Origin of the sequence: Aureimonas ureilytica, assembly GCF_001475935.1 — a bacterium.
In the GTDB taxonomy this organism is placed as follows: Bacteria; Pseudomonadota; Alphaproteobacteria; order Rhizobiales; family Rhizobiaceae; genus Aureimonas; species Aureimonas ureilytica_A.
In genome coordinates this window covers 1-54,996 of record NZ_LDQA01000047.1, presented here as the reverse complement: position 1 = coordinate 54,996, position 54,996 = coordinate 1, and the positions used below count along the sequence as shown (strand labels likewise).

General features: G+C 65.0%; 53 protein-coding genes, 3 tRNA genes and 1 pseudogene (1 of these 57 only partly in view). 33 read left to right on the top strand and 24 right to left on the bottom strand.

Features of this window, described 5'->3' with window-relative positions; genetic code table 11:
• Both NS365_RS17750 and NS365_RS17745 read left to right on the top strand, forming a co-directional pair.
• A protein-coding gene (locus NS365_RS17750; RefSeq protein ID WP_058601651.1) for a DUF4011 domain-containing protein crosses the window boundary here: on the top strand, positions 1-2,712 show its 3' portion. Its footprint begins 2,538 nt before the window's first position; the window shows 2,712 of its 5,250 coding nt (coding positions 2,539-5,250); its start codon lies off the left edge, out of view; the stop codon is at positions 2,710-2,712.
• Between the two features lie 274 nt (positions 2,713-2,986).
• On the top strand, positions 2,987-3,484 hold the full coding sequence (locus NS365_RS17745; protein ID WP_058601632.1) for a DUF3617 domain-containing protein: 498 nt from the start codon (positions 2,987-2,989) through the stop codon (positions 3,482-3,484).
• An 85-nt stretch (positions 3,485-3,569) separates the two neighbouring features.
• Here the strand turns inward: NS365_RS17745 and NS365_RS17740 are convergent, their stop codons facing one another.
• Positions 3,570-4,472: a LysR family transcriptional regulator gene (locus NS365_RS17740; RefSeq protein WP_058601631.1), complete on the bottom strand. Its 903-nt coding sequence runs from the start codon at positions 4,470-4,472 to the stop codon at positions 3,570-3,572.
• A 100-nt stretch (positions 4,473-4,572) separates the two neighbouring features.
• Between NS365_RS17740 and NS365_RS17735 the strand changes: the two genes are divergently transcribed.
• The 3 genes from NS365_RS17735 (at position 4,573) to NS365_RS17725 (ending at position 6,204) form a co-directional block, all read left to right on the top strand.
• Positions 4,573-5,808: an MFS transporter gene (locus NS365_RS17735; protein ID WP_058601630.1), complete on the top strand. Its 1,236-nt coding sequence runs from the start codon at positions 4,573-4,575 to the stop codon at positions 5,806-5,808.
• A gap of 199 nt (positions 5,809-6,007) precedes the next feature.
• Positions 6,008-6,084 (top strand) — tRNA-Met (locus NS365_RS17730).
• Positions 6,085-6,127: 43 nt separating this feature from the next.
• A tRNA-Met gene (locus NS365_RS17725) sits at positions 6,128-6,204 on the top strand.
• Positions 6,205-6,260: 56 nt separating this feature from the next.
• Here the strand turns inward: NS365_RS17725 and NS365_RS17720 are convergent.
• Complete coding sequence (locus NS365_RS17720; RefSeq protein ID WP_058601629.1) at positions 6,261-6,650, bottom strand: hypothetical protein; 390 nt, start codon at positions 6,648-6,650, stop codon at positions 6,261-6,263.
• Between the two features lie 837 nt (positions 6,651-7,487).
• Positions 7,488-7,715: a hypothetical protein gene (locus tag NS365_RS17715; protein ID WP_153003836.1), complete on the bottom strand. Its 228-nt coding sequence runs from the start codon at positions 7,713-7,715 to the stop codon at positions 7,488-7,490.
• Positions 7,716-7,852: 137 nt separating this feature from the next.
• On the opposite strand from NS365_RS17715, the gene NS365_RS17710 reads away from it, so the two are divergent.
• The 8 genes from NS365_RS17710 to NS365_RS17675 all read left to right on the top strand — a co-directional run bounded on the left by NS365_RS17710 (position 7,853) and on the right by NS365_RS17675 (position 16,793).
• Positions 7,853-8,224: a hypothetical protein gene (locus tag NS365_RS17710; RefSeq protein WP_058601627.1), complete on the top strand. Its 372-nt coding sequence runs from the start codon at positions 7,853-7,855 to the stop codon at positions 8,222-8,224.
• Positions 8,221-9,108 carry an NAD(P)-dependent oxidoreductase gene (locus tag NS365_RS17705; protein WP_058601626.1) on the top strand — a complete coding sequence of 296 codons (888 nt, stop codon included), beginning with the start codon at positions 8,221-8,223 and terminating at the stop codon, positions 9,106-9,108. Before NS365_RS17710 ends, NS365_RS17705 begins: the two co-directional genes overlap by 4 nt.
• 113 nt (positions 9,109-9,221) lie before the next feature.
• The gene (locus tag NS365_RS17700; RefSeq protein WP_058601650.1) at positions 9,222-10,181 is read left to right on the top strand and encodes a TRAP transporter substrate-binding protein; all 960 of its coding nucleotides are present in this window, start codon (positions 9,222-9,224) and stop codon (positions 10,179-10,181) included.
• Positions 10,181-12,034: a TRAP transporter large permease subunit gene (locus NS365_RS17695; RefSeq protein ID WP_058601625.1), complete on the top strand. Its 1,854-nt coding sequence runs from the start codon at positions 10,181-10,183 to the stop codon at positions 12,032-12,034. Before NS365_RS17700 ends, NS365_RS17695 begins: the two co-directional genes overlap by 1 nt.
• 815 nt (positions 12,035-12,849) lie before the next feature.
• The gene (locus tag NS365_RS17690; protein ID WP_193753470.1) at positions 12,850-13,776 is read left to right on the top strand and encodes a sensor domain-containing diguanylate cyclase; all 927 of its coding nucleotides are present in this window, start codon (positions 12,850-12,852) and stop codon (positions 13,774-13,776) included.
• Positions 13,777-14,192: 416 nt separating this feature from the next.
• Positions 14,193-14,735: a TadE/TadG family type IV pilus assembly protein gene (locus NS365_RS17685; RefSeq protein ID WP_058601623.1), complete on the top strand. Its 543-nt coding sequence runs from the start codon at positions 14,193-14,195 to the stop codon at positions 14,733-14,735.
• Positions 14,732-15,307, top strand: a complete 576-nt coding sequence (locus tag NS365_RS17680; protein WP_058601622.1) for a TadE/TadG family type IV pilus assembly protein — start codon at positions 14,732-14,734, stop codon at positions 15,305-15,307. Before NS365_RS17685 ends, NS365_RS17680 begins: the two co-directional genes overlap by 4 nt.
• 22 nt (positions 15,308-15,329) lie before the next feature.
• A complete protein-coding gene (locus tag NS365_RS17675; RefSeq protein ID WP_058601621.1) occupies positions 15,330-16,793 on the top strand; it encodes a pilus assembly protein TadG-related protein in 1,464 nt (487 codons plus the stop codon).
• Positions 16,794-17,141: 348 nt separating this feature from the next.
• Here the strand turns inward: NS365_RS17675 and NS365_RS17670 are convergent, their stop codons facing one another.
• The 4 genes from NS365_RS17670 to NS365_RS17655 form a co-directional block, all read right to left on the bottom strand.
• The gene (locus NS365_RS17670; RefSeq protein ID WP_206612147.1) at positions 17,142-18,164 is read right to left on the bottom strand and encodes a transketolase family protein; all 1,023 of its coding nucleotides are present in this window, start codon (positions 18,162-18,164) and stop codon (positions 17,142-17,144) included.
• Positions 18,165-18,175: 11 nt separating this feature from the next.
• Positions 18,176-19,033, bottom strand: a complete 858-nt coding sequence (locus NS365_RS17665) for a transketolase (RefSeq protein WP_058601619.1) — start codon at positions 19,031-19,033, stop codon at positions 18,176-18,178.
• Positions 19,034-19,130: 97 nt separating this feature from the next.
• Positions 19,131-20,006 carry a sugar phosphate isomerase/epimerase family protein gene (locus tag NS365_RS17660; protein WP_058601618.1) on the bottom strand — a complete coding sequence of 292 codons (876 nt, stop codon included), beginning with the start codon at positions 20,004-20,006 and terminating at the stop codon, positions 19,131-19,133.
• A gap of 127 nt (positions 20,007-20,133) precedes the next feature.
• Positions 20,134-21,057 carry a LysR substrate-binding domain-containing protein gene (locus NS365_RS17655; protein WP_058601617.1) on the bottom strand — a complete coding sequence of 308 codons (924 nt, stop codon included), beginning with the start codon at positions 21,055-21,057 and terminating at the stop codon, positions 20,134-20,136.
• A gap of 192 nt (positions 21,058-21,249) precedes the next feature.
• Between NS365_RS17655 and NS365_RS17650 the strand changes: the two genes are divergently transcribed.
• The 6 genes from NS365_RS17650 (at position 21,250) to dhaL (ending at position 26,686) form a co-directional block, all read left to right on the top strand.
• Complete coding sequence (locus NS365_RS17650) at positions 21,250-22,002, top strand: SDR family NAD(P)-dependent oxidoreductase (RefSeq protein WP_058601616.1); 753 nt, start codon at positions 21,250-21,252, stop codon at positions 22,000-22,002.
• Positions 22,003-22,106: 104 nt separating this feature from the next.
• Positions 22,107-23,111, top strand: a complete 1,005-nt coding sequence (locus tag NS365_RS17645) for a TRAP transporter substrate-binding protein (RefSeq protein ID WP_058601615.1) — start codon at positions 22,107-22,109, stop codon at positions 23,109-23,111.
• Positions 23,108-23,689, top strand: a complete 582-nt coding sequence (locus tag NS365_RS17640; RefSeq protein ID WP_082684686.1) for a TRAP transporter small permease — start codon at positions 23,108-23,110, stop codon at positions 23,687-23,689. Before NS365_RS17645 ends, NS365_RS17640 begins: the two co-directional genes overlap by 4 nt.
• Positions 23,686-24,945: a TRAP transporter large permease subunit gene (locus NS365_RS17635; RefSeq protein ID WP_058601614.1), complete on the top strand. Its 1,260-nt coding sequence runs from the start codon at positions 23,686-23,688 to the stop codon at positions 24,943-24,945. The genes NS365_RS17640 and NS365_RS17635 overlap by 4 nt, the downstream gene beginning before the upstream one ends.
• An 86-nt stretch (positions 24,946-25,031) precedes the next feature.
• Complete coding sequence (locus tag NS365_RS17630; protein WP_058601613.1) at positions 25,032-26,030, top strand: dihydroxyacetone kinase subunit DhaK; 999 nt, start codon at positions 25,032-25,034, stop codon at positions 26,028-26,030.
• A 14-nt stretch (positions 26,031-26,044) separates the two neighbouring features.
• The gene (gene dhaL / locus NS365_RS17625; RefSeq protein WP_058601648.1) at positions 26,045-26,686 is read left to right on the top strand and encodes a dihydroxyacetone kinase subunit DhaL; all 642 of its coding nucleotides are present in this window, start codon (positions 26,045-26,047) and stop codon (positions 26,684-26,686) included.
• A gap of 166 nt (positions 26,687-26,852) precedes the next feature.
• Here dhaL and NS365_RS25030 read toward each other — a convergent pair.
• Positions 26,853-27,017, bottom strand: a pseudogene (locus NS365_RS25030) (IS481 family transposase); the annotation flags it as partial.
• Positions 27,018-27,084: 67 nt separating this feature from the next.
• Positions 27,085-28,098 (bottom strand): zinc-dependent alcohol dehydrogenase family protein, encoded by a 1,014-nt coding sequence (locus NS365_RS17620; RefSeq protein WP_082684690.1) that lies wholly within the window; start codon positions 28,096-28,098, stop codon positions 27,085-27,087.
• A gap of 106 nt (positions 28,099-28,204) precedes the next feature.
• Between NS365_RS17620 and NS365_RS17615 the strand changes: the two genes are divergently transcribed.
• Positions 28,205-29,191, top strand: coding sequence for a LysR family transcriptional regulator (locus tag NS365_RS17615; protein ID WP_082684685.1), 987 nt, complete (start codon positions 28,205-28,207; stop codon positions 29,189-29,191).
• Positions 29,192-29,195: 4 nt separating this feature from the next.
• Here NS365_RS17615 and NS365_RS17610 read toward each other — a convergent pair whose 3' ends face one another.
• Both NS365_RS17610 and NS365_RS17605 read right to left on the bottom strand, forming a co-directional pair.
• A complete protein-coding gene (locus tag NS365_RS17610; RefSeq protein ID WP_058601611.1) occupies positions 29,196-30,182 on the bottom strand; it encodes a phosphoribosylaminoimidazolesuccinocarboxamide synthase in 987 nt (328 codons plus the stop codon).
• Positions 30,183-30,562: 380 nt separating this feature from the next.
• Positions 30,563-30,637, bottom strand: a tRNA-Gly gene (locus NS365_RS17605).
• Between the two features lie 313 nt (positions 30,638-30,950).
• On the opposite strand from NS365_RS17605, the gene NS365_RS17600 reads away from it, so the two are divergent.
• The 5 genes from NS365_RS17600 (at position 30,951) to NS365_RS17580 (ending at position 34,239) form a co-directional block, all read left to right on the top strand.
• On the top strand, positions 30,951-31,547 hold the full coding sequence (locus NS365_RS17600) for a prolyl-tRNA synthetase associated domain-containing protein (RefSeq protein WP_082684684.1): 597 nt from the start codon (positions 30,951-30,953) through the stop codon (positions 31,545-31,547).
• Positions 31,544-32,533 carry a thioredoxin gene (gene trxA, locus NS365_RS17595; RefSeq protein WP_058601610.1) on the top strand — a complete coding sequence of 330 codons (990 nt, stop codon included), beginning with the start codon at positions 31,544-31,546 and terminating at the stop codon, positions 32,531-32,533. Before NS365_RS17600 ends, trxA begins: the two co-directional genes overlap by 4 nt.
• Before the next feature lie 103 nt (positions 32,534-32,636).
• Complete coding sequence (locus NS365_RS17590) at positions 32,637-33,317, top strand: LON peptidase substrate-binding domain-containing protein (protein WP_058601646.1); 681 nt, start codon at positions 32,637-32,639, stop codon at positions 33,315-33,317.
• A 135-nt stretch (positions 33,318-33,452) separates the two neighbouring features.
• Entirely contained in the window at positions 33,453-33,647 is a 195-nt protein-coding gene (locus NS365_RS17585) for a Trm112 family protein (RefSeq protein WP_058601609.1), read from the top strand.
• A 127-nt stretch (positions 33,648-33,774) separates the two neighbouring features.
• Entirely contained in the window at positions 33,775-34,239 is a 465-nt protein-coding gene (locus tag NS365_RS17580; protein WP_058601608.1) for a DUF1348 family protein, read from the top strand.
• Positions 34,240-34,324: 85 nt separating this feature from the next.
• Here NS365_RS17580 and NS365_RS24575 read toward each other — a convergent pair whose 3' ends face one another.
• The 8 genes from NS365_RS24575 to NS365_RS17545 form a co-directional block, all read right to left on the bottom strand.
• Positions 34,325-34,495 (bottom strand): hypothetical protein, encoded by a 171-nt coding sequence (locus tag NS365_RS24575; protein ID WP_156418508.1) that lies wholly within the window; start codon positions 34,493-34,495, stop codon positions 34,325-34,327.
• Positions 34,495-36,285 carry a sulfate adenylyltransferase subunit CysN gene (gene cysN, locus NS365_RS17575; protein WP_058601607.1) on the bottom strand — a complete coding sequence of 597 codons (1,791 nt, stop codon included), beginning with the start codon at positions 36,283-36,285 and terminating at the stop codon, positions 34,495-34,497. Before cysN ends, NS365_RS24575 begins: the two co-directional genes overlap by 1 nt.
• Positions 36,285-37,256, bottom strand: coding sequence for a sulfate adenylyltransferase subunit CysD (gene cysD, locus NS365_RS17570; RefSeq protein WP_202814775.1), 972 nt, complete (start codon positions 37,254-37,256; stop codon positions 36,285-36,287). Before cysD ends, cysN begins: the two co-directional genes overlap by 1 nt.
• Before the next feature lie 42 nt (positions 37,257-37,298).
• The gene (locus NS365_RS17565; RefSeq protein WP_058601605.1) at positions 37,299-38,078 is read right to left on the bottom strand and encodes a phosphoadenylyl-sulfate reductase; all 780 of its coding nucleotides are present in this window, start codon (positions 38,076-38,078) and stop codon (positions 37,299-37,301) included.
• The gene (locus tag NS365_RS17560; RefSeq protein ID WP_058601604.1) at positions 38,075-38,593 is read right to left on the bottom strand and encodes a DUF934 domain-containing protein; all 519 of its coding nucleotides are present in this window, start codon (positions 38,591-38,593) and stop codon (positions 38,075-38,077) included. Before NS365_RS17560 ends, NS365_RS17565 begins: the two co-directional genes overlap by 4 nt.
• On the bottom strand, positions 38,590-40,293 hold the full coding sequence (locus tag NS365_RS17555) for a nitrite/sulfite reductase (protein ID WP_058601603.1): 1,704 nt from the start codon (positions 40,291-40,293) through the stop codon (positions 38,590-38,592). The genes NS365_RS17560 and NS365_RS17555 overlap by 4 nt, the downstream gene beginning before the upstream one ends.
• Before the next feature lie 85 nt (positions 40,294-40,378).
• Complete coding sequence (locus NS365_RS17550) at positions 40,379-40,717, bottom strand: DUF2849 domain-containing protein (protein ID WP_058601602.1); 339 nt, start codon at positions 40,715-40,717, stop codon at positions 40,379-40,381.
• A 230-nt stretch (positions 40,718-40,947) separates the two neighbouring features.
• Entirely contained in the window at positions 40,948-42,189 is a 1,242-nt protein-coding gene (locus tag NS365_RS17545; protein ID WP_058601601.1) for a ubiquinone biosynthesis hydroxylase, read from the bottom strand.
• Positions 42,190-42,804: 615 nt separating this feature from the next.
• Here NS365_RS17545 and NS365_RS17540 point away from each other — a divergent pair.
• The 4 genes from NS365_RS17540 (at position 42,805) to NS365_RS17525 (ending at position 46,885) form a co-directional block, all read left to right on the top strand.
• Positions 42,805-43,929 (top strand): GGDEF domain-containing protein, encoded by a 1,125-nt coding sequence (locus NS365_RS17540; RefSeq protein ID WP_058601600.1) that lies wholly within the window; start codon positions 42,805-42,807, stop codon positions 43,927-43,929.
• A gap of 102 nt (positions 43,930-44,031) precedes the next feature.
• Positions 44,032-44,898, top strand: coding sequence for an acyl-CoA thioesterase II (gene tesB, locus NS365_RS17535; protein WP_058601599.1), 867 nt, complete (start codon positions 44,032-44,034; stop codon positions 44,896-44,898).
• Positions 44,899-45,140: 242 nt separating this feature from the next.
• Positions 45,141-45,479: a P-II family nitrogen regulator gene (locus NS365_RS17530; protein WP_058601645.1), complete on the top strand. Its 339-nt coding sequence runs from the start codon at positions 45,141-45,143 to the stop codon at positions 45,477-45,479.
• A 17-nt stretch (positions 45,480-45,496) separates the two neighbouring features.
• On the top strand, positions 45,497-46,885 hold the full coding sequence (locus NS365_RS17525; protein WP_058601598.1) for an ammonium transporter: 1,389 nt from the start codon (positions 45,497-45,499) through the stop codon (positions 46,883-46,885).
• A gap of 78 nt (positions 46,886-46,963) precedes the next feature.
• On the opposite strand, the gene NS365_RS17520 is transcribed toward NS365_RS17525, so the two are convergent.
• Positions 46,964-47,275: a GNAT family N-acetyltransferase gene (locus NS365_RS17520; protein ID WP_058601597.1), complete on the bottom strand. Its 312-nt coding sequence runs from the start codon at positions 47,273-47,275 to the stop codon at positions 46,964-46,966.
• 313 nt (positions 47,276-47,588) lie between these two features.
• Between NS365_RS17520 and NS365_RS17515 the strand changes: the two genes are divergently transcribed.
• The 4 genes from NS365_RS17515 to NS365_RS17500 all read left to right on the top strand — a co-directional run bounded on the left by NS365_RS17515 (position 47,589) and on the right by NS365_RS17500 (position 53,273).
• Complete coding sequence (locus NS365_RS17515) at positions 47,589-50,852, top strand: DNA translocase FtsK (protein WP_058601596.1); 3,264 nt, start codon at positions 47,589-47,591, stop codon at positions 50,850-50,852.
• 909 nt (positions 50,853-51,761) lie between these two features.
• Entirely contained in the window at positions 51,762-51,962 is a 201-nt protein-coding gene (locus NS365_RS17510) for a hypothetical protein (RefSeq protein WP_058601595.1), read from the top strand.
• Between the two features lie 334 nt (positions 51,963-52,296).
• On the top strand, positions 52,297-52,953 hold the full coding sequence (locus NS365_RS17505) for an outer-membrane lipoprotein carrier protein LolA (RefSeq protein WP_058601594.1): 657 nt from the start codon (positions 52,297-52,299) through the stop codon (positions 52,951-52,953).
• A 62-nt stretch (positions 52,954-53,015) separates the two neighbouring features.
• Positions 53,016-53,273 carry a hypothetical protein gene (locus tag NS365_RS17500; protein ID WP_058601593.1) on the top strand — a complete coding sequence of 86 codons (258 nt, stop codon included), beginning with the start codon at positions 53,016-53,018 and terminating at the stop codon, positions 53,271-53,273.
• Positions 53,274-53,280: 7 nt separating this feature from the next.
• Here the strand turns inward: NS365_RS17500 and NS365_RS17495 are convergent, their stop codons facing one another.
• From NS365_RS17495 to NS365_RS17480, 4 genes are all read right to left on the bottom strand, one after another.
• Complete coding sequence (locus NS365_RS17495) at positions 53,281-53,901, bottom strand: ATP-dependent Clp protease proteolytic subunit (protein WP_058601592.1); 621 nt, start codon at positions 53,899-53,901, stop codon at positions 53,281-53,283.
• A 149-nt stretch (positions 53,902-54,050) separates the two neighbouring features.
• The gene (locus NS365_RS17490) at positions 54,051-54,392 is read right to left on the bottom strand and encodes an SRPBCC family protein (protein WP_058601591.1); all 342 of its coding nucleotides are present in this window, start codon (positions 54,390-54,392) and stop codon (positions 54,051-54,053) included.
• The gene (locus NS365_RS17485; protein ID WP_058601590.1) at positions 54,389-54,703 is read right to left on the bottom strand and encodes an ArsR/SmtB family transcription factor; all 315 of its coding nucleotides are present in this window, start codon (positions 54,701-54,703) and stop codon (positions 54,389-54,391) included. Before NS365_RS17485 ends, NS365_RS17490 begins: the two co-directional genes overlap by 4 nt.
• Positions 54,704-54,767: 64 nt before the next feature.
• Positions 54,768-54,996: alpha/beta fold hydrolase (locus tag NS365_RS17480; protein ID WP_193753469.1), on the bottom strand; the 229-nt coding region annotated here is incomplete at its 5' end.

Genomic DNA, 54,996 nt, shown 5'->3' with positions numbered 1-54,996 from the left:
GACCTCGCCGAGGGGCTGGGCCGCACCATCGCCGCCGTCGAAGCGCGCCCGAGCCTCGCGCTGGTGGATGTGGACGAATGGACCTCCGCCTGGGCCGAGCGCCTCCTGGCGCAGGCGCGCGCCGCACGCGAGGCGGCCGAGGCGCTGGCGCAGGCCGCCACGGCGCTTCGCGCCCGCATCGGCATGGCCCCGGCCGGATCCTTCAGCGTTCCCGACGCACGCCGCCTCGCCGCGCTGGCGGCCGCTCTGAAGCCGGGCGAGGGCGCGCTCGCCTTCGACCCCGGCTTTGCGGAGCTGCGCGAGAACTTCGGCGCGCTGGAAGCCGCCGTCTCGGCCTTCCGCACGGAAGAATCGCGCCTCTCGGCCACCTATGAGCGCGAGGAGATGGCGCGCATTCCGGTGGAGGATCTCGACCGCCGTCTGCGCGAGGCCGGGGCCAGCTTCTGGCCCTTCTCCTGGTTCAAGCGGCGCGGCGTCGCCAAGCTGCTCCAGACCTATGCCCGCTCGGGCACGGCCGTTCCGGCGAGTGACCTGCCGATCCTGCGCCGGATGCAGGCCGTCGCGGCCCAAGTGCGGGCGAGCCCGCTCGCCGGGCGGCTCAAGGGCTTTGCCGGGATCGACAGCGACCTTCCGCGCCTGTCCGCCAGCCTCGTCTCGGCCGAGCAACTGCGCGCCGCCGTGATGCGTCTGGGCGAGCCGACGGGGGAAACGGGTGCCATCGTCGCCGCTCTCCTGCGCGCGCTGCCGGAGCTGACCGAGACGAGCCCGCTCAGCGAGGCCGCCCGCGCCTTTGAAGAGGCCGAGGCGGGCTGGCTGGAGGCCGAGCGCCAATGGCGCGAGGTCAGCGGCGGCGTGCCGCTCGGCGCGGCGCAAGGCGAAACGCTGGACAGCGTGTCCGCCGCGCTCGCCGATCTGGGTGCCAGCGCGGGCCTCCTGCGCGACTGGACGTCCTGGTGCGCCATTCGCCGCCGCGCGCTGGCCGAGGGGTTGGCTCCACTCGTGGCCGATCTGGAAAGCGGCGCGGTGCGGCCGGGCGAAGCGCGCGCCGCCTTCGCGCTCGCCTATGCCCGCTGGTGGCTGCCGCTCGCCATCGACGCTGACCCGCGCCTTCGCGATTTCCGCCGCTTCAGCCATGAGCACGCGATCGACGATTTCCGCAAGCTGGACGATCTCGTGCGCAAGGCGGCCTCGCAGCGCATCCGCGAGGCGCTGGCCCACGGCCTGCCCGATCCGCAATCGGTGCCGCGCAAGTCCGAACTCGGCCTCCTGCGCCATCAGATGGAGCTGAAGCGCCCCAGCCGCTCGATCCGCGAGATGATCGGCGCCATGCCCGAAAGCTTCGCGCGTCTTGCGCCTTGCGTTCTCATGTCGCCGCTCTCGATCGCGCAATATCTCCCGCCCGATCAAGCCTTGTTCGATGTCGTGATCTTCGACGAGGCCTCGCAGATCACGACATGGGATGCGGTCGGCGCGGTGGCGCGCGGCCGGCAGACCATCATCGTGGGCGATCCCAAGCAGCTGCCGCCGACCAATTTCTTCGGCCGCACCGAGACGGAGGACGAAGCGCCCGAGTTCGAGCGCGATCTGGAAAGCATTCTGGACGAGGCCAAGGCCTCCGGCCTGCCGGTGCACGATCTGCGCTGGCACTATCGCTCGCGCCATGAATCGCTGATCGCCTTCTCCAACCATCATTATTACGACAACCGGCTGATCACCTTCCCCTCGCCGGTGACGCAGGACCGCGCCGTATCGCTGCGTCATCTGCCCGATGCCGTCTACGACCGGGGCAAGAGCCGCACCAATCCGGCCGAGGCGCGCGCCATCGCGAAGGATGTGGCGAACCGTCTGCGCGCCGCGCTGGGCCTGCCGGAGGCCCAGCGGCCGACGCTCGGAATCATCACCTTCAACAGCCAGCAGCAGGGCCTGATTCAGGATCTCCTCGATCAGGAGCGGCGCGACGATCCCGTGCTCGAATGGTTCTTCGAGGATGAGCGGCTGGAGCCGGTCTTCGTCAAGAATCTGGAAAACGTGCAGGGCGACGAGCGCGACGTGATCCTCTTCTCCATGACCTTCGGCAAGGACGCGGCCGGCAAGCTCGCGATGGATTTCGGCGCGCTGAACCGGGAGGGCGGCGAGCGGCGCTTGAACGTGGCGGTGACGCGCGCCCGGCAGGAATTGCAGATCGTCTCCTCGATCAAGGCCGAATCGATCGACCTGTCGCGCTCCAAGGCGGCGGGCGTGCGCCATCTCAAGACCTTCCTCGACTATGCCGACCGGGGCGCGGTGGCGCTGCCCGCCACGGATCAGGGCTCGCTCGGCGGCGTCGAATCGCCCTTCGAGGCGGCGGTGGCCGAGGCGCTCTCGCGGCGCGGCTGGCAGATGGTGACGCAGGTCGGCGTGTCCGGCTTCCGCGTCGATCTCGCCATCCGTCATCCTGACCATGCCGGCGCGTTTCTGGCGGGCGTCGAGTGCGACGGGGCGACCTATCACCGCTCGGCCACGGCCCGCGACCGCGACAAGGTGCGCGAGCAGGTGCTGCGGGGCCTGGGCTGGAATATCCTGCGCGTCTGGTCCACCGACTGGTGGTTCGACCCGATGGGCGCGACCGTGCGGCTCGATCAAGCGCTGAAGGGGCTGGTGGCCGAAAGCCGCGCGCGGGACACGGCGGAGCGGGAGGCGAGCAAGGGGGAGGCGGCCGGCGCGCCCGCCTGAGCGGGGCCTCTCGCAGGAGCCGCCTGCGGAGGGCAACGGCTTATCTCGCTCGCCGCACTCCGATCGAGCAGGGCGTTGCCGCCCTTCTCGCGCCTGTTCTCGCCGCTCGAAGAGAGTCACGTCGCTGGCTGCGAAGCCTCCCGTCTGAAGGGCAGCGGCCGGTGGCTTCGTAAGGCCAACCTGCATTTTGCCGACGAAATCGGTTGCCGGCTCCGGGCTGTCGCCTAGCTCTGTGTTTCCCCGTGGCTGCGGCCACGCTTTTCAGGGAGTCGTCATGCGAGTTCGCGTCCTTACCGTCTGCCTTGCCGCCACAATCGGAACCATGGGCACGGCTTTTGCCGCCGAAACGCTGCCCATGCGCAAGGCCGGCCTGTGGGAAACCAAGACCCAGTCGCCGGATGGCAACGTCACCGTTCGCCAGTGCATTGACGAGAAGACCGACCAATTGGCGCAGGGCGCGTTCGGCGCGTCGCAGAACTGCTCCAAGCGCTCGCTGGTGAAGACGGATACGGGCTACGAGTCCGAGAGCGAGTGCAAGATCGGCACGATCTCGGCCACGGGCAAAGCCCTCATCTCCGGCGATTTCGACAGCAAGATTCACATGAAGGTGGATACGACGCTGACCGGCGTGCCCGACATGAAGGAGCCGGTTCGGCGCCAGATGGAGATCGACGCCACCTATGTCGGCCCCTGCATCGCCGGCCAGAGCCCGGGCGACATCATCATGCCCGACGGCAAGATCGTGAAAATGCCGACCGCGCCCAAGCCATAAAAGGCGCGCGCTCCGGCCCACCTCATCAAACGCGTGGGTCAATGCCCGGCCGTGGCGTGTGCCACGTCGCCGGGCGTTCGTTGTCTCAGGCCTCGAACTCGTGCGCGGCCGCGCGAGCCATCTCCGCGAAGTTCATGGCAAGGCGCGAGGGGCGTTGCCGGGGATAGGCGACGGCGAGTTCCACGTGCGGCACGGGGGCTTTCAAGTCGCGATAGGCGACGCCCGCGATGCTGAGCTGGCGCAGCGCATCCGGCACCAGCGAGAAGCCGAGTTCGGCCGAGACCAGCGACAGGACGGAGGCGATCTGCGGCGCGGACTGGCCGATACCAGGCTCGAAGCCCGCCGCGCGGCAGGCCTCGATCGCCGCATCGTGCAGGCTGGTGCCGACGCGGCGCGGGGTGAGGAGAAGCGGCTCCTCGCGCAGGAGGCGCAAATCCAGCGGCGCGCTGCCGCTCGCGGCCGGATGGCCCGCCGGCACGGCCGCCACCAAATGCTCGCGCACCAGAGCGAAGGCCTGGATGGTGCTCGCCTCCGACAGGGAGGGCCGCAGGATCGCGGCATCCAATCGGTCCTCCTCCAGCCCACCCAAAAGCACGGCAGAATTGGCCTCCTCCAAGGTCAGTTCGACATCGGGAAAGCGCCGGCGAAAGGCGCGGATGCTGGCGCCGAGCACGGGATGAAGAACCGAGGTGCCGGTGAAGCCGAGCCGCAAGACGCCGGTTTCACCCCGCTCGGCCCTTCGCGCGGCCTCCGCCGCTTCCAGCGCGCGCTGAGGGATCGGGCGCACCCGCTCAAGGAAGGCTCGGCCCGCCTCTGTCAACTCGGCTCCATGCGGCACCCGGTGAAACAGGCGCGTGCCGATCTCCGTCTCCAGGTCCCGGATCTGAAGGCTGAGCGGCGGCTGGCCGATGCCGAGCCGCGCGGCGGCGCGGGTGAAGTTCCCTTCTTCGGCGACGGCCAGGAAATATCGGATGTGGCGAAGCTCCATGCCATTTGCATAAGCTATCGCATTTGCCATTTCCATATATTGGACCGATGGGGAGGGGGAACCGTATATGCCGGGCACTCCCAGACGAGGTTCGCCCATCATGGCTTCATTACTCGCCGCCTCAGGCTTTGCCGACCTGTCCGCGCCCTCTGGTTTCGTCAGCCATGGCACGCCGGAATATCGAAAGGCGGGCGCGGCGCTCTTTCTTTTGGGGTTCGCCAGCTTCTCGCTGATCTATTGCGTCCAGCCGCTGCTACCGGCCTTCGCCGAGAGCTTCGGCCTGACACCGGCCGAGAGCGCGCTCGCCCTGTCGCTGACGACGGGCTTTCTCGCGATCTCGATTCTTCTGGCGGGAGCCTTCTCGCAGGCGCTCGGCCGGCGCGGGCTCATGTTCGTGTCCATGGCCTTGGCTGCCGTCCTGAACCTTGCCGCTGCGCTCAGTCCCAACTGGCACGGGCTGCTGCTGGCCCGCGCGGCGGAAGGCTTCGTGCTCGGCGGCGTTCCGGCCGTCGCCATGGCCTGGCTCGCGGAAGAGATCGACCCGCGCCATCTCGGCCGCACCATGGGCCTCTATGTCGCCGGCACGGCCTTCGGCGCGATGATCGGCCGGGTGGGGCTGGGCGTCGCGACCGAATTCGTGTCCTGGCGCCTCGCCATGGGCGTTCTCGGCGCGCTGTGTCTTATGGCGGCACTCGGCTTTCTGGCGCTTCTACCGCCCTCGCGCCATTTCGAAGCCCGGCGCGGCGTCAATGCGCGCTTTCATCTGGCGGCCTGGGGCCGGCATCTCGCCAATCCCGGCTTGCTGCGCATCTATGCGATCGGTTTTCTCCTTACGAGCATCTTCGTCACGCTCTTCAACTACTCGACCTTCCGCCTGATGGGCGCGCCCTATGGGCTGGGGCAGACAGAGGTCAGCCTGATCTTTTTGGCCTACGGGTTCGGCATCGTCTCGTCCTCGCTGGCGGGCCGGCTGTCGGATCGCTTCGGGCGCGGGCCGCTGCTTCTCGCGGGTTTCCTCCTGATGCTGGCCGGCGTCGCGCTGACACTGCTCGCCTCACTCGTCGCGATCGGGCTCGGTATCGCGCTGGTCACGACCGGCTTCTTCATCGGCCATTCCGTCGCCAGCGGATCGGTCGGCGCGCTGGCGCGGGGCGACAAGGGCCATGCGACCTCGCTCTATCTCCTCATCTATTATCTGGGTGCCAGCGTCACCGGCTGGGCCGGCGGCTGGGTCTGGCAGCATGGCGGCTGGCCCGCCATCGGCGCGATGACGGCGGGTTTCGCCCTGGCCGGCGCACTCCTGGCTGCGACCTTTCTCCGGCAGCGGAGCGCCTAACGGCTTGGGATCGCAAGGGGACTCGCCTTTTGCTCGGTCTGCGATATGATTTTGACCGTCAGGACATGCCCAGCTCGCAAAACACCTGTTTGGCGAGGCGTCTTCGATTTTTTCATAAAAGCGACATGAGCCTCTTTGCAAAGCCGAAAAGGGCGTCTATATCACCACTCACCGACGGCGAGACGCCGACGGGACATGGCGCGGGGTGGAGCAGCCCGGTAGCTCGTCAGGCTCATAACCTGAAGGTCGCAAGTTCAAATCTTGCCCCCGCAACCATTGTATAGAACGGATAGCCGGAGGCTTTGGCCGAAGGTCTTGGCGCGGGGTGGAGCAGCCCGGTAGCTCGTCAGGCTCATAACCTGAAGGTCGCAAGTTCAAATCTTGCCCCCGCAACCAATCCGAACATACGAGACCAGATCACGAGCGTCACCCGCCCAGACCAGGCGGCTTTCTTATGTTCGCAAGTCTTGGTCAATGCGTCCCCGCAACCATTTCGACTTGCGATCGCCCCGCCCCTCCTCTGGCAGGCCTTTTGCTTTAGGATGATCTCGCGCGCCAGCGAACGTAGCACCATCGGCTCCCACCATCCGCTTGGCCTCCAAATCCTTCTGAATCGCCGCGTAGAGTTCGTCGATCTGGATGTGGTGGCGGGGCGTGTTCGGGTGCAGGAGGGAAGGCGACTCCTCGGCCTCTTGCAGGATTGCCTTCAGGTTCTTCTGACGCCGTTCCAGCCCAACCATCGTCTCATGGAGACGTTCGGCAGCACCACTTCCCAGAACGAGATTGAGCAGCGTGTCCCGCTCTCGGTCGATCTTCTTGATCTCCGCCTCGGCCGCATCCATCGACCCTCCATGAGCAGCCGGTTCATCTCGTGCGTGAACTCGTCGCAAAACTCCTTGCACAGCGCAGGGTCCATCAGCTGATGGCGCAGCGCGTTCAGCACCCGTGCTTCGAGTTGGTCGCGGCGGATCTTCTTTCAGTTGTCTCTGATGCCGTTGTTGCGTGCCATCGAGCAGCGACCAGATAGACCGAGATCATCGAATAACCGCCACCGCAGCACCCGAATCTGGTCAGGCCCGAGAAGAGGTATTGGGGATGCCGGCGTTCCCTGACATGGTTCGTGGTGTCGCCGTCCTCGCCGCGATTCCGTTTGGCCGCGCGCTGGCGTTCCTGCGCCATGGCCAGAGGGCGCCATTGAGGATGCGCAGTTCGGGAACGTCCTGCGTGATCCATTCCGGTTCCGGATTCATCCGCCCCTGGCGCTTGCCGGTGTCCCGCTTCGGATTGCCGTTGAAGGTGCTGGAGCCCCAGTCACCGCGGCCCGGTGTGAGGGTGCCGTCCTTGTTCAGCTCAAAGCGGCTTGCCGGGTTGGTTCTTTGGACGGTGCGGCTCCAACACCGCCCATGCCTCGTCCGATAGCCAAACCAAATCAGGCATGATCGCCTCCTATCCGGAAACTCAATTCCGGACGGGATCAATCGATCTTGGCAATATTTTGGATGCGTCTCGTACCTGTGTCGCCGACCCCACTCGGTCGATCCGTTCACCGCGTGAGATGCCGGCTTCCATTGAAGGAGATCGGACGCGCCGAGCCTTGAGCCACGCGTCCCGATGCGAAGACCGAATAAGGCAGGAGGTCTCTTTCGAGACCATCACCCCCCGATCATGGCCTTAGCCCGTCAGCGGCGCGCTGGTCCGTCGCCGTCGAGCGAATGCATACCGTCCGCAAATCGCGCGGCGAGCACGCCGAAGCGGCGCGCCAGAACGCCGGCCAAACGCCCCATATGCTGAGCCTGCATGCCACGCGCCTCGGCCATGATGTCGGCCTCCCGGCGAAAACTCGACGCTTCAAAGCTCTCACGCATCTCGGTCTCTTCGTACATTCTATTTCTGCTGCGATGCAGCATAGACCTCTCGCCTCCGGGCATCGAGAGGCGAGGCCGCTGTATTTTTACATAGCTGTCATTCGCGCAGCGCCAGCTTGGTTTGGCCATCCCATGAGACCCGTCCGTAACTTGTGGGAACGAATGAATCAAATGCATCGATGGTCGAAAAAATCGCGTTTGTCAGATGCATCGGCTCATTGGAGACTGACCGCACATCACGGAGGATTGATGTGTCTTTTCCGCGCCAGATTGCCCTCGTGGCGGGCGTTGCAAGCCTGCCAAACGCTGGTTTTCGCGTAGTCCCTCAGCTCGCCGACCAAGCCGCGCGCGCCGGGGTCGCCGACCTCGACGCCCAAAAAACCGGCGAGTCTCCTGCAGGACACAAGGGCGACGCCGATATCCGGCTCGTCATCGACGGCTGCTGCCAAGAGATGGGCGATGCCTTTCCGGGTCCAGACGGGGGCGCGCCGGTGCCGGGGCGTCTGGCGCCTTCCAACGCGGCCTCGCTCACGCGATGGGTCGCAGCATGAGCCCGGCCGAGACGACGATCGGCTTCGTCGGATTGGGCGCCATGGGGCGTCCGATGGCGGCTCATCTTATCGAAAATGGCTTCGTGGTGCAGGGCTTCGACATAAGCCAGGCGGCGCGCGACGCGCTCGAAACGGCAGGTGGCAAGCCCGTCTCTTCGGCCGCCGAGGCCGCGACAGGTGCCGACGCGCTCGTCCTGATGGTGGTCAACGCGGATCAGGCCCGCGCTATCTTGTTCGAGGCGGGCGCGCTGGATGCGTTGCGACCGGGCGGCACCGTGGTTCTGATGGCGACGTGCCCGCCCGGTGCCGTCGAATCCATGGCGGAGCGCGTCGTGGCGACAGGCCGCGGTTTCATCGATGCGCCCGTGTCCGGCGGCGTCGCAGGCGCGATGGCGGCAACGCTCACCATCATGGCGGCGGCACCCGCCGACACGCTCGCCGCGCTCCGACCCATGTTCGATGCGCTTGGTGGCAAGGTCGTGCATGTAGGAACCCGGCCAGGCCAAGGCGCGCTTGTCAAAGCCGTGAATCAGCTCTTGTGCGGGGTCCATATCGCGGCCGCTGCCGAGGCCTTGGCGCTGGCCGGCAAGGTCGGCGTCGATAGGGCCGTGATGCTCGACATCGTGTGTGGCTCGGCCGCGTCAAGCTGGATGCTGAAGGATCGCGGCCCGCGGATGCTGGAAGCGCAGCCTGTTACGACCAGCGCGGTCGATATCTTCGTCAAGGATCTGGGCATCGTGATCGAGGCCGGGCGGGACGCCAAGGCGGCCGTGCCGCTGGCCGCACTCGCCCATCAGCTATTCCTGGCGACCTCCGGTCAAGGGCATGGGAAGGCCGACGATAGCCAGATCATCAGAACCTATGACGGCTTGAACGGCACCTGAGAGCGCCACGGCCGGCTCTAATCGACAACGGGAGGAATGATACATTGACGACGAAAACACCGAAGGCGGGGCTGAACCGCCGCGCGTTTCTGGCAGGCGCGGCCGCCTTGCCCATGATCACGGTGATCACGAGCCGGAGCTTTGCGGCGGAATTCAGCTACAAGTTCGCGACCGGCCAGGACCCGAGCCATCCCGTCAATGTCAGAGCCGGCGAAGCCTTGAATCGCATTCGGGAAGCCTCGGGTGGGCGACTCGATATCAAGATGTTCCCTGCCAACCAACTGGGCTCCGACACAGACCTTCTGAGCCAGGTGCGTTCGGGCGGCGTCGAATTCTTCAATCTCGCGACCTCCATCCTCAATACGCTGGTGCCGGCAGCTGGCCTCGTCAACATCGGCTTTGCCTTCAAGGACTATGCCGATGTCTGGAAAGCGGTGGATGGTCCGCTTGGCCAGTACATAGCCGCGCAGATTGCAAAGGTCGGCCTCGTTTCGGTCGTACCGCTCTGGAATAACGGCTTCCGCCAGATCACCTCGTCGACGCGGGATATCATTGCGCCCGCCGACCTTGCGGGGTTCAAAATCCGCGTACCGCCGGCGCCCATTTTGACCTCGCTGTTTCAGGCGCTCGGCGCGTCGCCGACGCCGATCAACTTCAACGAGCTTTATTCCTCCCTGCAGACCAAGATCGTCGAGGGGCAGGAAAATCCCCTGGCCATCATTGCCACGACCAAGCTCTACGAGGTCCAGAAATCCATCAGCATGACGAGCCATGTCTGGGACGGCTACCAGATTCTTGGCAACCGCCGCGCTTGGGAAAGGCTGCCGGCTGATCTCAAAGAGATCGTGCAGCGCGAGCTCGCTCAATCGGGGCAGCAGGAACGCCAGGACATCGTCAAGCTCAGCGAGACGCTGCGCCAAGACCTGACTTCCAAAGGTATGGTATTCCACGACGTCGATCGCGCCAAGTTCCAGGATATGCTCAAGACCACGAGCTATTACAAGGACTGGAAGGCCAAGTTCGGCGATGAGGCCTGGAAGGTGCTGGAGAGCACGGCGGGGAGCCTCACCTGATGGCGGGGATACCCGTCGCGGCAGCGCCCCTTGAGGGGCGCTCGTTCGCATCGGAAGCCGAACGCCTGCTCTTGCGTGCGATGGAGGCACTGGCGGCGATTCTGGTGGTGGCCGAGACGATCATCCTTCTGATGGGCGTCGTGTCGCGATTCGTCTTCGACAATCCCTTGATCTGGAGCGACGAACTTGCGTCGCTCCTGTTCCTGTGGCTCGCCATGGTGGGTTCCGCGATCGCTCTCGCGCGCCGTGCCCATATGCGCCTTTCAACCGTGACCGCCATCATGTCGCCGGTCTGGCAGAGGCGACTGGAGGCTCTTGCGACCATCGTGCCGCTGATTGTCCTGATATTCCTGTTCCAGCCGGCGCAAGACTATGTCGAGGACCAGAGCTTCATCGAGACGCCGGCCCTCGGTTGGCCGGGTTCGGTGCGCGCCTATGCCATGCTGGTCGGTATCGGGTTGATGTTGGCGGTTGCGGCGCTGCGGCTCCTCAAACTGGGGTGGCGCGATGTGGCCCTGTCGGTTCTGGCACTCGGCGTTCTGGCCGCCGGGCTCTATGCTGCGGCGCCAGTCCTGACGGCGATCGGCAACTGGAACCTCCTTTTTTTCTTCGTCCTGCTTGTGGGCGGCGCGGTTCTTCTCGGGGTTCCGATCGCCTTCGCCTTCGGCCTTGCCACCATAGCCTACCTGTTGACCACCTCCTCGACGCCTCTCTCCGTCGTAGTGGGGCGGCTCGACGAGGGGATGAGCTCGCTGATCCTGCTCGCGGTCCCGCTCTTCGTTCTGCTCGGGCAACTCGTGGAGGCGACCGGCATGGCTCGCGCCATGGTGGCCTTTCTGGCCGCTTTGATCGGTCACGTGCGGGGCGGGCTGTCCTATGTGTTGCTTGGCGGTATGCTGCTTGTCTCCGGCATTTCGGGTTCGAAGGCGGCGGATATGGCTGCCGTCGCTCCCGTGCTCTTCCCGGAGATGAAGCGCCGCGGCCTCGACGAGGGCGAGATGGTGTCGCTTCTGGCAAGCTCGGGCGCCATGGCGGAAACGATCCCACCCTCCCTGGTGCTGATCGCCATCGCCTCGGTGACAGGAGTCTCGATCTCAGCGCTCTTCATCGGCGGCCTCCTGCCGGGCGTGGTGCTCGCGGTTGCTCTTGCGATCCTGGCCCGTCATCGCACCATAGAGGCACCCACCGCGCGGGCGCCGCTGGCGGTCGTCGGCAAGACCTTCCTGATCGGCCTGCCGGCGCTGATCCTGCCGGTGCTCGTCCGCACCGCCGTGGTCGAAGGCGTCGCCACCGCCACCGAAGTCTCGACCATCGGCATCGCCTACTGCCTTATCGTGGGCGTTCTCGTCTATCGGCAGTTCGATTGGCGGCGCGCCTATCCCATGCTGATCGACACCGCGACGCTGTCCGGCGCCATTCTGTTCATCATCGGAGCGGCGACGGGTATGGCTTGGGCGCTGACGCAGTCAGGCTTCTCGCACGCTCTAGCGCAGGTCATGGCCAGCGTACCCGGCGGGCAATGGGGCTTCCTCGCGGTGTCCATCCTGGCTTTCATCATGCTGGGGAGCGTGCTCGAAGGCATCCCGGCCATGGTGTTGTTCGGCCCCCTCCTGTTCCCGATCGCGCGAGAGATGGGTGTCAACGAGGTGCATTATGCTGTGGTGATCATCCTCGCCATGGGCATCGGTCTCTTCGCGCCGCCCTTCGGTCTCGGCTACTACACGGCCTGCACGATCGGGAAAGTGAATCCGGATGTCGCCATGCGGAAAATCTGGCCTTATCTCGGCGTTCTCGTACTGAGCCTTCTGCTGCTGGCGGCGGTGCCATGGTTCTCGACGGGGTTTCTGCCGTGACATCTCCGACCACACAGGTCCGGGCGGCTCTGCTCCGTTCGGCCTGTTGAGGTCAAGCGCTCCTGGGCTGGAGATCGGTCTTCAGCTCGGGAATAAGGTGCCGAAGCCTCGCGGGAACGCCAAGCTGCGGGACCACCGGGGGAGGGCAGCGACCCATGCGAACCGGACGTGGGCGACATCGTCCACGACCAACCCGCGACCAGTTGCGACCCTGCGCATCCTGACGGTCATCGACACGTTCTCGCGCGTCCCGCCCGCTATCACCCGCGCTTCAGCTACCGTGGCGTGCCGCTCATCACCTCCATCGTCTCCATCATCTCGTCGTCCTGCGGTCGGCCTCACCTGGCTTCCCAATCGAGGGCGCTGACGATGGAATTTCGCTCCGACAGTTCAACGGCGAATCGCGCCGTTCCCCACCTGTCGTTCATAGCCGGAATGGCCGGATCGGCCCGCTGCGTTTCTTCTCACCGGCATCGGCTCTGCCGACCCTTCTTTCCGGGGCTCCCTCGCCGTCGCGCCGTCCGGCCGCCGAAGGCGCGATCGAGGCTTCGGCAGCCCTCACCGCTCGCTGGGCTGGGAGCGGCATCTGGAGGCGCAACGCCAGCGATTGGCCATCTCATCAAACTTTAAGGGAATCGTGCCATAATGGATCGTGATGGGCTTGGCGGCACTCTTCCGAAGTGGGTTGAGCGTGCCTGTGTGAACGTCGTCAAGCCAGCCATGATGTGACAGGGATTCAAGCGGGCGTTCAGCCGATGTCGTCGAAGCCGATCGCGAAGTCTCCGGAACCGGATCCGAACGGCGCGACCGCGTCATTGCGCGAGATCGCGCGCCCCGTGTCGCTCTGCGAGCGAAGCCCTCATGATCTCACGGTTCTCAACGCCGCGTTCGCCACCGTGAAGATGGGCGTTTGGGAATGCAGTCTGCCCGACCAGACATTGATCTGGAGTGATGGGGTCTATGATCTGTTCGACCTCCCCCGTGGCATTCGCCCCGACCGACATTTGATCCTCCAGCAATACGATTCCGAAACGCGCGAGCGGCTGATCGCGCTCCGCGCTCAAGCCATACGAACGGGCTCGGGCTTCGAGTGCGACGCAAGGATCCGAACCGGCACGGGGGCGCAACGCTGGATCCGGATCACCGCCACGGTCGAAATGCGCGATGGCGTTCCCGCTCGCATTTTCGGCGTGAAGCGCGATGTCACGGATGAACTGGCCCTTCTGGAGCGTATGCGCCACCTCGCCGAACACGACGAGATAACCCAGCTTGCCAACCGCCATTCCTTCAATCATCGCCTGCAGGCTCTGTGCGAAGCGGCGGTACGCTGTTCCTCACGCGCCACGCTTCTGCTGCTCGATCTCGACGGATTCAAGCTCATCAACGATCGGCTCGGCCATAGCGCGGGGGACGAGGTCTTGCGCATCGTGGGACAAAGGCTCGCTGACTGCGCCGACGGTCTGGCATTTCCGGCGCGGATCGGAGGAGACGAGTTCGCCTTGTTGACCGACGCCGCGAGCGCCAAGGTCGAGACCTTGGCCATGCGCGCGATCAGCGAAATCTCGCGGGACATGCGGGTCGAGGGGAGGCTGGCCAAGGTTGGCGCCTCCATCGGGATCGCCACGCGCGGGGATGGCAACGCCATCCAACTCTACCGAGAAGCGGACGCTGCCCTGTATCAAGCCAAAAACGCGGGACGCGGCGTTTATCGGATATTCTCCGGCGTTGCTTCCGCTCGCTGAGAGCATCTGAATCCCCTGAATTGGAAGGGTGGACGAGGGAATCCCATCCGTCCACGCGAAGCGAAGAGCCATGGATGCGAGGGCCGAGCATTCGCAGGGCGAATGAGGGATCCTATCTCGACCAGACGATGACCTCCGTTACCCCCACGGATCCAGTTCAAAACCACGAACGCCCCATCCGTCGAACGGCGCCAACACGGTCCTTGCGATAAGGGATCCGGGTCACCGCACAATCGAGCAATGTAATAAATATATCAAACAATATACTCTCAACCCTTAGTATTTTCATTTGATATAAAGTAAATTTCTCGATGTATCTACGTGCATAAAGAGTTCTTTAATGCAAAGCGCACTAACTTAGTCTATAGCCATCTACCGATTCAGGCCGTCTATCGAACGGGTTCCAAGAGCGAAGTATGTTGGAGTTCCGCGACAGACACCGAGATCGTGCCGCGCGTCGACGCTTTGTGCGAGACAGGCGGGGAACAACCGCGATCGAGTTCGCCATTCTGGCAGTGCCGTTTTTCCTTCTCATCTTCGCCGTCCTGGAAACTGCAGCGGTTTTCATTGGGGAAATGACGTTGGAGAACGCGACCGCTCAAGTCGGCCGTCAGGTCCGCACGGGCGAGGTCGCGGATGCTCAGGTCTCGGCCCCAGACCTGCGACAGAGGATCTGCGCCACCATGGCCATCCCGATCGACTGCGAGAAATTGCAGATCGATCTGCGCGAGTACGAGCGCTATTCGGACATCTCGTCGGCCGCCCCGGTGAAGAATAACGTGATCGACGTCGACGGCTTGGCTTACGACGAGGGCGAGCCAGGTCGGATCATGGCGTTACGCGCGTTCTACGAATGGCCCATTCACACGGACATCATTCGCCGTTTCCTGTCCAACACACCAAGCGGCAATCACATGCTCGTCGCGGTCGATGTGTTCAAGACCGAGCCGTTTCAATGAAGCCGTTTCGAAGGTTTGCTTGGCAGTTCTCCCAAGCCCCGCTCCTGACAGGTCGTAACGTCGCGAACAGGTCTGGCGTCGCCGCGATCGAGTTCGCGATCATCGCGCCGATCCTGCTCCTGATCTATATCGGCAATATCGAGCTGACGCTGGCCCTGACATGCGACCAAAAGTTGAAGCATGCCACGTCGATCGTTGGAGATTTGATCAGCCAATCCTCCACTCTCACCTCCGACGACGTTCTGCAAATCTTCACGGCCGCGAACGCCGTGCTCCAGCCCTATTCTCCCAACCCGCTGAAACTCCGGGTTTCCGTTCTATCACCCAAACCGGACGGACAGTCGAAGGTAATGTGGTCCGTGGGGCAGAATATGGATAGAAGAAGCCCGGGAAGCATTTATCAGACCCCGCCCAATCTTTGGACCGACGAGCAGAAGTCTCTCGTCGTGACCGAAACTCTTTACGATTACGAGCCTGTGACCAGCGACATTTTCGAGAAGTCGGTCGAGCTCTCCAAAGTCACGTATTCCCGCCCTAGAGGAATGTGGACCATAACCTGCACGGACTGTTGATAGAGCTTTGAGGATCAGAGAGATGCTTTCGAATTTCTCGAGCGATCGGTCTGGAACCTTCGCAATTCTGACGGCGATCATCGTCATTCCGTTGATCTTGATTGTCGGCTTCGCGATCGATGGTACGCGATACTACTCCGCGCGAAGCCAGCTCCAAAACGCGACCGATATGGCCGCTCTCGCGCTTGCCGCCTCCATGGAACAGGATCAGCAAAAACTTGAGGCTCTAGCCAAATCCTATCTTCTGGCCAACATGACGGACGCGTCTGTCATAGATCTGAAACTCGACGCCCTCGAAGCAACTTCGAAGGACATCGAACTCACAACATCGGCCGTCCTGCCTTTGACGCTCATGCAGATCGCCAATTTTCACGATCTGGGTCTTCAGACGGCCGCCAAGGCGATACGCGCGCCCGTGCGGAAGGTGGAGCTCGCTCTCGTGCTCGACAACACCTGGTCCATGTCAGAAAAGGATCGCAGCGGCATCTCCAAGATCGACACGCTGAAACAGGCTTCTCGCGAACTCGTCGATCAGTTGATTAGTGGCGATGACAGTCCGATTCGAATCGGGATCGTGCCCTATGCCGATTACATCAATGTCGGGACGAAGTACCGCAACGAACCATGGATCGACGTCGGCCGAGACTACACCGAAGCGGCGAAAGACAAAGTCTGCGAAACCAAGACCCAGAAAAAGATCTGTCTTCAGAAGACCGCGGAATATTCTTGCAAGAAATTTGTCGACGGTGTGCCGGAACAATCCACCTGCGGTGGAGACTGTACTGCGTCAGAAATCAGGACGGTCGCGCCTTACGAAGACTGCTCGGGAGGCGGAAAAGGTAAAACCTATAAATGGTTCGGGTGCATCGGTTCGAGAAGGCCGGGAACCTATCGCCTGAACGACCTCGCCAGCACCATTCCCTATCCCGGCTATCTCGAAACGAGCCAGCATTGCCTGAGCCCGATCGTCCCCTTGAGCAACGACAAACCCACCTTGCTCGCTGCGATCCACAACCTCGTCATCAATATAGGAGATAAATACAAGCCCTACACTTATATCCCGGCAGGGATGATTTGGGGCCAGAACATCCTTTCCGCTACCGAGCCTCTCAGTGAAGCGGCGGACTATGACAAGGACAATATCGATCCGAAGAAGATCTTGGTTCTGATGACCGATGGTGACAATACGCTGCGGTTCGACCCGAATGACGGTCGTCACGTTTCGTTGAGTTCGAAGGCAGACAAGGCCGCGATCGAGGTGAACCAGACAAACAACGATACGTTGTCGATCTGCAGCTACGCGAAGAACAAGAAGATCGAAGTCTACACCATCGCTTTCATGGTAGACAACGCCACCGCCAAGGACATGCTGCGGCTATGCGCGACGGATGCGAAGCATTATTTCGACGCATCGGATCGGAACCGCTTGCTGAGTGCGTTTTCGGGCATCGCGAAGGCCATCAACCAGGTGCGTCTGGCCCAGTAACGTGGAAGGCCGAACCCGAAACGAGTTGAGCGGTTTCAGCGGGCTGTGATTGCATCAGGTTGCGAGTCTTCGTGGCGCCGATCATGCCTTGGACTGAAGCCGCCCGGCGCGATCCGGCGCGTCGAGGGTGGTATTTCAGGTGATCCTCGCGTCCGGGAACGGGCGCTGATCTCGCCCCTACCTCGGAGACCGCTCGCCGAACCGAGGCCGCTTTTTTGGGTTTCGCGGAGGCGTCAGGTCGTTGAGCGAAGGTTCGCGACGGTCCGAAGGACAGGCGAGACATGTGGCCCGCTCTTGGATGGCGAGAAGACCCGACCAGCCGGCCCCGCGAGTTATTGTTGGGCGCTCTTATACCCAGCCCCTGATCTGCTCGGCGATCTTCCCGACGGAGATTCCGTATAGGTTATGAAGCGTCGGCAGGGCACCAGCCTCCAGGAATTCGTCCGGTAGGCCGATCATGCGGAAGGTCGGCGTGACGCCGGCGCGTAGTAGCGTGCTGGCGACCGACTCGCCGAGTCCGCCCACCACCGAGTGGTTCTCGGCGGTGACAACCAGCCGCCCGCCTCGGCCTGCCTCCCGCAAGATCGTCTCCGTGTCGAGCGGTTTGATGGTGGGTGAGTGGAGGACAGCGACGTCGATCCCGTCCTTGGCAAGCTGCTCGGCGGCGTCCAGAGCGCGCATCGTCATGAAGCCCGACGAGATCACGAGGACCTGCTTACCCTCGCGGATCACCTGCGCCTTGCCGATGGCGAACTGATAGTCCGGCTTCCAGCGGGTCAGCACGGCCGGCACCTTGCCGCGCAGCAAGCGAGAATAGATCGGTCCGGGATGGGCCGCCATGGCTGGCACGGACTGGCGGATGTCCACCGCGTCGCAGGGGTCGATGATCGTCATGTTCGGCAGGCCCCGAAAGATCGCCAGATCCTCGGTCGCCTGATGGCTCGGGCCGTAGCCGGTGGTCAGGCCCGGCAGGGCGCAGACGATCTTGACGGGAAGATTCTCCTCCGCGATCGCCATGGCGATGAAGTCGTAGGCGCGGCGGGAGGCGAAAACGGCATAGGTGGTGGCGAAGGGCAGGAAGCCCTCGCGCGCCAGACCTGCCGCCGCCGAGACCATAACCTGCTCGGCCATGCCCATCTGGTAGAAGCGGTCCGGCATCGCTTGGGCGAGGATGTGAAGGTCGGTGTATTTAGCAAGATCCGCCGACAGGCCGACGATCCGTTCGTCCGCCTTCGCCAGTTCCACCAGCGCGTGGCCGAAGGGCGCGTTCTCCGTCTCGTAGCCCTCGGCCGCGAGGGAGGCGATCATGGCGGAGGTCGCCACCCGCTCGCCTTCGGGAGCCGCACGGCGCGGCTGGTACTTGCGGGCCATGGATGCATGAGTCATGCGGGCTTTCCTTCTTCCAGAACGGCCAGGGCCTTCGCCCATTCCTCCTTTTCGACCCGGACGAAATGCGTGATCTCGCGCGTTTCCAGAAACGGCACGCCCTTGCACATCAACGTGTCGAAGATGATCACGCGAGGCTGATCGCCTTGATGCGTCCGCGCGGCATCGAGCGCGGCGACGACAGCGTCGAGGTCGTTGCCGTCGACACGCTGGGCATGCCACCCGAAGGCCGTCCACTTGTCGAGAAGCGGTTCGGCCGAGAGCATCTGCGTCGACTTGCCGTCCGCCTGCTGGTCGTTGAAGTCGATCAGGCAGACGAGGTTGTCGAGCTTGTGGTGAGCGCCGGCCATCGCCGCTTCCCAGGTCGAGCCCTCGCCGAGTTCCCCATCCGACATCAGATTGAAGACGAAGCGGTCGCTTGCCTTGCGCTTCAGCCCCATGGCCATGCCGACGGCGATGCCGAGTCCGTGGCCGAGCGAGCCGCCGGTGATCTCCATGCCAGGGGTATAGGAGGCCATGCCGGACATCGGCATGCGACTGTCGTCCATGCCGTAGGTCTCGAGCTCATCCTCGGGTAGGATGCCGGCTTCCATCAGAACGGCATAGAGCGCTATCGCATAATGGCCGATCGACAGGAGGAAGCGGTCGCGCCCCTCCCATTCGGGGTCCGTCGGATCATAGCGCAGGGCGTGGAAATAGGAGGCGGCGAGGACATCGGCGATGCCGAGCGCCTGCCCGATATAGCCCTGGCCCTGCACCTCACCCATCAGAAGCGCCTTGCGCCGGATGTTCCAGGCGCGGCGCGCCAGCGAGACGTTGGAAAGGGCGGAAGGGGGGCGGTTGTCAGGCTGCATGTGGTCTCCTGTCAGGATGAAGGCCGCGCCGGACACAGCCTCAGCGCAGCGGTGTCATTGGTCGAAACGACCGCCGCAGTTCACTCGACCTTCATCGTCACACGGCGAGAGCCGTCCGCACGGTGGCGAGGGATCGGGCCACAACCTTCTCTATCTCGGGCAGGGGGACCCGTTCCGCGCGCCGCACCGGCTGTGCATCCGGGCCGCGGTGAAGGCGCAAGGGCAACTCGATACTGACCGGCATCGCGGCACGGGCAGCCTTGAGGATGCGCTCGCAGCCGATCGTGCCCTCGCCGATGGCGGTGAAGTGCCAGCCGGTTTCGCGGCGCACGAGATCCTTGACGTGGATGTGGACGCATGCCGGCATGGCGGCGATCGCGTCGTCGGCGAAGTCCTGCAGCTCCGGGCGGTGCGAGGCGGTGTTGGCCGCGTCGTAATTGAGGCCGAGGTGATCGGAGCCGATCCGGCGCACCAGCGCCAATCCGTCTTCGGCGGTGTTCAAGAGATTGTCGCTGCCGTCGCCGGGATTCTCCAGCGCGATCACCACGCCCAAATCCTCTGCCCGACGCAGCAAGAGATCCATATGGGCGAAGAAGGCGTCTTGCCGAACACGGGCTGCGGCATTGGTGGCGATGATGCGCGCGCCGATCGCGGCGGCAAAGCGCATCCGCCCGGTGAAGACCTTGACGGCCGTGGAGAGGCCTAGATCGATATGCGACGACATTGCGACGCAACCCAGGCCCTGTTCCTCGATCAGCCGGCGATAGACGCTCGCCCGATCCGGCGCGAAGGCGCTTTCGTCGAACGGCTCCGTGTAGCCCACGATGAACGCGGGCTCGACATGGGTCGCGCCGATCCTCGCCAGGCTCTCGAAGGCCTCGGCCGGACTGTAGCCGTCGTAGGGCGCGGCGGACACGGAGACGATTCGTCCACGCGCCCCCGCATTGTTCTGCCCCGGCTCCTTGGTCTCCATCCCCGAACTCCGCACGCTTTGCGGCGTCCATCGCCGCAAACGGGGGTGACGCCTTGACGGCGTCCGGCCCCGTTCTCCCTAGCGCGCAGGATGGGATGGTGGAGCACGCTTCAGCAAACGCGAAGTTCTAAACGTTCGTTGAATGGCATTCATGGATCGCGTCGGCCAGCGGGGCGGGCGTGCCGAGTTCTGCCTGCAACCATTCGGCGAAGACACCGACGAGGCGGCGTTGCGAGCCGGACTTCGGGTAGCAGAGATAATGGCCGACGTAGCGGAGATCGCGCGTGCGCCCGGCAAGGGGCGCGACGAGCTTTCCCGACAGGATTTCACGCTGGGCAAGGCGGGTCGATTCCAGCGCGACGCCGAGCCCGTCGGCCGCCGCCGCGATGGCGAGAAACGAGCGGTCGAAGCTCATGGCCTGGGTGGCGGGCGCGGTCAGCCCATTGGCGGCGAACCAGTCCGGCCACCGCACGCGCTTGTTGTCGCTGCGGATCAGGATACGCGTCAGGAGATCGGCCGGCACCCTGATCCCTTCGGCGACCTTGGGCGTGCAGAGCGGCGTGACGATCTCCTCGCCGAGCGGCTCGATCACGAGGTGGTCTCCCTGCGGCTTGCCGTAGACGACGTCGGCGTCGAACTCGCCATCGACGAAGCGGACATATTCGGTGGAGGCGGCGATGCGCACTTCCAGATTCGGATGGGCGGCAAGGAAGGTCGGCAGGCGTGGCGACAGGAACTGGGCGGCGAAGCTCGGCGCGCTGTGCAGCCTCAGAAGGCGGGAACGCCGCGCCGACACGCTTTCGACGCCAATTCGCAGTTCCTCGAAGGCCGCCGATACGTGCCGCATCAAGACCTCGCCGTCGCTCGTCAAGCGGATCGTACGCGCCGAGCGATCGAACAGGGGCTTGCCGAGCTCTCGCTCGAGTTTCACGATCGCGTGACTGACGGCGCTGGGTGACAGGTTCAGTTCGCTGGCGGCGGCCCGGAAGGTGCCGTGACGCGCAGCGGCCTCGAAGGTTCGGATGGCGGAAAGCGAGATACCGTTCAACATGCCAATGTTGAACCAGATTCATTCAGGCGTGTAAACTTCGCGTTTGCGGCGAGAATGCAGGCATCTTCTACTCCTCCCCGGAGGCCCCGAACCGCAGGACCGGAACCAGGGGCGGGGAGACGAAGTGCACGGTTGATAGCGGAGGGGGATGGAGCCCTTCCGGCCGGGCCTTACGGTGAGGATGGAAGACGTATGTTGTTGAACGGTAAAACCGCCGTCATCTCGGGCGCGGCCAGCCAGCGTGGCATCGGCCGGGCCACGGCTCAGCTTTTCGCCGAGCACGGCGCGCGTGTGGCGATCCTCGATCTCGACGCCGGGGCGAGCGCCGATGCCGCAAAGGCTTTGCCAGGCGACGGCCATGTCGGCATCGCCTGCGACGTGACGGACAAGTCTTCCTGCGATGCGGCGGCGAAGGCCGCGATCGAAGCGTTCGGCCGGGTCGATGTCCTCGTCAACAATGCCGGCATCACCCAGCCGCTGAAGACGCTCGACATCTCACTCGAGAACTGGGGCAAGGTGATCGACGTCAATCTGACGGGCGTGCTGCTGCTCAGCCAGGCCTTCGTGCCGCACATGAAGGAGAAGGGCGGCGGCTCGATCGCCTGCATGTCGTCGGTCTCGGCGCAGCGAGGCGGCGGCATCTTCGGCGGTCCGCACTATTCGGCAGCCAAGGCGGGCGTGCTCGGCCTCGCCAAGGCGATGGCGCGCGAGTTCGGCCCGGCAGGCATTCGTGTCAACTCCGTCACCCCCGGCCTCATCCAGACCGACATCACCGGCGGCAAGCTCACCGACGAGATGCGCACCGACATCCTGAAGGGAATTCCGCTCAACCGCCTCGGCGATGCGGCGGATGTGGCAAAGATCTATCTCTTCCTCGCCTCCGATCTCTCGTCCTACGTCACGGGCGCGACGATCGACGTCAACGGCGGCATGCTGATCCACTGATCAGAACGGAGCCCCGCAGGGGCCCAACCCATCAGATCGCAGGGCCCGGACAGAATGGGAGCCGTCCGGCCCAGACTGCGACTTAGGCTAACGGGAGGATTTCCATGACCATTCACATCACGCGCCGTACGCTCATGGCGGGACTGGGCGCGACGCTCTCGGCACCGGCTCTGCTGAGTTTTCCGACGCGCGCCAGTGCCGCGACGGTTCTGACGCTCGGCCACGGGGCTGCGCCCGGCAATCCGCGAACGCTGGCCGCCGCAAGATTCGCCGAACTCGTGAAGGAAAAGACGAACGGGCGGATCACCATCAATGTCGCCGGCTCCGAGACGTTGGGGTCCGACGCTGCCATGCTCACCAGCCTTCGCACGGGGGCGCTTGACATGACGGCCAACAGCCAGGGCCCCGTCTCGGCGATCGTTCCCGAGATCGCCGTCCTCGGCCTGCCGTTCCTGTTCGAGACCACCGACAAGGCGATCGCAATCCTGAACGGTCCCGTCGGAGAGGCTCTCGCGGCCAAGTTCAAGGCGGTCGGCATCGTGCCGCTCGGCTATTGGAACAACGGCATCCGGCATCTGACGAATTCCAAGCGCGAGGTCACGAAGCCTGGCGACGTCTCGGGCCTGAAAATCCGCACGCCCGCCGATCCGATGACGATCGACATCTTCCAAGCTCTCGGCGCCTCGACCGAGCAGATCGCCTTCGGGGAACTCTATGTCGCGCTCCAGCAGGGCGTTGTGGACGGGCAGGAGAACCCGCTCGTCAACATCGCCAGTTCCAAGCTCTACGAGGTCAACAAGTTCATCGCGCTGACCGCGCACAAGTGGGAATCGACACCATTCCTGATGTCGCAGATCGCGATGGCCCGCATCGGCGGCGACCTCGACGCGGTGCAGGCCGCCGCTGCGGAAGCGGGGAAAATGCAGATCGAACTGTCGGAGAAGGCCGCGAGCGAAGCACTTGTCAAATTCAAGGCCGACAAGGCGCTTGTCGTGACCGAAGTCGATCGAGCTGCCTTCGTTGAGGCGACGAAATCGGTCGTGGACATCTGGAAGAAGAAAGACTTCGGCGCTTTCGTCAGTCAGGTAGAGGAAGCGGCGCGCGGATGACCTCCCCCCCGGATCCGGCCGCCCACCCGAGCGGGCCTTTGCGCCCGCTCGGGGTCTCTTTTGTGCTCGCCAACGGAATCGACGCGCTCGTCGGTCAGTTCTCCAAAGCCGTCGTGATCGGGTCGGGTGTGCTGCTGACGGCCGTCATGACTGCGAATGTCGTGGCGCGCTACGTCCTTTCGTCCGGTGGATTCCGCTGGGCGCAAGAACTGCCCACCCTCATCTTTCCCTTCTTCATCGTCGCGGGGATCATACTCGCCGCGCAAGGCGGGCTCCACATGGCCGTGGAGTGGCTTTACGACCGCTTCGCAGCGCGCGGTAAGGCGATGCTGTTCGTCTTCAGCCATGTCTGCGTCATCGCGAGCTTCCTGACGCTCGCCTGGCAGGCGCGCGTCGTCGCTGCGATCGCGGGCGTCGAGCATAGCCCCATCCTCGGCCTGCCCAACAGCATCGGCTATTATGTCGTCTCGGTCGGCGCACTGCTCGTCGCCGTGGTGACGGCCACCGCCACGTTTCGCGTGGCCCGCCTCGGCTGGGACGCCCGTCCGCATACCAGCGCGGAGGAACTGCCGCTATGACACTCGTCATGATCGGAGTGTTCCTCGTCACCATGCTGCTGGCCATTCCGGTCGGCTACGGCCTCATCATTGCGGCGGGCGCGGCCATTCTCTCGCACGGCTATCTGCCGCTGTCGCTCGTCGCGCAACAGGTCTACGATCAGACCCAATCCTTCCCGATGTTGGCCCTGCCTTTCTTCATGCTGGCCGGCACGCTGATGCTCGGCGGCAAACTCGGGAACCAGCTTCTCGAACTTGCCAGTCACGTCATGCAGCGCTGGCGGGGCGGGGCGCTTTCGACCACGGTCGTCTCCTCCGTCGTCTTCGGCGGTGTATCAGGCTCGGCTGTCGCCAACGCCTCGGCGCTCGGCTCCGTTCTGATTCCCTGGCAGAAGCGGCAGGGCTACCCGGCACCGCTCTGCGCCGCCAACAACGCGACCTCCGCGGTGATCGACGTCCTGATCCCGCCCTCGATCCCGATGATCCTCTACGCCCTGGTCAGCGGCGTGTCGGTCGCCGACCTCTTCGTCGCCGGCATCCTTCCAGGCATCCTGATGGCGGCCGGTTTTATCGGCGTGTGCTGGTATGTTTCCTGGAGGCGCGGCTACGCGGTCGAGAAGAGCAGCATTCGAAAGCGCGAGCTGGCGCGGCTCGGCCTCAAGAGCTTCCCCGCCATTCTGCTGCCGATCCTCATCATTCTCGGCCTGCGCTTCGGCTTCGCGACGCCAACGGAAGTCGCGGTGCTTTCGGTGGTCTATTCGCTGGTCCTCAGCCTCCTGTTCTACCGCGACCTTACCCTGAAGCGCTTCTGCGACAACATGGTGGAAGCGGGGGTGGCGACCGGCGTTGTGATGCTGGTCATCATGGGCTCGGCCGCCGTCGGCTGGATCTTGACCTTCGATCAGGTGCCGCAGACCTTCGCGGCCTGGGTGTCGGCCAACGTTTCCAACCCGATTCTGATCATCTTGATGATGAACGTCCTGATGCTGATCGTCGGCATGCCGCTCGATCTGCCTCCGTCGATCCTGCTTCTGGGACCGATCTTCGTACCACTGGCCATGACCATCGGGCTGGATCCGGTACAGCTCGGCCTGATGATGGTGATCAATCTCGGCATCGGCCTCTACACCCCGCCGATCGGAACGACGCTCTTCATCTCGTCTTCGATAGCCAAGGCACCGCTGGGCGCGACGACAAGGGAGCTTTGGCCGTTCTTCGCCATGGCCATGCTGCTGCTCTTTGCCGTCAGCTACATCCCGGCGCTCACCCTCTATTAAAGAACCCGGCGGACATGCCGCCCCGATTTCGCGACGGTTCCATCCATCCTTCGGGACCGCCGCTTCCGGTTGCCCAGAGAGACCCCATGCAGAGATTCATCAACGATCCCAACAATGTCGTGAACGACACCGTTCGAGGCTTCGTGAAGGCCCATTGCGACCTCGTGCGTCTGTCGGAGGCGAACCCACGCGTCGTGGTCTCGACGCACGCACCGCAGACGGGGCGGGTCGGCGTCGTCACCGGTGGTGGTTCGGGCCACGAGCCGGCCTTCGTGGGGTATACCGGCATCGGGATGGTCGATGCGGTAGCGGTGGGCGAGCTTTTCTCCTCGCCGACCGCCAAGAGCTTCCATGACGCGATCAAGGAAGCCAACGGTGGCGCCGGCGTCGTCTGCCTCTACGGCAACTATGCCGGCGACAACATGAACGTGAAGATGGCGCAGAAACTGGCGTCGAAGGATGGTATCGAGGTTGCCGTCGTCGTGGCCAACGACGACGTCTGCTCGGCTTCGGCCACCGAGCGCGAGAAGCGTCGGGGCGTGGCGGGCGAAATCTTCATGTGGAAGATCGGCGGGGCGAAGGCGGCCGAAGGCGCAAGCCTCGAAGAGGTGCGCGCCACCGCACAAAAGGCGATCGACAACTGTCGTTCGATCGGCGTCGGCCTCGGCCCCTGCACCCTGCCGGCTGTCGGCCATCCGAATTTCCAGATCGAGGCCGGCACGATGGAAGTCGGCATCGGCCACCACGGCGAGCCCGGCATTCGGGTGGAGCCGCTGAAGACCGCCGCCGAGGTGGCCCGCGACATGGCTGCGATCGTGCTGGACGACCATGCGCTCCCCTCGGGCACGGAGGTTGCGGTTCTCGTTTCGGGCCTTGGCGCGACGCCGCTGAACGAACTCTATATTCTGAATGACACGATCGAGACGGAGATCGCCGCGCGCGGGCTCTCCGTTTATCGCACCTATATCGGCAATTACTTCACGTCGCTGGAAATGGTCGGCGCGACCTTGACCGTCCTCGCGCTCGACGACGAACTGAAACGCCTTCTCGACGCGAAGGCGCGCGCGCCCGGCTTCCAGGCATGACGGAGACCAATGCGATGCAGAGCTTTCCCAACGCGCGCGGTGGGGTGATCGTCGAGGCGATGGCGGCCAGGATCATCGAGAACCGCGCCTATCTCTCCGAGATCGACGGCAAGATCGGCGACGGCGATCACGGTGTGAACATGGCGAAGGGCTTCGGCATGGCCGCCGAGCGCCTGAAGAGACGGGACGCTTCGCTCTCCGAAGCCTTCGCGCTGTTGGGCGGAGTTCTGATGGGCGAAATCGGCGGCTCGATGGGGCCGCTCTATGGCATGACCTTCGCGGAGTTCGCGGAGGCGATCGAGGGTCAGGAGCGCATCGACGCCAAACTCTTTTCGATCATGCTGCACAAAGGGTTGGAGGGGGTTCAGTCGATCGGTTCGGCGAAGGTCGGCGACAAGACGCTCCTCGACAGTTTCGTTCCTGCGGTGCAGGCCTTCGACGGGGCGACCGCGAAAGGCCAATCGTTTGCTGATGCGCTGAACGCATTGTCGACGGCTGCGGACAAGGGGCGCGACTCGACGATCGACCTCGTTGCAAAGATCGGCCGCGCCAGCCGGCTCGGTGAGCGCTCGCGCGGTGTGCTCGACGCCGGGGCCACCTCCTGCGCCATGATTCTCGGCAGCTTGGCGGATGGTGCGAAGGCACGTCTCACCTGATACCGACGAGCGGCGAGTGTGACTCGTATAGGCCGCCCAAGCTGGCGCTGGCGGGCACAAGGATCTCATGCGATGGACCTCCAGGAGTTCTCCATTTCGCTGTCGGCGCGCCCACGTCCTTATGCGCAGAACAAGTTCGAGGTGGAGGCTTTCAAAAAAGTCTCCCCGCCGAATAGAGATAGAGTTTGCCTTTGGCCGTTTGGACTTCGGCGGTGTCTATGTGGACGCAGCCAATCGCACAGTGCTTGAACTGGGAGAGCTGGGGCCTGTCGCCTTGGACATCAGGCTGGCGGGAGCTGCCGTGGCGTCGAAGACAACGGTGCAACGATGACTCTATCCGGCTCTGACGAGAATGAGGGCAGGGCCAAGGCCACCGCCCTCTGCTTGAGCGATCCGGTCTAGTTCATCTCCACCACGATCTTGCCGAAGGGGCCGCGCTGGAGATGGTCGAGCGCCGCCGGGAGATCGGCCAAACCATAGCGTCGGTCGATGACGGGCTTCAGCCCGGTCTCGTCCACCGACCGCACCAGATCCTCCAAGGCTCGGCGGTGGCCGACGCGGATGCCTTGGATCGTGGCGTTCTTCATCAGCAGCAGACCTGCGCTTCCCGAGAGATCGAACCCCTCGAACACGCCGATGACGGAAATCCGTCCGCCCACCGCGACGGCCTCCAGCGAGCGGCCGAGATGCGGCCCGCCCACGAGTTCCAGAATATGGTCGATCCCGCGATCGTTTGTGAGGCGGTGAACCGCCTCCACCCAGTCCTCCTGCGTGCGGTCGATGCCATCATCCGCGCCGAGCGCCAATGCTCGTTCCAGCTTGTCGGGGTTGCCGGAGGTCACGACAACGCGTGCGCCGCGCGCCTTGGCGATCTGGAGCGCGAACAGGGCGACGCCGCCCGTGCCCTGCACCAGAACCGTGTCGCCGGCCTCCAGCGATCCGGCTTCCGTCAGCGCGAACCAGGCGGTGAGGCCGGCGCAGGGGAGCGTGCTGGCCTCCGCGAGATCGAGACTGCCCGGCGCGGCCAACAGCCAGTCGGCCGGCAGGGCGACATATTCCGTCAGCACGCCGGGATAGGAGCCGCCGAGCGCGCGCCCGTCCAGCACTTTCGCATTGCCCGGCGCGCGCCCGTCGATCCAGCCGGGAAAGAAGTTGGACAGAACGCGGTCATCCTCGCCAAACCGCGTGACGCCCGCGCCCAGACCCACCACCGTGCCCGCGAGATCGGAGGCCGGCACCAGCGGAAAGGCGAGCGGCATCCCCATGCCGTTCTCGATGATCAGCGTGTCGCGATAGTTCAGCGACGCGGCCTCGACCTTCACCAGAACCTCGCCCGGCCCCGGCTGCGGGCGCTCCACCTCCACTAGGCGAAGGGCCTCGCGGCCATAGCCCGTCATCTCCCAGCGCTTCATCGTCATGACGTCGTCTCCAAAGGGTTCGAGATCGCGCGAAGCTAGCGTTGATCTCGTGTCTTCGGTGGCGATAGATCGGCGCAGGATCGGTGCTTGAGAGGCGACAATGATCGAGCAAGGCGAGATGCTGGCGGACATTCCGCTCTTCGTCGCGGCGGTGGAGGCCGGTGGCTTCGCGCCGGCGGCGGCCCGGCTCAACCTGTCGCGCTCGGCCGTTGGCAAGGCGGTGGCGCGCCTCGAAGCGCGGCTGGGCGCGAAGCTCCTGCATCGCACGACGCGCACGATCGCTCTGACCGAGGATGGGCAGGTCTTCTTTGAGCATTGCCGACGTGGGCTGGGCGAGTTGCAGGCCGGCCGCGCCATGCTGGATGCCGGGCGGCGGGAAGTGTCCGGTCGCCTGCGCGTGTCGATGCCGGTGCTTTTCGGGCGCCAATGCGTGGCGCCGGTGCTGATACGCCTCGCCAGCGCGCATCCCCGGCTGGAGCTCGATCTGAACTTCAGCGACCGGCTGGTCGATCTTCTGGAGGACGGTTTCGATCTCGTGCTGCGCAATGGGCCGCTTCAGCCCTGGCCCGGCCTCATGGTGCGCCGGGTGGCGCATCAGTATATGCGGGTCTGCGCCGCGCCCTCCTATCTCGACGCGATGGGTGCGCCGAGGGTTCTGGCCGATCTGGAGCGGCATCAGGCCATCCTCTATGGGCGCGCGGGCCGTGTTCTCGGCTGGCGTTTTCCAGGCGAAGCTAGGCCGGCGACCGAGACCACCCCGCCGAGCCGCCTGCGCTTCGACGATCTCGGCGTGATCCGGGATGCGGCGGTGGCCGGGCATGGGCTGGCCTGGCTGCCCTGTTGGCTGATCCGGCAGGAGCTTCTGGCGGGTCGGCTCGTCACCGTGCTGGAAGACCTGCCCTCGCACGTCTTCGACACGCACGCCCTTTGGCCGCAGACGGCACATCTGCCGCTGCGCGTTCGCTTGGCGCTCGACGCGCTGGCCTCCGAACTCCCCGAGGCGACATCGCCCGTAAGCCTTTGCGGCGATGCGCCCGAGCCGGGTCGGCGCGCTGATCGCGGAGCCGCGCCGGAGGTCTTATCCTAAAGCCTCAGTCGGTGCCCGTCTCCAGATAGGCCGCGAGGTTGCGCTGGATGCGCTCCAGCGGGACTTCTGTCGCATCGGGCAAAACGAACGTCCGGCCCGTGATGATCTCGTGGGCGCGGATATAGACGGCCGCCGCTTCCAGAACGACATCGGCCGGAATTTCCGGGATCGGATCGCGATAGGGGTCGCAGCGCGCCACCACCCAGTTGCGGATGAAGTCCTTGTCGAAGCTTTCGGGCGCTGCCCCTGCCGCAAAGCGCTCGGCATAGCTTTGGGCAAACCAGTAGCGGCTCGAATCCGGCGTATGAACCTCGTCGGCCAGAACAATGCGCCCGTCCGCATCGCGGCCGAACTCGTATTTCGTATCCGCCAGGATCAGGCCCCGTTCGGCCGCCACAGCCTGCCCCCTCGCGAAGAGCGCCAGCGCGGCTTGCGAAACCGTGCGCCAATCCTCGGCGGACAGGATGCCGCCCTCGATGATCTCCGCTTCGCTCAAGGGCTCGTCATGGCCGCCATCCATCGCCTTGGTGGTCGGGGTGATGATGGGCTGGGGCAGTTTCTCGTTGGGGCGCAGGTCCTCGGGCAGGCGGTGCCCGTACATCTCGCGCTCGCCGGCGCGGTAGCGCGTCAGGATGGAGGTCGATGTCGTCCCGGCCAGATAGCCACGCACCACGACCTCCACCGGCAGAATGTCGAGGCGACGGCCGACCACGACATTGGGGTCGGGATAGGCAAGAACGTGGTTGGGGCAGATCGAGGCCGTCTGCTCGAACCAGTAGCGGGCGATCTGCGTCAGCACCTGCCCCTTGAAGGGAATGCTGGCCAGCGGTCGGTCGAAGGCGCTGATCCGGTCGGTGGTGATGAGAATGCGCCTGTTGTCCGGCAGGTCGTAATTGTCGCGTACCTTGCCCCGGTAGCGATTCGGCAGGCCCGCGATCTCGGCTTCGGAGAGAACCTGATGGGCATGAGGGGCGAGGGTGGCGGCGTCCATCGGCAATGTTCCGGCTTGCGATTCAAAGGCGAGGCCATCAGCCCCGGATTGCCGGGCAATTGCAATGATTTTTGGTGAGGGCGCGCGTTCTGCGGCGGGCGTTTGGGACCCGGCCTTGAGCCGCCTGTGGTTCGGGAGGTCTCGTCTACGGAATGGAAGGCTACCTGCGCGCCGGCCTTCGCGGCGAGCCGCGCCCTAAAAGGCCAACACCCTGATCGGGCATCGCGCCATTCACGACTACCATCCGCGAAAAATCTACGCCCCGCGAGAGACGCGTGGAGCCGGGCGTAATGGCATGGCGCACCGCGCCGTCATCACGCAACATACGAACCGCGGAGATTGCGTTTTGCCTGATCAGTATGATTTGGATTTTGAGAGACTGGAGCGGGCGATGGGATTCGAACCCACGACCCCAACCTTGGCAAGGTTGTGCTCTACCCCTGAGCTACGCCCGCCCGCTCTGTCGTTCCGTCGCTGCCCGGTGGGCCGCTGCGGATGAGCGGCTTATGAAGGATGGCCCTCGGTTTGGCAAGGAGAAAATTGCAGAAGCGTCGCAATGCTTGAAACCGCGTTCGCGGACAGGGACTTGCGACGGGAGGTGGTCCCCTTGCTCGGCGTGGCTCGCTGTTCGACCGCGCTGGGAAGGGTCGAATCGCCTGCCCGGTTTGCGTCGGAGATGTCTCGTCTTCGCGAGGCCCGCCGGCTTGACGGGGCACGACCGGCGGTGGCACCAGCGAAGGAGAGGACGAGACGGCACGGAGAGCATCCATGGTCGGGCAGGCGGGTGAGGGGCAGGGCGCGGCGAGCGCGGATTTTCCCGAGCGGGACGATATCCTGCAGGAGCTCGCGCCCGAGCTGGCGGAGCGTTTCGAGGCGCTCGGCTTGCGCTCGCGCACGGTGGCGCACGAGCCGGTTTATACGGTGGACGAATCGCAGGCGCTGCGCGGCACGATCCCCGGCGCTCACACCAAGAACCTGTTCCTGAAAGACAAGAAGAGCCGCCTGTTCCTGGTGGTCGCGCAGGAGGACACGAATGTGGACCTCAAGACGCTGCACACGCGCATCGGCGCGCAGGGGCGGCTGTCCTTCGGTTCACCCGAGCAGATGCGCGAGCGGCTCGGCGTCGAGCCCGGTTCGGTGACGGCCTTCGGCATTGCCAATGACGGGGAAGGCGTGGTCACGCTCGTCCTTGATGAGCGCCTGATGGCGCACGATATTCTGAACTGCCACCCCCTGACGAACCGCGGGACGACCTCTATCTCGCGGGAACATCTCTTCGCCCTGTTCGCGGCGGTGCGGCACGATCCCTTGATCGTGCGCCTCGAAGCGGACGCGGCCGACCTTGCGAGCGGACAGACCTCATGAGCGACAATCCCTACGCTTCGGGACTTATGGGCTTCGGCCGTCAAAGCGTTTCGCCGCGCTCCGCTGCCGGCGCCGCACCGGCCCCGGGCGGTGCTCCGGCCGGTGGCGACCTCGTGAAGGACACGACCACGGCGAATTTCTCGGCCGACGTCATTCGCGAGTCGCGCAACCAGCCGGTTCTCGTGGATTTCTGGGCGCCCTGGTGCGGCCCCTGCAAGCAGCTCACGCCCGTCATCGAGCGGGTGGTTCAGGCGGCCAAGGGCCGGGTGAAGCTCGTGAAGATGAATATAGACGAGCATCCTTCGATCGCGGGCCAGCTCGGCGTGCAGTCCATCCCGGCCGTCTTTGCCTTCGTCAACGGCCAGCCGGTGGACGGCTTCATGGGCGCGCTGCCCGAGAGCGAGGTGAAGGCCTTCGTGGATCGGCTGGTGAAGATGGGCGGGCCGGGCGCGGAGGGCGATCCGCTGGAAGAGGCGATCGCACAAGGCACCGAGCTTCTGGCGGCGGGCGATGCGGGCAATGCCGCTCAGATCTTCTCGGCCGTGCTCCAGCACGATCCCGAAAACGCCAAGGCGGCGGCCGGGCTTGCCGAGTGTTACATCGCGGCGGGCCATCCCGACCGGGCGCAGGCCGTGGTCGATCAGCTGCCGCCGGAGGTCCTGAACGACCCCGCATTCGCTTCCGTCAAGACCAAGCTCAAGCTCGCCGAGGAACTCGCGGGGCTCGGCGATCAGGCCGAGCTTCAGGCGCGGCTCGAAGGCAATCCGGACGATCACCAGGCCCGCTTCGATCTGGCGCTGATCGCACAGGCCAAAGGCCAGCGGGATGTCGCGGCCGGCCATCTTCTGGAGATCATCAAGCGCGACCGGACCTTCGCGGACGATGGCGCGCGGCGCAAGCTCCTCGAATTCTTCGACGCCTGGGGGCCGATGGACCCGGCGACGAAGGAAGGCCGCCGGCGTTTGTCCTCGCTTCTCTTCCGCTGAGGCGGAAGGCGAGGCCGCCGTCCGACGGGTGAGGCCGTCGCATGGACCTTGAGTTTGCGCCCCACTGCGCCAATTGCGCGGGATCAACCGGAGAAGAACCTTGGTGCAAGCCGGCAACGTGACCTATAGCTCGGATGCCGATCTGCCGGAAACGGTGGCGGTGTTTCCCTTGTCCGGCGCGCTTCTGCTGCCGGGCGGGCAGATGCCGCTCAACATTTTCGAACCGCGCTATCTCGCGCTGATCGACGATGCCATGTCCGGCGCGCGCGTCATCGGCATGATTCAGCCGCGCCTCGACGGCGCGGTTCAGGAGTCCGGCGAGCCCGAGCTTTGCGCCGTGGGCTGCTTCGGGCGCATCACCTCGCTGACCGAAACGGGCGACGGGCGCTATCTCCTCAACCTTCAGGGCATCGCGCGCTTCCGCATTCTGGAAGAGCTGGAAAGCGACGAGCCCTATCGCCTTTGCCGCGTCTGCCCTTTCACCGCCGATCTCTCGCCGGGCGAGGGCGAGGAGGTGGTGGACCGCGACGCGCTTCTGAAGGCCTTCCGCTCCTATCTCGAAGCCAACCAGCTGGAAGCCGATTGGGAGAGCGTGTCCAAGGCTTCCAACGAGACATTGGTGAACGCGCTGTCGATGATGTCGCCCTATGGCGCGGCGGAAAAGCAGGCGCTTCTGGAAGCGCCCGATCTCAAGACCCGCGCCGAAACGCTGGTCGCGATCACCGAGATCTCGCTGGCGCGCGAGAACAGCGACGACGGCAACGGAACGCCCATCCTCCAATAGCGCGCGCCGGACACGGCGGGAGGATGGGGCCTTTCTTGGCAGGGCGTGCGCAGAAGTCTATTCAGCGGGAGACGGGCCGGCTTAGGACTGCCCTCACTCACACGCGGCGCGCAGCCAAACCGAAAAGAGATCCGCATGGTCGATGATACCGAGCGCAAGGGCCGCCCCGATCCCAAGCTTCTAGAACTCCTGGTCTGCCCGCTGACCAAGACGGTCCTGAGCTACGACGCGGAGCGCAACGAGCTGGTCTCGCGCGCCGCGCGCCTCGCCTATCCCATCCGCAACGGCATTCCAATTATGCTGCCGTCGGAAGCGCGCGAACTCGATTAAGCCGGACACAATCCACAATCGGGTGGGGCGGTCGGAGCGATCCGTAAGGCCTTCCCGGAGGTCTCAGCAGACGTTCCTACGCTCCCATCGGCCAACCAGAGGCCGATCGTTTTGAAAAGGTCCGTGCATGTCCCGTCCGCCCCTGCCGCCCTTCAGCTTCGACGACGCCGTCCAGAAGGCCCGCCTGGCGGAGGATGCCTGGAACAGCCGCGATCCCGAGCGGGTGTCCCTGGCCTATACGATCGACAGCCATTGGCGGAACCGCGCCGAATTCATCACCGGACGCGAGGCGATCGTCGCTTTCCTGACCCGCAAATGGCATCGCGAACTGGATTATCGGCTGATCAAAGAGGTGTGGGCTCACGCGGATGCGCGTATCGCCGTGCGCTTCGTCTATGAATGGCGCGACGACAGCGATCAGTGGTACCGCTCGCATGGCAACGAAAACTGGCAGTTCGACGCGGCGGGGCTGATGTCCCATCGCCATGCCTCGATCAATGATGTGCGGATCGCAGCCGGGGAGCGCAAGTTCCATTGGCCGCTCGGGCGACGACCGGACGATCATCCCGGGCTCAGCGCGCTGGGTCTTTAGGCAGACCCAAGCCTTTCCGGGAGTTTTCGGGCCTCAACGTCACCTTAAGGCGGAGGCAGCGCCGAACTCCGTGCCGCCCCCGATGTCAGATCACGCCGCCGAGCACGACGGCGGCGCAGAGGATAAACGAGGCGGCGAGCATCGCCGCCTCCAGGATCGGGCGCGGGCGACGCCAGGCGGCGACGCGCTCGGCGCGGGCGCGAAGGGCCGGAGTTTCGCAGGGCGCGTCCGCGCAGGTCGGGCAGGCCGCGCGCATCAGATGCCCTCGCCGTCGCGCACGGTGCTGGGGTCCACCACCGCAACTTCGGTTTCGGCCGGCACCATGAGCCGGCGCAGAAGCGGGCGCAGCGCGAAGTCCAGCGCGCCGAGAATGATCGCCTTCCAGAGCGCCAAGCCCAGGAGCAACGCGATGAGACCGATCAGGATGGCCGCCATGGCGCGGAAGATCGTGACGCCGCGCGCCCGCTCCGGGTCGGCGCTGAGCGCGGGGCCGAGCCATTCCGCCTTGACCTGCTCGAAGCGGGTGCGCGGCGCGGTGGCGGCGGCTGCGGCGGGTGCGGACGCCGCGCCGGGGCGCGACGCACTCGCGGCCGGGGCTTCACCTTCGCGCGGCAGGCCGGTCACGATGCCGAGCGCCACCGTCTCGTTGGTCAGCGGGTCGATCAGGATGAAGGCGCCCAGCTCGCGGCTTTCCGAATAAAGCGTCGCCACCGGTGGCTTGTCGAACTGCAGCGTGACGCGGCCGATCTCGTTCATGAGAAGGGCGTTGGCATGGCGCGGCTGGTAGGAATGGATGTCCACCGCCTCGTCCAGCGAGCGCACGTTCACCGGCGTCTGCGCGGTCGAAAGCTTGGCGACGAAGCGCCCGCCCGCGATCAGCGGACGGTCCACCATCCACAAAATCTCAGCGTGGAGAATGCGGTGCGCGGCGATCGGGTCGCCGACCTTGACCAGCACGTCGCCGCGCGAGGCGTCGATTTCGTCGGCCAGCGTCAGTGTGATCGCCTCGCCGTCCTCGGCGCTTTCGACCTGCCCGTTCGGCCCATAGACGGCCTTGACGGTGGAGCGCTTGCGGCTTGGCAGAGAGAGAATGGCGTCGCCCTGCGAGATGCGCCCGCCCGCCACCGTGCCGCAAAAGCCGCGGAAGTCGAGATTGGGGCGGTTCACCCATTGCACCGGCAGGCGGAAATGCGGCGAGCCGGCCGCGAAGGTCTGCGGCTCCACGACTTCCAGCGTTTCGAGCAGCGTCGGCCCCTTGTACCAGGGCGTATGGACGGAGCGCTCGGCGAGATTGTCGCCGTTCTTGGCCGAGAGCGGGATGTAGCGGACATCCGTGAAGCCGAGATGGGGCAGAAGCGCCTGATAGCCCTTCACGATCTCGTTGAAGACGCTCTCGTCGAACTCCACCAGATCCATCTTGTTCACCGCCACGATGACCGACTTGATGCCGACCATGGAGGTGATGAAGGAGTGACGCCGCGTCTGGGGCAGGATGCCCTTGCGCGCGTCCACAAGGATGATGGCGAGTTCGGCCTGGCTCGCGCCGGTCGCCATGTTGCGGGTGTACTGCTCGTGCCCCGGCGTGTCGGCGATGATGAAGGCGCGGTTCTTGGTGTTGAAATAGCGATAGGCGACGTCGATCGTGATGCCCTGCTCGCGCTCGGCCGAGAGACCGTCCACCAGAAGCGCGAAGTCGAGATCGCTGCCCGTGGTGCCGAACTTCTTGGAGTCGCGCTGAAGCGCTTCCATCTGGTCGTCGAAGACGGAATTGGTGTCGAACAGAAGCCGGCCGATCAGCGTGGACTTGCCGTCGTCCACCGAGCCGCAGGTGATGAAGCGCAGAAGCGAGGCCTTGGCCCCGGCAGCGGCCACGGCGGCGGCCTGCGCGCGCAGGTCGGCCTGCTTCACCGCACCGAGCGTCGGGTCGAGCGGGGCCTCGTCAGGCGCCGGACCGGCAAAGGTCTGGTCCTCGGCCAGCGCGGTGCCGTTGGTCACATTGTCCAAAGTTGCGTCGGCTTCTGCGGAGGAAGGGCGTGCGATGGACATCAGAAATACCCTTCCTGCTTCTTTTCTTCCATGGAGGCGCCGCCGTCGCGGTCGATCACGCGGCCCTCGCGCTCGGACGAGCGGGAGGCGCGCATTTCGGCGATGATCTCGGGCAGCGTGGTGGCGGTGGAGCGCACTGCGCCCGTCAGCGGGTAGCAGCCGAGCGTGCGGAAGCGCACCAGCTCGTCCGATGTCGCCTCGCCCTCATTCAGCTTCATGCGCTCGTCATCGCGCATGATCAGCGTGCCGTCGCGCGAGACCACGGGACGATGCTTGGCGAAGTAGAGCGGCACGACGGGAATATCTTCCAGCGCGATATAGTCCCAGACATCCGCCTCCGTCCAATTGGACAAGGGGAAGACGCGGAAGCTTTCGCCTTGGCGCTTGCGGGTGTTGAAGAGGTGCCAGGGCTCGGGGCGCTGGTTCTTGGGCTCCCAGCGATGCTCGGCCGAGCGCAGCGAGAAGACGCGCTCCTTGGCGCGGCTCTTCTCTTCGTCGCGCCGCGCGCCGCCGAAGGCCGCGTCGAACTTGTACTTGCCGAGCGCCTGCTTCAGCCCTTCGGTCTTCATCACGTCGGTGTGAAGGCGCGAGCCGGAATCGAACGGGTTGATGCCGGCCTTCAAGCCCTCTTCGTTCGTGTGAACGATAAGGTCGAGATCCCATTCGCGCGCGATGCGGTCGCGAAACTCGATCATCTCGCGGAACTTCCAGGTCGTATCGACATGGAGCAGCGGGAAGGGCAGCTTGCCCGGCGCGAAGGCCTTGCGTGCCAGATGCAGCATGACCATCGAATCCTTGCCGATGGAGAAGAGCATCACCGGGTTCTCGGCCGTCGCCGCCACTTCGCGGATGATGTAGATCGACTCCGCCTCGAGGCTCTGGAGATGGGTCATGTGCTTCATGGCAGGGGACCTTTGACGCCCGGCAAGCGCGGGCGCGGCTGAGAAGGGGGATAGGTCGGCGCGGTCCAGTCAGGCAGGGCCTGTCAGAAGCGGCCGATCAGGACGGGCCGATCAGGAGGGAATTGTCTCGAAGGCGCTGTCGCCGGGGGCGGGGCGGCCATCCTCGGCACGCACGGGCTGGCCGGCCTCGTCCACATGCAGGCCGCATTCGCGCTTGGTTTCCTCTTCCCACCACCAGCGGCCCGCCCGCTCGACCTCGCCGGGGCGAATGGCGCGGGTGCAAGGGGCGCATCCGATGGACAGGAAGCCCTGATCGTGCAGCGGATTCACCGGAACGGCGTTATCCACGGTGAAGACGCGGATTTCCTCGCGCGTCCAGTCGAAGAGCGGGTTGGCCTTGATCAGGCCGCGCGCGCCGTCGAAGGACACGAAGTCGAGCCGCTCGCGATTGGCCGACTGGTCGCGGCGCAGGCCCGTGATCCAGCCCGACGCACCCGCCAAGGCGCGGCCGAGCGGCTCCACCTTGCGCGCGCCGCAGCAGGCTTTGCGCATTTCGGGCGCGAAATAGAAGCCGTTGATGCCCTGATCGTCGATCAGCGCTTCGAGAGCTTCGGCCTGCGGATACTTGGCCTTGATGCGCCGGCCATAGGTTTCTTCCGTCTGCTGCCAGAGAGCGTAGGTCTCGGGAAACAGGCGGCCGGTGTCGAGTGTCACCACGTCGATCGCCAGCTTCTCGCGGAAGATCAGATGGGTGAGCATCTGGTCTTCGATGCCGAGTGAGGTGGTGAAGACGATGCGGCCGGGCAGGCGCTCCGTCAAAAGGCGCAGCCGCTCGGCGGGCTTGAGGCCCGCGAAGCTGTCGTTGAGGTCCTGCGCGAGCTCGGCGCTCATGCGGCCTCTCCCGCGCGGGCGGCGAGGCGCTTCTGCAGGATGCTCTGATCCTCGCCATAGCCGGTCTGGTAATGGTCGCGGACGATGTCCTTGGCCTTCATCCACTGGTCAACAGGCTGGCGCTCGGCCATCTGGTCCGGCAGCCAGACTTCATCGAAGCCGCAGGCCAGCGCCTCGGCGAACTGATCGGCGATCAGCGGGCCGCTGGCGCGCAGCGTGCCGGAAAAGCCCGCGCGGCGCAGGCGCTTGGCAAGCGAGAAACCGCGCCCGTCCGAGAAGGACGGAAAGCGAACCGAGATCAGCTCCACCTGCCCGAAATAGGGCTCGACGGCGCAGACCGGCGTGTCGCCCGCGACCGCCAGACCCAAGGGCGCGTTGCGCCGGTCGGCGAGGGCCTGGTCGACGACGGTGAGCGGCACAAGAACCGCGCCCTCGGTCAGGGACAGATCGGCCATGTCCTCGATAACAGTGAACTCGTCGGTCTTCTCTCCGGCGGGGGTGACGAGTAGGCTCATGCGTGCGCTCCTTCCGCCGAAGCGTTGGCCGCGTTGCTGCCCGCGACATAGGCGGTGAAGCCCTGCTTGAAGGGCTCCAGCCCGGCGCGCTTCACCGTGTCGATGAAGGTTTCGCCGGCCTGCCGTTCGCTCATGTAGACGCCGACCAACGCCTCGATGGCACCCGGCACCTGCTCGGCGTCGATGCCCGGCCCCACGCGCTCACCCAGCGCCGCGTGTTCGGAGGCGTCGCCGCCCACCGTGATCTGGTAGTTCTCGCGGCCCGACTTTTCGAGGCCGAGAATGCCGATATGGCCGACATGGTGATGGCCGCAGGCATTGATGCAGCCCGAGATCTTGATCTGGAGCGGCCCCACGTCCTTCTGCTTGGCCTCGTCGGCATAGAGATTGGAAATGTCCTGCGCGATCGGGATCGAGCGGGCCGTCGCCAGCGCGCAATAGTCGAGGCCGGGGCAGGCGATGATGTCGGTAACGAGACCGGCATTGGCGGTGGCGAGCCCCGCCGCCTTGAGCGCGGCGTAGACCGCCGGCACGTCATCCTTCTTCACATGCGGCAGAACGAGGTTCTGCACGTGCGTGACGCGGAATTCATCGAACGAGTAGCGCTCTGCAATGTCGGCGAAGGCGCGCATTTCCTTGTCGCTCATGTCGCCCGGTACGCCGCCGATGGGCTTCAGCGAAACCGTCAGCGCGATATAGCCGGGCTGGCGATGGGCAAAGCCGTTCTGCTCCACGAAACGGTCGAGTTCGGGGTCGGCCGCACGGGCGGCCTCCAGCACCGAAGAGGTCTCGGGCAGCGTCTCGTAGGCGGGGGCCGCGAAATAGCGCGCGATGCGCTCCACCTCTTCGGCCGGCGCATTGATCGTCGGGCCGTTGAGCTGAGCATATTCTGCTTCGACGCGGGCCTTGAACTCGTCCGTGCCGATCTCGTGGACGAGGATCTTGACGCGCGCCTTGTACTTGTTGTCGCGCCGGCCTTCCGCGTTGTAGACGCGCATGATCGCCTCGAGATAGGCGAGCAGTTCGGCCTTCGGCAGGAAGTCGCGGATCACCTTGCCGACCATCGGCGTGCGGCCGAGACCGCCGCCCACGACGACTTCGTAGCCGATCTCGTTGGTTTCGGGATGGCGCAGAATGCGCAGGCCGATATCGTGAACCTTGATCGCGGCGCGGTCGTGCTCGGCGCCGGTCACGGCGATCTTGAACTTGCGCGGCAGCCAGGAAAATTCGGGGTGCAGGCTCGACCATTGGCGGATCAACTCGCCGGTCGGGCGCGGGTCTTCCACCTCGTCGGCCGCGACGCCGGCGAACTGGTCCGCCGTGACGTTGCGGATGCAATTGCCCGAGGTCTGGATGCAGTGCATCTCGACATCGGCCAGAAGGTCCATGATGTCGGGGACATCGCGCAGCTTCGGCCAGTTGTACTGAAGGTTCTGGCGCGTGGTGAAATGCGCATAACCCTTGTCGTATTTCTCGGCGATCAGGGCCAACTGGCGCATCTGCTTGGAGTTCAGCGTGCCATAGGGCACGGCGACGCGCAGCATATAGGCGTGAAGCTGGAGATAGAGTCCGTTCTTGAGGCGCAGCGGCTTGAACTCGTCGTCCGAGAGCGAGCCGTCGAGCCGGCGCTCCACCTGATGGCGAAACTGCTGGACGCGCTCACGCACGAAGCGCTCATCGAATTCGTCGTACCGATACATGCCTGTCGTCCTCGATCGGTTCCGGCGCTCTTGCGGGCGCCCGGTGGGTGGCGGAAGCGCTCAGAGGCTCCCCATCCCGAAACGCTTAAAATTCAGCCTGCTTGCCGTATTGCGGCAGAATGCTCGGACCCTTCTGGCGGATCGCCTCGCGAAAATGCGTGGCGAGAGGCAGCCCGTTCGGATCGAGCGTGACCTCGACCAGATAGGGATCGACGACCCGGTTGCTCTTGAAGCCCTTGGCGCCCTCTTCTTCCATGAAGGCGACCGTCGCAGCATCGTTTGCGACCAGCGCGGCCTTGGGGTCGAGGCTCCAGCCCTCGCGGGTCAGGAACACGACGTCGCCGTCCAAGAGGTCGTTGGCGCTCATGATGACGGGGAGCTTGGGCCCCTTGGTCTTCGCACCCGCCTTGACGTCGCTCGCCATTCCCGATGGTCCTTTTCTGCCGGTCTTCCCGGCCACCGGTTGCGCGGCAGCCACGAAGACACCTCCCGACACCCGAAGAGGTGTCGCGGCTCGCTTGTTATCGTTCTAAATAATCCAATGCCAGCCACGTTGCGCCGAAGAGGATTTCCTTCGGTGCAGTTCAAGCGGATGTTTTTGCTCGCGAGGGCCACAGACGCGCAATGAATGCGCTCTGTGTCCGGCCGAGCCCGTCAGACCGGCTCGCCGCGCAGGAGCCGGGGCGTCGAGGCGCTGAGGCCGGACGCCTGCTCGATGAAATAGCGCTTGGCGAAGGGCGCGCGGTCCACCAGCGACAGGCCGAAGGAGCGCGCGGCGCGCAGCATGGGATTGTCGTTGGAAAACAGCCGGTTCAGGACATCGGTCGTGATGCCCATCTGCACCGTGTCGAAGCGGCGCCAGCGCTCGTAGCGCTGCAGCGTGTCGAGCGCACCGATGTCGAGCCCGAGGCGCGCGGCCTCCACCACCGTCTCGGCCAGCGCCGCCACGTCCTTGAAACCGAGATTGAGCCCCTGGCCGGCGATCGGGTGAATGCCGTGCGCGGCGTCTCCCGCCAGCGCGATGCGCGGTTTCACGAAATCGCGCGCCAGCGTCAGCCCCAGCGGGAAGGCGCGGGGCTTGCCTTCGACCGTGAGCGCGCCGAGCTTCAGGCCGAAGCGCTGCTCCAGCTCTAATTCGAAGACCATCTCGTCGGCGCGCAGCAGGCGCTCGGCCTCGGCCGTGGATTCGGTCCAGACCAGCGAGGAGCGGTTGTTCTTGAGCGGCAGAATGGCGAAGGGGCCGGCGGGCAGGAAGTGCTCCTCGGCGCGGCCCTCGTGCGGGCGCTCGTGCTGGACGGTGACGACGATGCCGCTCTGGCCATAATCGGTGTGGACGGTGCGAATGCCCGCCATGTCGCGAATGGCGGAGCGCACGCCATCGGCGGCGACCAGAAGCCGCGCCTCGATGGCGCCCGGGCCCGTCTCTATCGTGACGCTGGAGGGGCCGACCTGAAGTCCGGTGACGGCCGCGCCCGAGCGAATGGGAATGCCAAGCTCGGCCGCCCGGGCGCGCAGGGCGCCGTTCAGCGCGACATTGGGCACCATATGGGCGAAGGGCTCGCCCGGCTCGGCCTCGCCGCCGAAGGTCAGGAAGACCGGGCGCACGGGATCGTTGGTGCGCGAATCCGTGACGATCATCTCGCGGATCGCTTCAGCTTCCGGCCGGATCGCGTCCCAGACGCCGAGGCGCGTCAACATGCGGATGGCGGCGGCCGCGATGGCCGAGGCGCGTCCGTCCCGCTCCCAGACGCCTTCGGGCGCGGCGTCCACCAGCACCACCGAAAGCTCGGGCGCGGCTTGGCGAATCGCGACCGCGGTTCCGAGTCCGACATAGCCCGCACCGGCCACCACGATGTCAGCGCGCTCGGGCAGGGTCTCACGGCGAGGGTCGGACATGGCTCGGACTCCGGTTCGGGACGGGACCGGCCCTTCGTGGCGGCAGGTCCCTTGCGCGCTGATCTAGAGCGTCACGCGGCATGGGGACAAGGGTGGTGTGACGCCTTGCGCGTTCAAGGCAGCGTTCCGTTATCCGTCGCGAAGCCCCCGGAAGAGCGTGCTGAAGACAAAAAGCCATCTCTTCGTTGTTTTCGGAAGAATGAGGCGGGCGGGATGCGGAACGTCCGGGATCATCCGTTGCGCTCGTTCCTGAAAGAGATTTCAACGTATCCGAGTGAAAAATTTCATCGACGAACGAAGCTTGTATCGCCGGCTACGGAAATATCCATTATTCTGGGTGACATAGGGGCGGCATATCGTCGCTCTTCCGGGATCAGATTTCGCTATGACCCAGCAAGCTTTTCAGGTGGCTGTGACTGCGAACGGCAAGAAAGGTAGCGTGACCTTGCGGAAATCTGGACGATCCGATCACCATGTATCGGGTCGGTATATCGGGTGTTCGAGCCCTTGGCATCGGCGTCCGGCTCCAAGGTCGGATCTTTCATGGGTTGCGCAACTCAAGGTTACATTTCGGAGTCTTGGCACCCATTGGGCTGCCGTTTTGGGGAGGCGAGTTTGACGGCGGGTTCCGAACCCATTCGCGCTCGCAGGCTCTTCCAGCAGGAGATGGACGAAACCTACAAGACGCTCGTATCCGGGTTGGCTTTCAGCCTTTTACCCAGCGCTATCATGGGGGCGACGATCGTCGCTGTCGGCATTTTCGCCTATCTTCAAGTGGGCTCTCCAGCCATTCTGGGCGCCGCGCTCGTCGGCATGGCCGCATCCCTGGCCAAACTCGTCGTGCTCGTGGCGCATCAGCTCCGGCTGCGGCAGGCCGTTCCGAGCGTGGAGGAGGCACGCCTATGGGAGCTGGTCCATACCGTGACGACCTGCCTCGTCGCCTCATCGGTCGGCGGCCTGTCGGCAGGGCTTTTCGCGCGCCTCGATGCGGGACTTCACGTGCTGGGAACGGCTCTCGTCTTCGGCTATTGCTCGGGCGTCGCCATGCGGCTTTTCATCCGGCCGCGGTTGGCCATCGCCGCCGTGGTGATCGCTGCCCTTCCACCCGCCATTTCCACGCTCGTCTTCGGCAGTGGGGCCGACAGGCTGCTGGGTCTGATCCTTCTTGTCTTCCTGTGCGGCAGTTTGGAAAGCATCCGGCATATCTACGACGTGTCCGTGCAGGAGATCGAATCGCGCATCACCATGACGCGTCTGGCGCGAACCGACGCGCTGACCGGCCTCGGCAATCGCCTCGCGCTTCAGGACCTGCGCACGCTCCCGCCCCCCAGGGACGAAGGGTGGATGGCCGTGCATTGTTTCGACTTGGACGAGTTCAAGTCGATCAACGATCGGTTCGGCCATGACACGGGCGACGCGCTTCTGCGGGCCTTGGCGGGGCGCGTCAAACGCCTGATCGGCGAGCACGACATCGCCGTGCGCCTGGGCGGGGACGAGTTTGCCATCATCCAGTCCGGGCTCGGCGGCGCCGATGAGGCGGAGTGCTTCGCCATGCGCCTGACCGACCATCTGATGCAGCCCTACGATCTGACCGGGCGCACCGTCACGATGCGCGTGAGCCACGGTTATGCCGCCGCCCCCGCCGCCAGCGTGCGACTGGACGATATGTTGCGCAGGGCGGACGCGGCCTCCTACCGCGCCAAGTCGCGCGGCGGCGGCGTGGAAGCCGCGCTCGGTTGAGCGCAAACCCGCCCGGTTCTCCCTTCGCGCAAGTCTGCTACATCTCCCCCGCTGCCCCGGCTCGCGGGCGGCGAGGCAGAGCGCGTTGGGAAGGGAGGTTCCATGAACGATCTGGTGGCCAAGCTGGTGGAAACGCTGGACCTCGAAACGCTGGAAGAGAACCTGTTTCGCGGCATCAGCCCCGCCAATGGCTGGCAGCGCATCTTCGGGGGCCAAGTCATTGCGCAGGCGCTGGTCGCGGCCCAGCGCACCGCGCCGGCCGAGCGGCAGGTTCACTCGCTGCATGGCTACTTCATGCGGCCGGGCGATCCGCGTGTGCCGGTGATCTACGAGGTGGATCGCCTGCGCGATGGCGGCTCCTTCTCCACCCGCCTCGTCACGGCGATCCAACATGGGCAGGCGATCTTCACGCTTTCGGCCTCGTTCCAGGTGAAGGAAGAGGGGCTCGATCATCAGATTCCCATGCCCGCGCTGCCGGGGCCGGAAGACCTGCCGTCGGGCGAGAGTCTGGGTGAGGACATTCTGGCCCGCGCGCCCGAGCCGGTTCGGCGCTACTGGATGCGGCCGCGCGCGGTGGAGTTTCGCCCCGTCTCGACCGATCACTACTTCAAGCGCGAGAAACTGCCGCCCGAGCAGCATATCTGGGTGCGGGTGACGGCCGATATCGGCGACGACCCGGCCCTGAACGCCGCCGTCATGGCCTATCTCTCCGATATGACGCTGCTCGACACCTCGCTCTTCGCTCACGGGCTCTCGATCTTCGACGAGCGTATCCAAGCCGCCAGCCTGGACCATGCCATGTGGTTTCACCGGCCGCTGCGGGTCAGCGACTGGCATCTCTACACGCAGGACAGTCCGTCTTCGTCGGGCGGGCGCGGGCTGACGCGCGGCTCGCTCTTTTCGCGCGAGGGCGTGCTCGTCGCCTCGGTGGCGCAGGAAGGGCTGATCCGTCCGCGTCGAATGGATTAAAGAATACTCACATGTCTAAAAAAGCGGCGGCGTTCCGAATTCTTCAACGCTACCGCTGACCATCCGAAGGGCAGAAAGCGCTTTCGCACCGCACAAATGCGGCCGAAATCGATCTGTCGCTCAATTGGCACGCATCTTGAATAGGGAGAACTCGTCCCCATCCGGCTCTCGTCGGCATGGGCCATGTTTCAAGGTCGAACGTGTCGTCCGGCGCGTTCGTTCCCTCCAGGTTCGAGGTGCTCATGAAAATCGTGATGGCGATCATCAAGCCATTCAAGCTGGACGAGGTGCGCGAAGCGCTCACCGCCGTCGGCATCCAGGGTCTGACCGTTACCGAGGTGAAGGGCTATGGCCGCCAGAAGGGCCATACCGAAATCTATCGCGGCACCGAATATGCCGTGAGCTTCCTGCCGAAGCTGAAGATCGAGGTCGCCGTTCCCTCCGACATGGTGGATCGCGCCGTGGATGTCATCGCCGCTTCTGCCAAGACCGGCCAGATCGGCGACGGCAAGATTTTCGTCTACGGCATCGAGCAGGCGGTCCGCATCCGCACCGGCGAAACCGACTCGAACGCGCTCTGAGGGGATACGGTACGAACATGCGTTTTCTGAAGACCTCCCTGGCGACCTTGGCCCTGTCGGGCCTCTCGACGGTCGCAGCCTTCGCGCAGGACACCGGCGTCGCGCCTGCGCCTGAACAGGTGCCGGCGGCTGCCGCCGCCGTTGCGGCCGAAGTCATGGACAAGGGCGACGTCGCCTGGATGATGATATCCACCGTCCTCGTTCTGTTCATGATCCTGCCGGGCCTCGGCCTGTTCTACGGCGGCCTCGTGCGCGCCAAGAACATGCTCTCTGTCTTGATGCAGACCGTGACGATCGCCGCGGTCGTCATGATCATCTACGTCACCTACGGCTATTCCTTCGCATTCGGCGGCTCCACCAGCGCCTTCTGGGGCGGCACGGGCAAGCTCCTCCTTGCCGGGATCACCAAGGACACGATGTCGGCGACCTTCACCAAGGGCATCGTGATCCCCGAATACGTGTTCATCGCCTTCCAGATGACCTTCGCCTGCATCACGCCGGCGCTGATCGTCGGCGCCTTCGCCGAGCGCATCAAATTCGGCGCGGTCGTGCTTTTCTCGATCCTCTGGGTCACGATCGTCTACTTCCCGATCGCTCACATGGTCTGGGACGCCAACGGTCTGATCTTCCTTGGCAAGCATGCCGGCGGCGTCGCCGCGCTCGACTTCGCGGGCGGCACGGTGGTTCACATCAATGCCGGCATCGCGGCGCTGGTCGGCGCCTTCATCGTGGGCAAGCGCACGGGCCTCGGCCGTGACAACATGGCTCCGCATTCGATGACGCTGACCATGGTCGGCGCCTCGATCCTCTTCGTCGGCTGGTTCGGCTTCAACGCCGGCTCCAACCTCGAAGCCAATGGCGGCGCGGCGCTCGCCATGATCAACACCTTCACCGCAACCGCCGGCGCGACGGTCGCCTGGGTGCTGATCGAAGCCCTCCTGCGCGGCAAGGCCTCGATGCTCGGTGCCGTGTCGGGCATCATCGCCGGCCTCGTCGCCGTGACGCCGGCAGCGGGTGCGGTCGGCCCGATCGGCGCCATCTTCCTCGGCGCGATCGCCTCGGCCCTCTGCTACTTCTTCGTGGCCGTGGTGAAGCCGAAGTTCGGCTATGACGACTCGCTCGACGTCTTCGGCATCCATGGCGTGGGCGGCATCGTCGGCGCCATCGGCACCGGCATCTTCGCCTCCACCTCGCTGGGCGGCGGCGGCTATCTCGAGGGCGTCACCATGGGCTCCCAGGTCTACAGCCAAATCGTCGCGGTGCTCATCACCGTGGTCTATGGCGGCATCGTCTCCGCGATCCTCTACAAGATCGTCGATGTCGTCATCGGCCTGCGTCCGACCGTGGAAGCCGAGCGCGAGGGCCTCGACCTCACCTCGCATGGCGAGGCGGCCTACCACGCCTAAAAACGGCCGGGTCTCCCGGTCCGGATTCTCGACACGAAGGGCAGGCGGAGCGATCCGCCTGCCTTTTTTCATGCGCTGTCAGATGCGTCCGAAGGGCTTGTCCTCGCGCGTGACGACATCGCCGTAGCGCTCAGGGTGGCGCTGGAACAGCGAGCGGACATAGGAGCAGGCCGGCACCACGCTCATGCCCTGTTCGCGGGCATAGGCGACGGCATGGTCCACCAGCTTCTCGGCGATGCCCTGGCCCCGCAGATGCTCGGGAACATAGGTGTGGTCGAACACCAGCGAATTCTGGATGCCGGCCGGCGAATAGGTCAGCTCGGCCCGGTCGTCTCCTTCGCCCGCCGCGAACACGCCGCCCCGGCCGCGATCCTCGTGCCTGATCTCCATGATCTCTCGCTCCTTTTTCGCGTCTTCATCGCGCCGCTCGGCGCGCCTGCCTCCTTATGTCGCGCACGCCCCTCGCGGTTCCATCACACACGCGACAGGCCGAGGGCGCAGGGGCACTCGACAGAGAGACTGATGATCCGTCGGATGAGGGTTAAATGCGCTTTAACCAGCTTTCTTTACCTTGGCGCAAAAGGCTGCGTCTTCGACGGCGGGCCGCTTCCCGCCTTTGCGAGAGGGCAGGGCGGGGCGGCCCTTCGAGGCGTGGCACGGGGCACATGCGGGAGCTTTCCCGCCGACTTCAGGGCTCAAGGGCATGGCGATGGCATCGATCGAAGCACGGGAAGAGGGCGCTGGCCGGCTGGGCCGCCCGGCGCAGGTGGTGTTGGGCTTGGCGCTGGTCGCCGCGTCCATCTGGCTTGCCCTGTCCTTCGCGAGCTGGACGGTGGACGACCCGTCGCTGAGCTATTCCAACGACCACGCGGTGCAGAATCTCGCGGGCCGCTCCGGCGCGATGGTTGCCGATCTCGGGATGCAGCTTTTCGGCCTCGCCGCCGTGCTCTTGCCGGTGCTTCTGACCGCGCGGGGCGTGCTGCTGCTGCTCGGCCGCCGGGTCGGGCGCTCGGGCGCGCGCGCCTGGTGGGCGCTGGCGGGCATGGCGCTGGCCAGCGCCGCGCTGGGCAGCCTTCCCTCGCCCGCGAGCTGGCCGCTGCCGATTGGTCTGGGCGGTGTGGTCGGTGATCTCGTTCTGAAAATCCCGGCGCTCGCCACGGGCACCTATCCGCAGGGCTCGCTCGGCATTGTGCTGGCGGTCGTCTTCGCGCTGCCGGCCGTCTGGTGCGTGTTGAACGGCGCGGGTCTCGTGGCCCGCCTGTCGGACGAGTACGAGGCCGAGATGCATCCGCGCGGCCATGGTGCGGCGCGCGGCCGCCACGACGACGAGCGCGAAGGCGCGATGCAGCTTCTGGCGGGCGCGGCCGGCCACTGGCTCTATTCGGCCCGCTCGGCGCTCGGCCGCAAGATCGGCGACATCGCCGAGGCACGCCGCCTGCGCGACGATCCGTTCGCCCATCGCGACTGGGACCGCGACGCGCCCCTGATGCCGCCCGCGCCCGAAGCGCGCCTGCGCGAGGCGCTGCGCGCGGCCGAGGAAGCGGAAGCCGGCCGCGCGCCGGCCTCGCGCGGCCCGCGCATCGTGCAGCCGCCGCGCTTCGACGAGGCGGTGGAGTTCGAGCCCGACGAGACCGAGATGGGCTTTGTGCCCGAGCCCGCCGCCCGGCCCGCGCCGGCCGCACAGCCCCGCGCGGCCGCGCCTGCTCGCGCGCAAGCGCCGGCTCCCGCTCCTGCTGCCCGCGCTCCGGCCCCGACGGTTGCCGCGCCCGAGATGCCGGCGCGCCGCACGGTGGACACGAGCAAGGCCACGGTGCGCCACGGCCGCTCCGACTGGAACGGCTCCTACAAGATGGCCCAGCGCGAAGCGGCGCTGCTGGCGGCGGCGGAGGCGGCCCGCGCGGCCGAACTCGGTCTGCCGGCCCCGGACACGGAGGGCGACTACGACCCCGCGCAGGACTATCACGAGAGCGCCCATGACGAGGCGCATCACGAGCCCCGCTTCGAGACCGAGCGCTACGAGGAAGATGAATTCGAGGACGCGCCGTTCGAGCTGGAAACCCATGCTCATCTCGGCGACGAATCGCGCCCGACCCTGGAAGAGCGCATCGCCGCCGAAGAAGAGGACGAAGACCGCTTCCATGACGAGCCCTATGGCGTCGAGGCCGAGATGCGCCGCGAGCCCGAGCCCGAGGAGCAGGGCGGCTGGCGCGGCTTCATCGCCAACAATATCGTGGCCTTTCCCGGCCTGAAGCGCGCGCAGCGCCCCGAGCCGGAGCCCGCGCGCCCCGCGCCCGTCGCCCCGCGTCCCGCCCCGCAGGCCGGTGTCGCCGCGCGCGGCGCCATGGCGGCCGATCCGCGCCCGGTTCGCGTGCAGATGCAGCCCTCCATGGACATGCACGCGCACCAGTCCTCGCGCGCGCGCCTCGCCGAGTTCGGCCATCCCGATCTCAACGAGGAGTTCATCCTGCCGCCGATCGAGCTTCTGGCTCCGCCCAAGCCGCGCAACCGCGACAATTCGCTGACGCCCGAAATCCTGCAGGAGAACGCCCGTCTTCTCGAAGGCGTCCTCGATGATTTCGGCGTGAAGGGCGAGATCATCGAAGTGCGCCCCGGCCCGGTCGTGACGCTCTATGAGCTGGAGCCCGCGCCCGGCATCAAGTCGAGCCGCGTCATCGGCCTCGCCGACGACATTGCCCGCTCCATGTCGGCCATCGCCGCGCGCGTCGCCGTCATCCCCGGCAAGAACGCGATCGGTATCGAACTGCCGAACCAGCGTCGCGAGACCGTCTATTTCCGCGAGATGATCGGCTCCGACACGTTCGCCGGCTCCAAGGCCAAGCTGCCGCTGGCGCTCGGCAAGACGATCGGCGGCGAAGCCGTCATCGCCGATCTCGCCAAGATGCCGCATCTGCTGGTCGCCGGCACCACCGGCTCGGGCAAGTCGGTGTCGATCAACACGATGATCCTGTCGCTGCTCTACCGGATGAGCCCGGCCGAATGCCGCATGATCATGATCGACCCGAAGATGCTCGAACTCTCGATCTATGACGGCATCCCGCATCTTCTGGCCCCGGTCGTGACCGATCCGAAGAAGGCGGTCGTGGCGCTGAAGTGGACGGTCCGCGAGATGGAGGACCGCTACCGCAAGATGTCGAAGGTGGGCGTTCGCAATATCGACGGCTTCAACGCCCGCGTCGCCTCCGCGATCGAGCGCGGCGAATCGATCTCGCGCACGGTGCAGACCGGCTTCGACCGCGAGACCGGCGAGCCGATCTTCGAGTCGGAGGAGTTCGACCTCCAGCCGCTGCCCTATATCGTCGTGATCATCGACGAGATGGCCGACCTGATGATGGTGGCCGGCAAGGACATCGAAGGCACGGTCCAGCGCCTCGCGCAGATGGCCCGCGCCGCCGGCATCCACGTCATCATGGCGACGCAGCGTCCTTCGGTCGACGTCATCACCGGCACGATCAAGGCCAACTTCCCGACCCGCATCTCCTTCCAGGTGACGTCCAAGATCGACTCGCGCACCATCCTGCAGGAGCAGGGCGCCGAGCAGCTGCTGGGCATGGGCGACATGCTCTTCATGGCCGGCGGCGGTCGCATCCAGCGCGTCCACGGCCCCTTCGTCGGCGACGACGAGGTGGAGGAGATCGTGAAGCACCTGAAGACGCAGGGCGTGCCGGAGTATCTCGACGCCATTCTGGAGGACGAGGACGAGGAGGCCCCGGCCGCAGCCGCCGGTGGTTCCACGGCCGGCATGGAAGAAAGCGCCGATCTCTACGATCAGGCGGTGGCGATCGTGCTGCGCGACGGCAAGGCCTCCACCTCCTACGTCCAGCGCCGCCTCCAGATCGGCTACAACCGCGCCGCCTCGATCATCGAGCGCATGGAACGCGAAGGCATCGTCGGCCCCGCCAACCATGCCGGCAAGCGCGAGATTCTGGTGCCGACGGACAACGCTTAAGCGCGAATAAGGCGCGCCCCGGATAAGGGCGCGTGCTTCGATGGGAGATGATCAGGCGGGCGCGAGCGATCGCGCCCGTTTTTGCGTTTAAACTCGAATAGATCGTTCTCAGCCCGCACCATCATTCCAGACATCCGTCGTTACCAACGTATCGTGGTTGAGATGGTAGCGCGTTCCAGAGAGTGGACGCGGCTGACACTTCGCCTCATCCAGCCGTTGAATTCGCATGGGAGGCAGCATTTACATGCTGGAGAGAACGGGTTCTGGAAAACGGCACAAATTGGAGATGTTTGGTTTTCACAAATCCCCTTTCTCTCTAAGTCGGTATATCGAGTAAAACTCGCTTTTTTAGTTTGAGCTACGTTCAAGGGAACTGCTCCACTGTAGGATCTGCGTCCTAAGCTTCGTTTCCCGAAAATTGTAGCGTTATGCATGGGTACGGACGATGTCTGCTTCACATGCGGACATCGTTTGCGACTTTCTTTGGGAGTCGCGAACAAATCCAGATCGGGTCTGGACTTTGGCCTATGAATTGATGCCCGTGAGGCTATCGAAACCTTTCGTACCAACTCCATTGATGACCGAGGTTCGCAGCCGAACCGACCATCGCTGCGGCGGGAATAAAAGTTAACGCAAGTTAGGACTCCTTAAGGGAGTGTGTGCGATAATGAGGGGCGGTAGCGATTCTTTAACTTTTACGTCTTCCACAAGCTTTGATGTGAGATTGTGGAGATAGAGGTTTCGCTACAGGCAGTAGGTCGCTTGGTGTTCAAACGCGAGGTATAGTGATGATGTAAGTGCCTGAAACGAAAGAAGCCCACTCGTGAGAGCGGGCTCCAATTTCCAGCGTCCAAGTCGGTCGGTCGCCAAACTTTCCCGACGAGGACACAACCAAGAGAGGATGAGCTCATGGAAATGGGCCATATCATCGCCTCGCGTCTATTCTACGCGTATATGGCGGCTAGTGTCACCGGCTTTATTCTGTCAAGGCCCGAATTGGGAACTCCCGTGGGATTGCGGGAATTGCTGCATGATGTGCATGGGTTTCTTTATTGGTCGCATATCGTGGCCCATATTGTTGCTTCTATCCAGAAGCGCCTGATGCGTTGAGACGCCCGGTGCCGACCAAACCATGCTGGTCGGCACCTTCTGCGCTTCGGTGGGACGAGGATCCCGGAGTAAGAGCTACGGAGAAGCGGATCAGGCGGCGCACCTGGGGGATCTTCTTGTAGGTATCGGCACTCTGAGTCCAAATTTCCAACGAACATAGCTGGGCTTGGCATTGCTCGCGCGCCACGCCATTTCGAGTGGTAAGAAAACCGAGATGCCCATGCCGCATTGCCGCCAGAGCGATGTGCTAGGCGTATTCGGGACAAGGATCGGCACAGCGCGGGAGAGAGGCGGTCCCGCTGCACGGCCTGATGAGACGAACAAGGAAACGGACATGACGACCAACTTCACCCGGATCGCCAAGGCCGGACTCACCGCCACGCTGCTGATGGGCGCGGCTTTCGCGCCCGCTTTGACCGCCGGCCCGGCGCTGGCGCAGGCAGCGGGGGCCGCCGCGACGGCCCAGCGCGTCGCCGATCATTTCTCGGGCGTGCGCTCCATGAAGGGGCAGTTCGTCCAGTTCGACGCCGCCGGAAACCAGACCGAGGGCACGTTCTACATGGAGCGGCCCGGCAAGATCCGCTTCGACTATTCCGGCTCGCCCGTGCGCGTGATCTCGGACGGCTCACAAGTCGCGGTCAACAATCGCAAGCTCAATACCTGGGACCTCTATCCCCTGTCCAAGACGCCGCTGAAGCTCCTGCTCGACCAGCGCATCGACCTCTCCTCGGCCAATATCCAGAGCGTGAAGGAAGGGCCGGACCTCACCACGATCGTGATGGGCGACAAGTCGATTTTCGGCAATTCGCGCATCACCATGATGTTCGACCCCAACACCTACGATCTGCGGCAATGGACGATCCGCGACGCGCAGGGCAAGGACACGACCGTCATGGTCTACAATGTCGAGGACGGCATATCGGTGAACAACGACCTGTTCGCGATTCCCTATTCTCAGATCGCGACGGGCCAGACCGGCGGCAAGCGCTGAGCGGAGAGGGGTCCGAGGGCGGCGGCGAGCCGCCTCGGGACAAATCGCGTCCAGGAGGAATCATGGCCCTGCGTCCGATCTGGTTTCTTCTGCCCATCCTGGCTCTGGCGAGCTGCACGACCGTCTCGCCCGAAGCGCTGCGGGGGCGGGACGCGGCGCGCTGTGCCGATTACGGTTTCCGGCGCGGCACGGACGGCTTTGCCGCCTGCCTTCAACGGATCGACCTGTCGCGCGAGGCCGACCGGCGCGCCCGGCTGCGGGACGATCCGTTCTATGTCGGCGGCGTCGTGCCGGGCGCAGGCTATGGGCGCATCTGGTAGGAGAGCGTCAGAGCGACCCGGCGGCGAGCGCCAGCGGGCGGCGGTGCAGGATGCGGTCGATCAGGCCCCATTCCAGCGCTTCTTCGGCCGACATGAAACAGTCCCGGTCGAGCTTGCGCTCCACCTCCTCATAGGTCCGCCCGCAATGCTCGGCGTAAAGCCGGGTCATGCGGTGCTTCACCTTCCGCGTTTCCTCGGCATGGATCAATATGTCGGAGGCCTGCCCCTGAAAGCCGCCGAGCGGCTGGTGGACGTGGATGCTGGCATTAGGCAGGGCGCAGCGCTCCCCCGCTTCGCCTGCCATCAAGAGGAACGAGCCCATGGAGCGCGCCGTGCCCATGCAGAGCGTGTGAACCGGCGCCTGGATGAACTGCATCGTGTCGTACATGGCGAGGCCGCTCGTCACCACGCCGCCGGGTGAGTTGATGTAGAGATGGATGGGCTTTTTCGGGCTCTCCGCTTCCAGAAGCAGAAGCTGCGCGCAGACGAGGGCCGAGACCTGATCGTTCACCTCGCCATTGATGAAGATCACGCGCTCGCGCAGAAGCCGCGAGAAAATATCGAAGGCGCGCTCGCCCCGGTTGGATTGCTCGACCACCATAGGGACGAGTTGCATCGCTTCGCGCATGGCGAATTCCTTGGGTTTGGATTGTGGGGACAGGGAAGGAGCCGAGCGGGGACAGCCCGTCCGGTCAAAACCGGATCGGCGAGCAGGCTTCAGCTCTTAAAAGGCAGCGTGGGTGGGTGCCGGAGCGACAGAGCCCCGGCTGGCGTGCGTCACGCCGCGCGGGCGCGCACTGCCCGGTTGGCGTTGGCGGCCATCATGCGGGTGCCTCTGCCGAGGCGCTCGTGGATGATGCGAAGGCGGGTGCCGCCGGCCTCGTTCAGGCTGATGCGGAAGGTGACGGCGCTGGTTTGAAAGGGTGCCTCGCTCTCGCGAAGCGAATAGCGCAGTTCCTCTCCGGGGATGACGGAGCCGGCGTCTGGCTCGGGCTGCGTGACATCAGGCAGCCAGCGCTCGCGAAAGGCGGGGATGCTGAGGGCCCGCCAGACCTTTTGCGGGGGCGCGTCCAGATCGTAGACGAGATCCAGCGTCGCATCGTCCGGGCTGTCGCTCATTGATCCATCTCCTTCAGAAGCGCTTTCAGATCATCGACGCGCGCCGGCCAGAAGGCGCGATATTTCGCGAGCCAGGATGCCACGCATTGGAGACCCGCCGGGTCCACCTCGTATTGCACGAAACGGCCCTCCCGCTCCTCGCGCACCAGACCCGCGCCGCGCAGCACCGAGAGATGCTGCGACATGGCGGGCTGGCTGATCCCCATGCCCTCGCGCAGGGCGCTGGCATTCCTGCGCCCTTCCGCCAGCTTTTCGAAGATCGCGCGGCGGGTGGGGTCGGCGAGAGCCTTGAAGATATCGTCTTCGATCATGTCAATACATAAGCATCGACTTATCTGATTCGCAAGCGGTTTCGCTTGGGGGCGATCGACGCGCTCAGGCGTCGAAGAACCGGATCAGCGCCGCCAGCGTCTCCTCCGGCGCTTCCTCCACGAGGAAATGGCCGGCGTCGATGGCCTGGCCCTCCACATCGTCCGCCCAATCCCGCCAGATAGTCAGCGGATCGCCCTTCTTGGCCGGCGTGCCATCCGTACCCCAGAGGACGAGGGTCGGGCAGGCAAGACGACGGCCGGCCTTGCGGTCCTCCGCGTCGGCGGCGGGGTCG

What these genes read in the sequence shown, in the direction of transcription:
- NS365_RS17655 (WP_058601617.1), bottom strand. Translation starts at nt 21,057, where the DNA reads ATGTTGAACGGTATCTCGCTTTCCGCCATCCGAACCTTCGAGGCCGCT.
- tesB (WP_058601599.1), top strand. Translation starts at nt 44,032, where the DNA reads ATGAACGATCTGGTGGCCAAGCTGGTGGAAACGCTGGACCTCGAAACG.
- NS365_RS17555 (WP_058601603.1), bottom strand. Translation starts at nt 40,293, where the DNA reads ATGTATCGGTACGACGAATTCGATGAGCGCTTCGTGCGTGAGCGCGTC.
- NS365_RS17505 (WP_058601594.1), top strand. Translation starts at nt 52,297, where the DNA reads ATGACGACCAACTTCACCCGGATCGCCAAGGCCGGACTCACCGCCACG.
- NS365_RS17685 (WP_058601623.1), top strand. Translation starts at nt 14,193, where the DNA reads ATGTTGGAGTTCCGCGACAGACACCGAGATCGTGCCGCGCGTCGACGC.
- NS365_RS17660 (WP_058601618.1), bottom strand. Translation starts at nt 20,006, where the DNA reads ATGGAGACCAAGGAGCCGGGGCAGAACAATGCGGGGGCGCGTGGACGA.
- NS365_RS17650 (WP_058601616.1), top strand. Translation starts at nt 21,250, where the DNA reads ATGTTGTTGAACGGTAAAACCGCCGTCATCTCGGGCGCGGCCAGCCAG.
- NS365_RS17675 (WP_058601621.1), top strand. Translation starts at nt 15,330, where the DNA reads ATGCTTTCGAATTTCTCGAGCGATCGGTCTGGAACCTTCGCAATTCTG.
- NS365_RS17700 (WP_058601650.1), top strand. Translation starts at nt 9,222, where the DNA reads ATGATCACGGTGATCACGAGCCGGAGCTTTGCGGCGGAATTCAGCTAC.
- NS365_RS17500 (WP_058601593.1), top strand. Translation starts at nt 53,016, where the DNA reads ATGGCCCTGCGTCCGATCTGGTTTCTTCTGCCCATCCTGGCTCTGGCG.
- trxA (WP_058601610.1), top strand. Translation starts at nt 31,544, where the DNA reads ATGAGCGACAATCCCTACGCTTCGGGACTTATGGGCTTCGGCCGTCAA.
- NS365_RS17710 (WP_058601627.1), top strand. Translation starts at nt 7,853, where the DNA reads ATGGTCGAAAAAATCGCGTTTGTCAGATGCATCGGCTCATTGGAGACT.
- NS365_RS17680 (WP_058601622.1), top strand. Translation starts at nt 14,732, where the DNA reads ATGAAGCCGTTTCGAAGGTTTGCTTGGCAGTTCTCCCAAGCCCCGCTC.
- NS365_RS17580 (WP_058601608.1), top strand. Translation starts at nt 33,775, where the DNA reads ATGTCCCGTCCGCCCCTGCCGCCCTTCAGCTTCGACGACGCCGTCCAG.
- NS365_RS17670 (WP_206612147.1), bottom strand. Translation starts at nt 18,164, where the DNA reads ATGGCCCGCAAGTACCAGCCGCGCCGTGCGGCTCCCGAAGGCGAGCGG.
- NS365_RS17665 (WP_058601619.1), bottom strand. Translation starts at nt 19,033, where the DNA reads ATGCAGCCTGACAACCGCCCCCCTTCCGCCCTTTCCAACGTCTCGCTG.
- NS365_RS17615 (WP_082684685.1), top strand. Translation starts at nt 28,205, where the DNA reads ATGATCGAGCAAGGCGAGATGCTGGCGGACATTCCGCTCTTCGTCGCG.
- NS365_RS17560 (WP_058601604.1), bottom strand. Translation starts at nt 38,593, where the DNA reads ATGAGCCTACTCGTCACCCCCGCCGGAGAGAAGACCGACGAGTTCACT.
- cysN (WP_058601607.1), bottom strand. Translation starts at nt 36,285, where the DNA reads ATGTCCATCGCACGCCCTTCCTCCGCAGAAGCCGACGCAACTTTGGAC.
- NS365_RS17550 (WP_058601602.1), bottom strand. Translation starts at nt 40,717, where the DNA reads ATGGCGAGCGACGTCAAGGCGGGTGCGAAGACCAAGGGGCCCAAGCTC.
- NS365_RS17630 (WP_058601613.1), top strand. Translation starts at nt 25,032, where the DNA reads ATGCAGAGATTCATCAACGATCCCAACAATGTCGTGAACGACACCGTT.
- NS365_RS24575 (WP_156418508.1), bottom strand. Translation starts at nt 34,495, where the DNA reads ATGCGCGCGGCCTGCCCGACCTGCGCGGACGCGCCCTGCGAAACTCCG.
- NS365_RS17510 (WP_058601595.1), top strand. Translation starts at nt 51,762, where the DNA reads ATGGAAATGGGCCATATCATCGCCTCGCGTCTATTCTACGCGTATATG.
- NS365_RS17705 (WP_058601626.1), top strand. Translation starts at nt 8,221, where the DNA reads ATGAGCCCGGCCGAGACGACGATCGGCTTCGTCGGATTGGGCGCCATG.
- NS365_RS17695 (WP_058601625.1), top strand. Translation starts at nt 10,181, where the DNA reads ATGGCGGGGATACCCGTCGCGGCAGCGCCCCTTGAGGGGCGCTCGTTC.
- NS365_RS17735 (WP_058601630.1), top strand. Translation starts at nt 4,573, where the DNA reads ATGGCTTCATTACTCGCCGCCTCAGGCTTTGCCGACCTGTCCGCGCCC.
- NS365_RS17600 (WP_082684684.1), top strand. Translation starts at nt 30,951, where the DNA reads ATGGTCGGGCAGGCGGGTGAGGGGCAGGGCGCGGCGAGCGCGGATTTT.
- NS365_RS17585 (WP_058601609.1), top strand. Translation starts at nt 33,453, where the DNA reads ATGGTCGATGATACCGAGCGCAAGGGCCGCCCCGATCCCAAGCTTCTA.
- NS365_RS17640 (WP_082684686.1), top strand. Translation starts at nt 23,108, where the DNA reads ATGACCTCCCCCCCGGATCCGGCCGCCCACCCGAGCGGGCCTTTGCGC.
- NS365_RS17545 (WP_058601601.1), bottom strand. Translation starts at nt 42,189, where the DNA reads ATGTCCGACCCTCGCCGTGAGACCCTGCCCGAGCGCGCTGACATCGTG.
- NS365_RS17515 (WP_058601596.1), top strand. Translation starts at nt 47,589, where the DNA reads ATGGCGATGGCATCGATCGAAGCACGGGAAGAGGGCGCTGGCCGGCTG.
- NS365_RS17565 (WP_058601605.1), bottom strand. Translation starts at nt 38,078, where the DNA reads ATGAGCGCCGAGCTCGCGCAGGACCTCAACGACAGCTTCGCGGGCCTC.
- NS365_RS17520 (WP_058601597.1), bottom strand. Translation starts at nt 47,275, where the DNA reads ATGGAGATCAGGCACGAGGATCGCGGCCGGGGCGGCGTGTTCGCGGCG.
- NS365_RS17610 (WP_058601611.1), bottom strand. Translation starts at nt 30,182, where the DNA reads ATGGACGCCGCCACCCTCGCCCCTCATGCCCATCAGGTTCTCTCCGAA.
- NS365_RS17495 (WP_058601592.1), bottom strand. Translation starts at nt 53,901, where the DNA reads ATGCGCGAAGCGATGCAACTCGTCCCTATGGTGGTCGAGCAATCCAAC.
- NS365_RS17715 (WP_153003836.1), bottom strand. Translation starts at nt 7,715, where the DNA reads ATGCTGCATCGCAGCAGAAATAGAATGTACGAAGAGACCGAGATGCGT.
- NS365_RS17530 (WP_058601645.1), top strand. Translation starts at nt 45,141, where the DNA reads ATGAAAATCGTGATGGCGATCATCAAGCCATTCAAGCTGGACGAGGTG.
- NS365_RS17645 (WP_058601615.1), top strand. Translation starts at nt 22,107, where the DNA reads ATGACCATTCACATCACGCGCCGTACGCTCATGGCGGGACTGGGCGCG.
- NS365_RS17490 (WP_058601591.1), bottom strand. Translation starts at nt 54,392, where the DNA reads ATGAGCGACAGCCCGGACGATGCGACGCTGGATCTCGTCTACGATCTG.
- NS365_RS17745 (WP_058601632.1), top strand. Translation starts at nt 2,987, where the DNA reads ATGCGAGTTCGCGTCCTTACCGTCTGCCTTGCCGCCACAATCGGAACC.
- NS365_RS17525 (WP_058601598.1), top strand. Translation starts at nt 45,497, where the DNA reads ATGCGTTTTCTGAAGACCTCCCTGGCGACCTTGGCCCTGTCGGGCCTC.
- NS365_RS17635 (WP_058601614.1), top strand. Translation starts at nt 23,686, where the DNA reads ATGACACTCGTCATGATCGGAGTGTTCCTCGTCACCATGCTGCTGGCC.
- NS365_RS17620 (WP_082684690.1), bottom strand. Translation starts at nt 28,098, where the DNA reads ATGAAGCGCTGGGAGATGACGGGCTATGGCCGCGAGGCCCTTCGCCTA.
- NS365_RS17740 (WP_058601631.1), bottom strand. Translation starts at nt 4,472, where the DNA reads ATGGAGCTTCGCCACATCCGATATTTCCTGGCCGTCGCCGAAGAAGGG.
- NS365_RS17720 (WP_058601629.1), bottom strand. Translation starts at nt 6,650, where the DNA reads ATGGATGCGGCCGAGGCGGAGATCAAGAAGATCGACCGAGAGCGGGAC.
- NS365_RS17485 (WP_058601590.1), bottom strand. Translation starts at nt 54,703, where the DNA reads ATGATCGAAGACGATATCTTCAAGGCTCTCGCCGACCCCACCCGCCGC.
- dhaL (WP_058601648.1), top strand. Translation starts at nt 26,045, where the DNA reads ATGCAGAGCTTTCCCAACGCGCGCGGTGGGGTGATCGTCGAGGCGATG.